Below are 40,550 nucleotides of genomic sequence, written 5' to 3' on the forward strand. Positions count from 1 at the left end.
CGGCTCCCGGCTCCCGGCTCCCGGCTCCCGGCTCCCGGCTCCCGGCTCCCGGCTCCCGGCTCCCGGCTCCCGGCTCCCGGCTCCCGGCTCCCGGCGACGGTCCGACACGCGGGCGGCGGCGTCAACGTTCCGGTTGAAGGCGACTTTGTCCGTGGCGACCGTGCCAGCGGTGGCACCACGGGGCAAGGCGGCGACAGCGTCAGGCACCGGTCTTGCCCGCGGCCTCGTCCGCGGGGAACCCGCGCCGCCGTTCCTGCCGCTGGACAGAGCGGCGAACGGCCTCACGCCCCAGGCTTGAAAGCGACCTCCTCCGTCACCACCGTGCCCGCGGTCCGGCCGGGAGCGGACTGGTGGGTCCAGTACAGGTTCGTGTGCGCGATGACCTGCGCCGGCGACGGCGCGCCCCACTCCGTGTGGTCGTCCGTCGTATGAGCGTCGCTCACCAAGGTCGCGTCGTAGCCTCGGGCGAAGGCTCCATGGAGGGTGGAGCGGATGCAGGCGTCCGTTTGGGCTCCGCTCACCACCAGGTGACCGACCTTCAGGTCGGCGAGGACTGATTCCAGGTTGGTGTCTTCGAAGGAGTCACCGTAGGACTTCTCGATCAGGGGTTCGGCGGGCGAGGGCGTCAACTCCGGGACCAGCGCCCATTCGGTGCTGCCTTTCTCCAGGCCCTCGTCGGAGTGCTGGACCCACACGACGGGGACCTCCGCCGTGCGGGCTTTGTCCACCAGGGCGGCCACGTTCGAGACGACGGCGTCGCGTTCGTGCGCGTCTGCGACGACGCCGTTTTGTACGTCGACGACGAGCAATGCGGTGTTCGGGCGGTTGTCGAGCGTGGTCATCGGATAGTCCCTCCAGTCAGGTACCGCTCACGCTAGCGCCGACCACCGACAAAAAGTGTCAGTCCGGGCGGAGGGCGTCGTGCGGGGAGGACGGGCCGAGTTCGGTTTCGAAGCTGGTCAGCAGGCGGGACAGGAGGACGTTCAGCTCGGACAGGCCGTCCGCGCCCAGGGCCGACGTGAAAAGGGCCTGTTCACGGTCGGTGCGTTTCTTCGTGGCGGCGGCCCAGCGGGCGCGGCCTTTGCGGGTCAGGCGGATCGGGCGGCTTCGGCCGTCCGAACCCGCGGCGACGCGTTCTACCAGCCCCGCTCGTTCCAGGCGGTCGATGCGAACGGTGACGGTTCCGGAGGTGACGCCAAGGCGGTCGCCCAGTTCTTTCGGCGTCAGCACCGCGGCGCGGCCGGATCGGTGCAGAGCCGACAGCGCTTGCCAATCCCCCGTGCTGAAGCCGTACTCCTCCGCGACGCCGCGCAGCACCTGCTCGAACTGCCTCGACAGCCTGCCGATCCGCTGCCGGGCCGCCTCGACCTGCGGATCCACGCCGCCCGGCATCACGGCCAGCCATTCGGGCAGGCCCGCCCCCACTGAGTCCAACTGGACACTCCCTCGAAGCTCAAGGTAGTTTGGTTTGAGTATCAAGCTATCTGGTCCTGGGGAGGTCCGCATGTCCGGTCGCGTCTGGTTCATCACGGGAGCGAGCAGCGGGTTCGGCCGCGTGCTCGCGGAAGCTGTGCTGGCACGCGGGGAAAAGGTCGTGGCCACGGCGCGCGACACAACGGCGCTCGACGGGTTGAAGACGTTCACCGCCCGGCTGGATGTCACGGATCCGGCGTCCGTGGAAGCGGCGGTGAGCGCGGCGATCAGCGAGTACGGGCGGATTGACGTGCTGGTCAACAACGCGGGGCACGGGCTGGTCGGCGCGCTTGAGGAACTGACCGACGCGCAGGCGCGGCAGGTGCTCGAGACCAACGTTTTCGGCGTCCTGAACGTCACGCGCGCGGTGCTGCCGCATCTGCGGGCGCAGCGCAGCGGGCACATCGTGCAGTTGTCGTCGGTGGGCGGGGTGGTCGGAAACCCGGGGCACGCGTTGTACGCGACGTCGAAGTTCGCTCTGGAAGGCATGTCCGAGGCGCTCGCCGGAGAGGTCGCGCCGCTCGGGATCCGGGTGAGCCTGGTGGAACCGGGGCCGTTCCGGACGGACTTCGCCGGGCGGTCGATGACGTTTTCCGAGCCCATCGAGGACTACCGCGACACTCCGGCGGGCGTTATGCGCCAACGGTTTTCCGCGCAGGACGGCGCGCAGCCGAACGATCCGGCGAAGGCTGCCGAGGCCATTCTCAAACTGGTCGACACGCCGGACGCGCCGCTGCGGCTGCCGCTCGGGCCTGAGGCGGTGCACCGGATCCGGGCGAAGCTGGAGCAGCAGCTCGCGGATCTCGCGGCGTGGGAGGAAGTTTCGCTGGACACGCGTTATCCGGACGACTGAACTCAGCCGTCCGGATAACCCGGCAGGTCAGCCCACGGGGCCTTCGGCGGGCACGACGGTGACGTTCTGCTGCTGACCGGTCTGGTCGACGACGGTCACGGTCATTTTGTCGCCCGGGTGGTGCTGGTCCATCAGGGTGGTCAGCGTGGTGGGCGAGTCGACTGCTTTGCCGTCCACCGCGGTGATCACGTCGCCGGCGGCCAGGCCTGCCTTCGCGGCCGCGCCGTCGGGGACTACCTGCTGGATCGCCGCGCCTGAGCCGGATCCGCCCTGCTGCTGTTGCTGTTGCTGCTGTCCGGCATCGCTGACGGTCACGCCCAGGAACGCGCTCTTTCCAATGTGGACAGTGTCCGAACCGGTGCCGCCGACGATCTGGTGGGCGATGGAGATCGCCTGGTTGATCGGGATCGCGTAGCCCTCGTTCCCGCCGGACCCCTGCGAGCCATTGCCCTGAGAACCCTGCGAGTCGCCTGGGGAGCCGCCCTGCGAGCCGCTGCCGGGGAAGCCGTTGCCGAGCCCGCCGTGGCTGCGCCGCCCGCCGCCGCCGTTGAACTGGTACCCGGCCGATGCCGCGGTGTCCACGCCGATGACCTGGCCCTGCGCGTTCACGAGCGGGCCGCCGGAATCGCCGGACTGGATGTTCGCATCGACCTGGATCAGGTCCTTCAGCTGCTCGGACGAACTGTTCGATTCGTCGGACGCGGTGATCGACTGGTTCAGCGCGGTCACCCGGCCGCCGGCGGGAATCGGCGCTCCCCCGGCGCCGCCGGCGTTGCCGAGGCCGACGACCGCGTCGCCGACCTTGACCGAGGACGAATCGCCGAGCGCCTCCGTCGCCAGCCCGGACGCGTCGTTCAGTTTGAGCACCGCGACGTCGTGGCTGCGGTCGTAGCCGAGCACGGACGCGGTGTACGTCTGGCCGTTGCCGATGTCGGTGACCTTGATGCTGGTCGCGCCCTCGACGACGTGGTTGTTCGTGAGCACCTCGCCGTCGGCGGTGAGCACGATGCCCGTGCCCGCCGCGGCCGCGCCCTGATAGCCCAGCTCGGTGTTGATGTTGACGATGCCCGCGCTGACCTTCTTCGCGATCGCCTGCGGGTCGATGGCCGTGTTCGACGGGTTGGTCTGGTTGCCGATCGAGCCGAAGTTCTGGTTCCCGGAAACGCCCGGCGGCGCGGACGGCGTCCACACGAAGTGCCCGACCCCGAGCCCGACGGCGACCGACAACGCGATCGCGCCGACCGTGACGGCCGCGGTCCGCAACGGATGGCTGGCCCGCTGCGGCCGGTGGTACGGCGTGGCGAACTGCTGCGTCGGGTGCGGCTGACCGGCGTACTGGCCGCCGGGCTGCGGGCCGTACGCACCGGGCGGCGGGTTCCAGGCCTGCTGCTGTCCCCAGCCTTGCTGATACGGCTGACCCGCTCCCGGCGAATAGGGATACGCCTGTCCGCCGTAGCCGGGCTGTCCCTGGTCCTGCCCGCCTCGCTCCTGCTCGTTCATGGTCCGCTCCCGCGTCTCGTGACCCTCCGCCAGCTCAGCAAACACCCGGTACCTGAGATTTTCCTTGCCGTGGTCCGTGCGGAAGCTGTGTACCCGCCCGGCGGCGCCCCGAGGCACGGAAAACCCCGCCCGGCACAGAGTGGGCTGCGCCGGACGGGGCCGCGGAGACCGCGCCTTCTCCGCGCCGGGGTTCCGGCGGCGAGGGTGGTCAGCTCACGTGCACGTAGTCGACCACCAGCTGTTGCGGGAACTGGGTGTTGCCGTCCGGGTCTCCCGGCCAGTCGCCGCCCACCGCGAGGTTCAAGATGAGATAGAACGGGTGGTCGTACACCCATTTCTTGCCGTTCAGGTCCGCCGGGGTGCGGGTCTGGTAGGCCTGCCCGTCGACCAGCCAGACGATCTTGTTCGGCGACCAGTCGACCGCGTAGGTGTGGAAATCGTCGGAGAAGTTCGGGCCGTTGAACGCCGCGCCGATACCGCCGGCTCCCGAGTAGCCAGGGCCGTGGATCGTGCCGTGCACGGTGTTCGGCTCCTTGCCGATGTTCTCCATCACGTCGATCTCGCCGTCGTCCGGCCACTGCCCGCCGCCGAGCATCCAGAACGCGGGCCACATTCCTTGCCCGCGCGGCAGTTTCATCCGCACTTCCAGGTGCCCGTACGCCTGGCTGAACTTGCCCGCGGTGTTGAGCCGCGCCGAGGTGTACTGGCAAGCGCCGTACCAGCAGTTGTTGCCGGAGTTCTCTTTCTTGGCAGTGATCACGAGGTGGCCTTGGCCGTCGAGCGCGCCGTTCGCCGCGCCGGAGGTGTACCACTGCCGTTCGTGGTTGTTGCCGTTGTTGTCGCCGGTTTCGTAGCTCCACTTGCCCCCGTCGGCGGGCGCGCCCGCCGGGCCGTCGAAGTCGTCGGAGAACCCGGCGGCCGGAGCGGCGGCGGGGGCGGCGTTCCCCGCGGGCGTCAGCGCGACCGCACTGGCGACGGCGAGCGCCGCAGGAATCGCGAGCCGCCGCCAGCGGGAGGAGGTGTGCGTGGACGTCATCGTCATCCCTCAATCACTCGAGGGGCGGCCTGGCGGCGCCACCCCGGGTTTGTTGTGGATGGCAACAAAGTATGCCCACCAGTGTCTTCACCGGCAAGACGTTCCGTGGGTCATTTTCCGACCAGGGCTGGGGAAAGGCGCTCCGGAAGCATTTCCGGGCAAGGCCGGATGACCGGACGGGCAAGCGGTCCGGCCATCCGGCTTGGTCAGTACCGGAACTGCTGCAACTGACGCCCGTCCGCCGACGGCGCCCAGCCGATGCGGCCGGCCGGGTCGAGCTGGGCGGAGCGCTCGGTCAGCGGGTCGAACTCTCCGCCGAACGGGCCGGCCACGAAGTTCAGGCCCGGCACCACCGCCACCGGTTTCCCGGCGGCGAGGTCGACGACCGCGAACTGGCTCGTCGCGTTGTTGTCGGTGACGACGCCGCCGACCTTGCCGAACTGCGACAGCACCGGCGGCGTCCGGAACGCCTCCAGCCCGAGGTGGTGCTCGCCGTCGACCGCCAGGAACCCGCCCTTCTGCTTGCGCACGCCGATGGTGCCCGCCGACGCCAGGGTCGCCTCGTCCACTGACACCAGCGACGACGTGCCGACGATGTTGAGGCTGATCGCGCGGTAGTCCGACTGGTAGATCCGCCCCGCTCCGGAGTCGACCGCCAGCCCCGTGGCACACCCGCTGCCGCCGTCCGCCCGCCGGACTTCTCCGGAGTTCAGGTCGACGCGCGCCACCGGGCCGGTGCCGCCGCTGAAGCAGATCAGGCTGCTGTTGGCCCGGCTCAGGTAGACGTAACCGTTCGCCGGGTCGAGCTCGAGCATCTGGTACGCGCCTGCTCCCACGCCCGGCGGGTCGGCGGGCAAGGGCTTGCCGAACGTGCCGGTGCCGAGGTCGAGCGGGAACACCGTGTCGGCGTTGTCGCCGTCGTGGTGCGCCAGGAGCGCGGCCCGGTGTCGCACCGGGTCTACCCGTCCGCCGTCGAGCGAGTACCCGGTTGCGGAGGCGCTGGCGACGAGCTTGCCCGACGCCGTGTCGTAAGTCTCCACAGTGGACTGATCACCGCCGAAGTGCAGCAGCGCCAGGCGATGCGCGTCGGGATCAGCGCCGAGGACCTGGTACCCGCGGTCCGGCGACGCGTCACTGGCGACTGCCCGCCCGTAGGTGCCCTTGGCGGTGTCGTACTCCCGCACCGACTCCCCCGCGCCGGGTTCGCGCAGCGCGACGTACGACGTTCCGGTGGCCGACGCGGCGAAGCTCGTCACCACGGTGTCGCCTGGCGCGAGGCCGTCATCGACAGTGAGGAACGACGTCGGCGAAGCCTGGCCGAGGATCCGTCCGTGCGCGTCGGTCGCGAAGACGCGGACGTTGTAGGACAGCGAACCCCCGAGCCCAAGCTTGCCCGCGTCCAGCGACGCCGTACCGTTGCGACCGGGAAGCTGTTGGTAGGCAACCGATCCGGCGCTCGGACCGCCTGCGTCCCTGCTGTCGCCGTTCGCGTTCGTCACGGTGTTGAGCGACTTGAACAGCGTCGGCGCGGGTGCGGAGAACTCGACCGCCGCGCCGGTCGCGCCGCGGATGCCGCGCACGTCGTAGCCAACAGAGAACCCTGGTGCGGCACGGGTGATCTCCGCGTGGTGCCCGGTGCCGAGGATGGGCGCGTCGGGCCGTTGCCCAGCAGCGCCACCGACACGAACCGCGGTGAACTCGCCGTACACCGGATCGCCGACGCTGCCGGTTACCGAGCGCTGCACGATTCCGATGCCGTAGATCCCTCCGCCGGAGGCGAACGCCGACGCCGGCACCAGCACATCCCCGGACGTCGCGGTCAGCGGCGCGGTGAACGTGGTCCCGAACAGCGGTGCGCTGACCGGGCTCCAGTGTCCGAGTGTCGACACGACCAGCTGCGGGTTCGACAGGTTGCGGACGCCGGTGAGGTCGTAGTGCACGCTCGTTGACTGTCCGCTGTGGACAGTCGCGGACGCGACCGGGGCCTGCGCTTCGGCGTAGGTGCCGTCGGTCGGGCCGAAGGTCAGCGTGCGGGTGGCTGACGCGATCGGCCAGCCTCCGATGCGGACTTCGAAGGTGACCGGCACGCTCCGGTCTGTTGTCGCTACCACGGGCATTCCGGCCGCAGCAAGGATCTCTGCCGGGCTCAGCCGGACCGCGGGTACCGCTGAGCGGAACTCCTTGCCGCCGATCTTCAGCGCATACGACGCGCCCGGCGGTGCCCCCACGACGTCGGCTCCGATCGTGACCGGTCCGACCAGGCCTTCGCCGGTGCCGTTGGTGGCGAGGTCGATCCGGCCGTCCGGTGCGTCCTCCAGGAACGAAGCGCCGAGACCGCCGGTGGTCACCCGGTGTGCGACCGAAACCCGCGCGATGGCCGGAGCAGCGTGGACGCCGAGTACGGACTGGACAGCGGCGGTCACGTCGAGCTGCGGTCCGACGGTCACCGGCCGGTCTGCTTGCGGCGGGGTCGACACCGGTCGCGCCGAATGCGTCAGCACGTTGCGGACGTCGAGCGGGTTCATCGGGCGGCCGCTCAGTTTCGCCGCTTGAAGCACGACGGCGGCCGCGGCGGCGGTCATCGGCGCGGAGGCCGAGGTGCCGCCGTTGAGCACGGGGCTCACGTCGTGGGCGGAGCCGCGCAGAGGGTGCTGGTAGACGAGAATTCCGTCGCTGGGTGCGGAAATGTTGACCCGCGAGCCGAAGCCGGACGAGTAAGCCGCGCTGCCGTTGAAGCGGGTCGTCGCGTACGTCGGGTTGTGCGCGGCGGGAGTGCCTGCGCGCTGCGGTACCGACAGAGTGTCGTCCAGCGTCGTGCCGCCGACCGCGATCGCGCCGCTGTCGAGGACCTTCGTCGGAGTCGTGGAGTACGCGTCGTCGTCGATGTCGGTGGTGTCATCGGCGTTGCGGGCGACGTCGGTGGGCGTGCTGCCGCCGTCCGGGCCGACCGCGGTGGGCGTGTAGAGCCGGGTTCCGTCGTTGGCCGAGATGGTGACGACGATGTGGTACTGGTGCACGATCGTGCTGACGACGGACTGCAGCAGCGGATCGTCTTCGAGGTACCGGCCGGGGAAGCCGACCGTGTCGGTGCCCTCGCCGAGGCTCGCCGTGATCACGTTCGGCCGCGGCGTCTGCCGGGCGGCGGCCAGCAGCGAAACCGCGATCTGGTCGACGGTCGGCTCCTGCGGCACGACGAGCCGGTACTGCGCGCCCGGCGCGATGCCGAGCAGATCCGTGTAGCCGGACCCGACCGCGTCCGGCCGTTGCGCGTCGTGCGGGAGCGGGGCCATCACGCCGAAGTCGAGCAGCACTTCGCCGAGCCCCGGGTCCTGGCCTTCCGCCGAACCGAGCGGGTCCAGGCGGCCGGACGGGCTCGCGGTGTAGGTCGGGATCAGCGGCATGGACGGAAGATCGAGGTACCGCTGGCCGTCGCGGACGATCGTCGTCGGGCCGTAGGCGGCGACGTACTGGTCGCCCGCGTCCGCCATGCTCTGGTCGGTCAGGTCGCCGATGGAGACGTTCGTGATGATCTGGCCGGTGCCGGGAAGCTGGCCGTACTTCGATTTCAGCAGGCTGTACGCGCCGAGTGCGTTGGTGCCGCCGGCGTTGAGGTAGCTCTCGGCCGACGAGCTGACGCCGTAGTTGTCCGGCAGCGGCGCGGGCGGTTTGGCCTGCGCTTGCTTCTGCTGTGCGTGTTGTGCGGCCTGGACGGACGGTTGCGGCACCGGGATCGGGCCGGTGGACATCGCGGACACGCGGCGGTTCGCGCGGGCGCTCACCACGCCGGGCGTCTTCGACAGCCTTTGCGCGGCGGCGGTTGCGTCGGAGCCGCGAAGGTGCACTAAGACGGTCTTCGACAGCGCGGGAACGTCGGTGGCATCAGGGAAAACCGGCTCTACTGACGTTGCGCCGACTTCGGTCAGTGCGGTGTTGACAACGTTGTCGGAAGTGCGAGCGGCCCGCTTGCCCGCCGCGATCGGCGGGCCCGTCACGGACGTCGACGGTGCTAGCTGCAGGACGACGTCGTTGGGTTGCTGCCGGGTGAAAGCGGCTCGGACCGCGTCGTCGGTCGGAGCGAAATCGCCGAGCGAGGACGTGCCTTGAGCAAGGGGAAGCACGGTTTTCGCGACGGTCTTGCCGCGGGCGTCGGTGCGGGTCGCGGTGCCGTCGGCGGCGAGCGTGATCGCTCCCCCGTCCGGCATCGCGACGTGTCTGGAGGCTGGCTGATCCGGTGGCGGCGCGGCAGAAGCCGGAGCCGCGGCGAGGCCGCACAGCGTCACCGCGGCGGTGGCCGTGGAGACGAGGAGGCGCAGCGAGAACGTTCGGGCGCGAGACACAGCGCCCCCTTTCGGGTCGGGGGGACGGGGGTCAGTGGTCGGATCAATTTCCCAGCCCGCGACGGCGTGGCGCAAGATAGCCACCATGACCAATAGTCGCCAGGTGGCGGATTCCCGCCAGGCCGCGCCGGATTTGTCCGCGCTCGGCCTCCCGCCCGCGGACATCCGGGTCTATACCGCGCTTGTCGGGCATCCGCGCACCCGGGCGGCCGACGTGGCCGAGCAGTGCGGGCTGTCCGCGCAGCAGGTTTCGCGCGCGCTTTCCCGGTTGACCGCAGCCGGATTGGCGAGCCGCGTGCCCGGACGACCGGCGCGCTACCTCGCCGCGCCGCCCGACCTCGCGCTCGGAGCGCTGGCCGCGGAACGGGCCGCCGAACTGCGCGAAGCACGGGCGAAAATCGAAGAACTGATGGAAGTGCACCGCGAGGCGAGCCGGTTCACGCATCCGGCGGAGCTGGTCGAGGTGGTCACCGGGACGGAGAACATCGACAGCCGCGTGCTGCGATTGCAGGAGGAGGCCCGGACACAGATCCGAGGTTTCGACCGGCCGCCGTACGTGAAGCCGCCCGGCGCGAACCTTGGCGCGGAACAGCGCCGGCTGAAAGCGGGCATCGCGTATCGGGTCATTTACGCGCAAGCCGCCATCGCCGTGCCGGGCCGGTTGCGCGGTGACATCCTGGCCAGCCACGGCGAAAAATCGCGAGTGCGGCCGACGCTGCCGATCAAGATGGTGATGGCGGACGAGAAGGTCGCAGTGATCCCGATCAGCTCGTCGCCGCACGTCGTGGACGCCGCGTACATCATTCACGCGTCGGCGTTGCTGGACGCGCTGGTCACGCTCTTCGAGGCGGAGTGGGACCGGGCGGTGCCGATCACCCGGGCGCTGACCGGCGGGGATCGGGATGCCGCCGCGCTGCTCACGCTGCTGGCGTCCGGGCAGACGGACGCGGGGATCGCCCGCGCACTCGGGTGGAGTGCACGGACGACGCAGCGCCGGGTCCAGCGGCTGATGACCGAACTGAACGCCACGACCCGGTTTCAGGCCGGGATGAACGCCATGGCTCGCGGATTGCTGTGACGCGGGTCGTGAAGGACTCCTTGAGGGAATCAGATTCCCTCAAGGAGCCCTTCACGGACGCCAGCAGCGGTGCGCGGGGCGGCGGGGTCCGTCCGTGAGGGCCACCTTCAGGGACTCTGAGTCCCTCAGGGTTCCCCTCACGACCCGCCGCGGCGGTCGGCGGTGCGAAGGGGGCGGGGGGCGGCGGTGGCGAGACTCAGTCCGCTGTGGACGGACGTTCCTCCAGCAGCCACAACACCCCGCTCGGCGGAAGCTGCAATACCGCCGACGCGGGCTGCCCGTGCCACGGCTCCTCAGTCGCCTCCACCGCGCCCAGGTTCCCGACTCCCGAACCGCCGAACGACTCCGCGTCCGTGTTCAGCACCTCGGTCCACCGGCCGGCAGCGGGAAGGCCGACCCGGTAGTCGTGGTGCGGGACTCCGGCGAAGTTGGCGATGCAGGCCAGCCGAGAGCCGTCCGCGCCGAGGCGCAGGAAGCTCAGCACGTTCCCCGCCGAGTCGTTCGCGTCGATCCAGCGGAAACCCTCCGGCCGGACGTCGCCGCTGAACAGCGCGGCGGTGTCCCGGTAGATCGCGTTCAGCTGCCGGATCAGGTCGCGGACTCCGCGGTGCAGCGGAGTTTCCAGCAGGTGCCAGTCCAGCGACCGCGATTCCGACCATTCGCGCGGCTGGCCGAATTCGCCGCCCATGAACAACAACTGCTTGCCCGGATGCGCCCACATGAACGCCAGCAGCGCGCGCAGGCCGGCCGCCTTGTTCCAGTCGTCGCCCGGCATCCGCTCCCACAGCGAACCCTTGCCGTGCACCACTTCGTCGTGCGAGAGCGGCAGGACGAAATTCTCGCTCCACGCGTACACGAGCGAGAAGGTCATCTCGTTGTGGTGGTACGCCCGGTGGATCGGCTCGTGCGACAGGTAGCGGAGCGTGTCGTGCATCCAGCCCATGTTCCACTTGAAGCCGAAACCCAGGCCGCCCAGATGCGTCGGGCGCGTGACGCCGGGCCAGGCGGTGGATTCCTCGGCCACCATGACCACGCCGGGGTGTCGCTTGTAGACAGTCGCGTTCAGCTCCTGCAGGAACCGGACGGCGTCGAGGTTTTCCCGGCCGCCGTACTCGTTCGGCAGCCACTCGCCGTCCTTGCGCGAGTAGTCGAGGTACAGCATCGAGGCGACCGCGTCGACGCGCAGGCCGTCGAGGTGGAACTCCTCCAGCCAGAACAGCGCGTTCGCGACGAGGAAGTTGCGCACCTCGTTGCGGCCGAAGTTGAACACGAGCGTGCCCCAGTCCGGCTGCTCGCCGCGGCGCGGGTCCTCGTGCTCGTACAGCGGGCTGCCGTCGAAGCGCGCCAACGCCCAGATGTCGCGCGGGAAGTGCGCGGGCACCCAGTCCACGAGCACGCCGATGCCGCGCTGGTGCAGGTGGTCGACGAGGTAGCGGAAGTCGTCGGGCGAACCGAAGCGCGACGTCGGCGCGTAGTAGGAGGTGACCTGGTAGCCCCACGAGCCGCCGAACGGATGCTCGGCCACCGGCAGGAATTCGACGTGCGTGAAGCCGGTTTCCTCGACGTAGTCGGCCAGCTGGTCGGCCATCTCGCGGTAGCCGAGCCCGGGCCGCCACGAGCCGAGGTGCACCTCGTACACGCTCATCGGCGCGTCCGCCCAGTCGGTCGCCTCGCGCCGGGCGACCCAGTCGTCGTCGCCCCAGGCATACGACGATTCGGTGACCTTCGACGCGGTCGCGGGCGGCACCTCGGTGGCGAACGCCATCGGGTCGGCCTTCTCGTGCCAGTGCCCGTCCGCGCCGAGGATGCGGAATTTGTAGCAGCTGCCCGCGGAAACGCCGGGTACGAACAGCTCCCACACCCCGGACGACCCGAGCGAGCGCATCGGGTGGCCGCGGCCTTCCCACGCGTTGAAGTCGCCGATCACCCGCACGCCGCGCGCGGTCGGCGCCCACACCGCGAAGGACACGCCTTCGACGACGCCGTTCGGAGTGTCGTACCGGCGCACGTGCGCGCCCAGCACGTCCCACAGCCGCTCGTGCCGGCCCTCGCCGATCAGGTGCTGGTCCAGCTCCCCCACCGTCGGCAGCCAGCGGTACGGATCGTCGGTGACCACAGTGTGGTTGTCGTAGCCGACCTCGATCCGGTAGTCGCCGGGATGTTCCGGCAACGCCGCGGCGAACAGCGCGTCCGCCACCCGCTCCAGCGGGACGCGGCGCTCGCCCGCGATGACGGACACCGACGTCGCGCCCGGGCGCAGCGCGCGCACGACGATGTCGCTGCCGTCGGTGTGCACGCCGAGCACCGAATGCGGGTCGTGGTGCTCGCCTGCCAGCAGCCGGTCGATGTCGAGCGGAGACGGCGCCGCCGAGGGCAGATCCGCGGGGACAGCGTTCACGGGGTCACTCGCTTCCGTCGGTGCTGCGGGCGATCGCCGCCAGGGGCACGCTCAGCCAGTCCGGCCGGTTCGCGTGCTCGTAGGCGACCTCGTACACGGCTTTGTCCAGTTCAAAGGCGCGGAGCAGGTCCGCGTGCTCCCGCGGGTCGCCGACCGGGCCGCCGGCGCGGGCGTACCCGGCGCAGAACGCGGCGCGGTTGCGCCGGGCCCATTCCATCGCGTGCCGGGTCACGTCCGCGTTCTCCGGCTGCCCGACGAGCCGCTGGTGCGCCGCGTAGTCGAACGACCGGATCATGCCCGCGACGTCGCGCAGCGGCGAGCGCAGCGCGTGCCGTTCCGCGACCGGGGCGGCCGGTTCGCCTTCGAAGTCCAGCAACAGCCATCCGTTGACGGTACGCAGCACCTGGCCCAAGTGCAGATCGCCGTGGATGTACTGCAGCGAGATCGGCGCCTCGTGCGCGCGCACCGCTTCGAACACTTCGCGCAGCGCGGGCGCGTACACGGCCAGCTCCGGGACCACATCGGACACCTGCTCGAGACGCTCGGTCATCGCGCGCACCGTGCGGTCCAGCTCGTCGCCGTCCGCGGGCTCGGTGCCGAGCGCGGTCGCCAGGTCCGCGTGCACCTCGGCGACCGCGGCCCCGAGCCGCTCGGACTCGCCGGCGAAATCGCCGCCCGCCTCGGCCGCGGCCTGGTCCGGCTCGGCCAGCAGGTCCCGCACGCTCGTGGTCGCCATCGCCCAGCCGTCGACCGCGTCCGGCAGGAACTCCTGCAGCATCCCCATCGTCGCGGGTTCGCCGTGCAGTTCGCCGGAGATCGAGCCGACCACGCGGGCGATGTGCTTGCAGCCCGCGTCCTGCAGCGCGCGGTGCAGCAGCAGGTCCTTGTTCGTCCCCGCGCTGAGCTTGCGGAACAGCTTGAGGATGTACTGCCCGCCGTACACCAGCGAGGTGTTGCTCTGCTCGGCGGTGATCGGCCGCGAGCGCAGGCCGGGCTCGAGCGTCGCGTCCGGCTCCGCCGCGAACCGCAGCGGCCCGACGGACCCGCCCGCCGCCATCCGGTCCAGCAGCCCGGCGGTGAGGTCCGCGTCGCCGCTCGCCTCGTAGAGCCCTTCGCCGAGCACCGCCGCCGAAGCCACCTCGGGAACCCCGGACCGGCTGCCGATCAGCAGCTGGTACGGCTCGGTGCGGTCGCCCTGCACGACGTCGACGACCGCGTGCACGAGCAGCGGATCGGGCCCGGCCAGCACGGTGAGCCCGGCCGGGCGGACCTCGTCGACCGGCCGGTCCTTGCCCGCGAACCAGCGCTGCGCCGGCAGCCAGCCGGGCAGCAGGGCGGTCAGCGCTCGGGACGCCTCGGGCAGTTCGGGCGGGGAACCGTGGTGCGACAGCGGACTCACCTCATTCTTCCGGCTCGAGCAGCTGGAACCAGTAGAACCCGTGGCCGGGCAGCGTGAGCAGGTACGGCAGCTCGCCGATGTCCGGGAAGCGCACGCCGCCGGTCAGCTCGACCGGCGTCGCGCCCTGGTGCGCGGACAGGTCCAGCTCCACCGGCTGCGGGAAACGGGACAGGTTGTTGACGCACACCACGACGTCCTCGCGGCCGTCCGGGCGCAGCCACCGGCGCTGGTAGGCGAGCACGCTCGGGTTCGAGCCGCCGAGGTCGGCGAAATCGCCCTGGCCGAAGGCGTGGTGCTGCTTGCGCACCTCGATCATCCGGCGCGTCCAGTTCAGCAGCGACGACGCGTTGTCGGCCTGCGCCTCGACGTTGAGCGCCTGGTGCCCGTACACCGGGTCCATGATGACCGGCAGGTAGATCCGGCCGGGGTCGCAGGTGGAGAACCCGGCGTTGCGGTCCGGGGTCCACTGCATCGGGGTGCGGACGGCGTCGCGGTCGCCGAGCCAGATGTTGTCGCCCATGCCGATCTCGTCGCCGTAGTACAGCACCGGCGACCCGGGCAGCGACAGCAGCAGCGCGGTGAACAGCTCCTGCTGGTCGCGGTCGTTGTCCAGCAGCGGGGCCAGCCTGCGGCGGATGCCGATGTTGGCCTTCATCCGCGGGTCCTTGGCGTACTCGGAGTACATGTAGTCGCGTTCTTCGTCGCTGACCATCTCGAGCGTCAGCTCGTCGTGGTTGCGCAGGAAGATGCCCCACTGCGTGCCGGACGGGATCTGCGGCGTCTGCAGCAGGATCTCCGAGATCGGGAACCGCGACTCCCGGCGCACCGCCATGAAGATCCGCGGCATCAGCGGGAAGTGGAACGCCATGTGGCATTCGTCGCCGCCCGACTCCGCGTCGCCGAAGTACTCGACCACGTCGGTCGGCCACTGGTTCGCCTCGGCCAGCAGGATCCGGCCGGGGTACTCGTCGTCGACCACTTTGCGGCAGCGCTTGAGGAAATCGTGCGTGCGCGGCAGGTTCTCGCAGTTGGTGCCCTCCTGTTCGAACAGGTAGGGCACGGCGTCGAGGCGGAAGCCGTCGATGCCGATGTCGAGCCAGAACCGCAGCACGTCGATCATCGCGTCCTGCACGGCCGGGTTCTCGTAGTTCAGGTCCGGCTGGTGGGTGAAGAACCGGTGCCAGTAGAACTGGCCGCGCACCGGGTCGTAGGTCCAGTTCGACGTTTCGGTGTCCACGAAAATGATCCGCGCGTCGGCATAGCGGGAATCGTCGTCGCTCCACACGTAGTAGTCGCCGTACGGGCCGTCCGGGTCCGAGCGCGACTGCTGGAACCACGGATGCGCGTCCGACGTGTGGTTCAGGACCAGATCGGTGATCACCCGGATGCCGCGCCGGTGCGCCTCGTCGAGCAGGTACACGAAGTCCTCGACACTGCCGAATTCCGGCAGCACGGCACGGAAATCGCTGATGTCGTAGCCGCCGTCGCGCAGCGGCGAGGCGTAGAACGGCGGCAGCCACAGGCAGTCCACCCCGAGCCATTCGAGGTAGTCCAGCCTGCCCGCCAGCCCGCGCAGGTCGCCGGTGCCGTCGCCGTTCGAATCGGCGAACGCGCGCACCAGCACCTCGTAGAACACCGCGCTCTTGAACCATTCCGGGTCCTTCGGCGCCGCGTGCGCGTGCGCGAAGTCGTCCGCCTGCGGCTCGACCAGCAAACCGTCGGCCGTCACCGCCTCGCCCGTGTGCGGCACGTCCGCCAGTCCCGCCGCGGCGCCGGGCCGGCTGTCTTCGTCCATCGTTCCACCTTGTCCTGAGTGCCTGTGCTGAATAGTGGTTATCCCGAACGGAGCCGGGATAACCACTCGCGAAGTGCTGGTGCCGAGTTCAGGCCGCGAGCCTGCGGCGCAGCGCCACGATGTGCGCGACCGCCCGCCACGGTTCGAGCCGGACGAAATTCGACTGGCCCCAGTCCCACGTCTCGCCGGTGACCTCGTCGTGCGCGATGAGCCGTTCCGACCAGTCGAAGCCGAGCGCGGGCAGGTCGAGCCACAGCGTGCCCTCGTGCGCGCCGTGCGGGTCGAGGTTCACCACGGTGACGACTGTGTCGCCGGTCGCCGGGTCCTGTTTGGAGTAGGCCAGCAGCGCTTCGCTGTCGACGTGGTGGAAGCGCAGCGACCGCATGCCCTGCAGCGCCGGGTGCGCGCGGCGGACGGCGTTGAGCCGGGTCAGCCACGGTTCCAGCGAACGGCCTTCGGCGAGCGCGCGGGCGAAATCGCGGGGGCGCAGCTGGTACTTCTCCGAGTCGAGGTACTCCTCGCTGCCCGGCCGCACCGCCTCGGATTCGAACAGCTCGTAGCCGGAGTACACGCCCCAGGTCGGCGACATCGTCGCGGCGAGCGCGGCGCGCAGCGCGAACATGCCCGGACCGCCGTGCTGCAGCGATTCGTGCAGGATGTCCGGGGTGTTCACGAACAGGTTCGGCCGTCCGTGATCCCAGTGCTCGACGAGGTCCGTGCCGAACTCGGTCAGCTCTTCTTTCGTGGTGCGCCAGGTGAAATAGGTGTAGCTCTGGGTGAAGCCGAGCTTCGCCAGCCCCCACAGCCGGGCCGGGCGGGTGAACGCCTCGGCGAGGAACAGCACGTCCGGATGCGCGTCCTTCACCGACTGGATCAGCCACGCCCAGAAGTCCGGCGGCTTGGTGTGCGGGTTGTCGACCCGGAAGATCCGCACCCCGTGCGACACCCAGTGCAGCACGACGCGCAGCACCTCGTCGTAGATGCCGCGCGGGTCGTTGTCGAAGTTGACCGGGTAGATGTCCTGGTACTTCTTCGGCGGGTTCTCCGCGTAGGCGATGGTGCCGTCCGGGCGGGTGGTGAAGAACTCCGGGTACTTGACCACCCACGGGTGATCGGGCGCGGCCTGCAGCGCGAGGTCGAGCGCGACCTCGAGGCCGAGTTCGTCCGCGCGGGCGGTGAAGGAGTCGAAATCCTCGATCGTGCCGAGCTCCGGGTGGATCGCGTCGTGCCCGCCCTCGTCCGCGCCGATCGCCCACGGCGAGCCGACGTCGTCCGGCGTCGCGTCGAGAGTGTTGTTGGGGCCCTTGCGGTTCACCCGGCCGATGGGGTGCACCGGCGGCAGGTAGACGACGTCGAACCCCATGCCCGCGACGCGGTCCAGCTCGCGCTCGGCGGTGGCGAAGGTGCCGTGCACCGCGCGTCCGTGCGCGTCGACGCCGCCGGTGGAACGGGGGAAGAATTCGTACCAGGAACCGAAAGCGGCGCGTTTGCGGTCGACCCACAGCTTCAGCACGCGGCCCTTGGTGATCAGCTCGCGCACCGGGAAATCGTGCATGAGCTGGCGGACCTCGGGCGACAGCGCGGGACCGACGCGCTCGGCGAGGTCGCGTTCGTCGTCGCGCAGCGCGGCCGCGGCCCCGGCGAGCAGCGGGCGCTCGGCCCGGCGCTCCGGGCGGCGCGACACGCGGTCGAGCAGCAGCGCCCCGCTCTCCAGGTCGTTGGCCAGCTCCCCCGGCCCCTGCCCGGCGGCGATCTTCACCTCGACCGCGTGCTCCCAGGTGGCCCACGGATCGCTCCACGCGTCCACCCGATAGGTCCACATGCCCTCGGCGTCGGGCACGATCACCGCGCCGAACCGGTCGAGCCCCCGGCCCTGCTCGGCCATCCGCGTCTGGCGCGCGGCGCGATCGCCGGGACCGCGCCAGGCGACCGTCGCGGCGACCGCGTCGTGGCCCTCCCGCCAGACCGTGGCCGTGACGGGGAAATGTTCGCCTGCAACGGCTTTGGCCGGATATCGGCCGCAGCTGACAATGGGTGCGACGTCGTCGATCCCGAGCCTGCCGGTCATGGCAATGCCCCTTTTTCACGGTGGGTGGGAGGGTGGTCGGAGTGTGCTTCCGCGAGCACGGTCAGTGTGCCTGATTCCTCCAAAGCCGTTGACAGCGGGGCCTTTTTCGGAAATTCCCGCCACCCGGTCGGGCGAAACGCGCCCATTCGGCGGAACTCCCCGACGCATTCCCGTCTCCCGCCCGCAACACGAGCGCCGAATTGCGTTAACAATCGCCCGCCACGTTCCGGTGATTACTCGCGAGTATCGCTACAGATGTCCGTGAGGGGAACCCTGCGGGAATCAGAGTCCCTCAGGGTTCCCCTCACGGACTTCTTCCGGAGTGAGCGCGGGGCTAGAGCTGCGGGATCTCGACGGTGTCCCGCGGCGCGCGCAGCAACAGCAGCGACCGCGCCTCGACCGTGATCCGCGCCTTCGGCTCCAGCACGCCGGGGTTGGCCGGAGTGCCGTCGGCGGTGCTGGTGTCCAAAGTGGGCTTGAAGGTCTCGCCGTACTCCGGGCCGGGCAGCACGATCTCGGCCGGTTCCGCGCCCGCGTGCAGCACCAGCAGCCACGAATGGTCGGTGACGAGCGCGCCCTCGCGGTTGCGCGCCTGGCTGTTCGACCCGTCGATCCACATGCAGAGCGTGCGGCGGTCCTCGTCGAACCAGTCGATCTCGTCGAACTCCTCGCCGTCCGGGCGGAACCACACGAGGTCGGGTTTGCCGGTGACTGTCGTGCGGCCTTCGAAGAACTCCGGCTGCCGCAGCGCCGGGCTGTGCGCGCGCAGCCGGATCAAGCGGCGGGCGAACTCGAGCATCGGCTCCGAGGTCTCGGTCGGGGTCCAGTCGACCCACGACGTTTCGTCGTCGAGGCAGTAGGCGTTGTTGTTGCCCTGCTGGGTCCGCCACATCTCGTCGCCCGCGGTGAACATCGGCGTGCCGGTGGACAGCAGCAGCGTCGCGAACAGGTTGCGCGCCTGGCGGGTGCGCAGCGCCACGATCGCCGCGTCGTCGGTCTCGCCCTCCGCGCCGTGGTTCCACGACCGGTTGTCGTTCGTGCCGTCGCGGTTGTCCTCGCCGTTGGCCTCGTTGTGCTTTTCGTTGTAGGACACCAGGTCCCGCAGCGTGAAGCCGTCGTGCGCGGTGACGAAGTTGATCGACTGCCACGGCCGGCGCAGGTTGTGGTCGTACAGATCGGACGAGCCGGACAGCCGGTACGCGAGGTCGCGGACGCCGGTCGCGCCGCGCCAGAAATCGCGGACCGTGTCCCGGTAGCGGCCGTTCCACTCGGCCCACTGCGCGCCGAAGTCGCCGACGCGGTAGCCCTCGCCGGTCGCGTCCCACGGTTCGGCGATCAGCTTGCAGCGCGACAGCACCGGGTCGGTGGTGATCGCGGTGAGCATCGTGGACTCGCGGTCGAACATCTCGCCGCGCGGGCGGCCGAGCGTGCTCGCCAGGTCGAAGCGGAACCCGTCGACGCCCATCTCCTGCGTCCAGTACCGCAGCGAATCGGTGACCAGGCGGACGACCGTCGGCGAACCGGCGTCGAGGGTGTTGCCGCAGCCGGTGAGGTCGGCCATGTGGCCGCGGCGGGTGTGCAGGTAGTACGCCGGGGCGTCGAGGCCGCGCAGCGAGAGCGTCGGGCCGTCCGGACCGCCTTCGCAGGTGTGGTTGAAGACGACGTCGAGCAGCACCTCGATGCCGGCCGCGTGCAGGGCCGCCACCATCGTGCGGAATTCCTCGACCTCACGGCCCGGCTCGCTCGCGTACCCGGCGTGCGGCGCGAAGTAGCCCAGCGGCGAGTAGCCCCAGTAGTTGTGCCGCCCCGAGCGGATCAACGCGGGCTCGTCGGCGAACGCGTGCACCGGCAGCAGTTCGACGGTCGTCACGCCGAGCCGGGTCAGGTGCTCGATCGCGACCGGGTGCGCGAGGCCGAGGTACGTGCCGCGCAGCGCCTCCGGGATGAACGGATGCTGCTGGGTGAACCCCTTCACGTGGAGTTCGCAGATCACCGATTCCTCGAACGGCACCTCGGGCTTGACCCCGGTGTCCTGGCCGCCCGGCGAGGTGACCACCGACAACGGCACCGCGCCCAAGGAGTCCACAGTGGACATCGGACCGCGCTCGGGATCGCCGGTGAACCCCTGCGCGGCGTGCAGGCCGGCGAGCCTCCCGTCGATCCGGCGCGCGTACGGGTCGACGAGGAGCTTGGCCGGGTTGCAGCGGTAACCGTGCGCCGGGTCGTACGGACCGTGCACGCGGTAGCCGTAACGCTGACCGACCGTGACGCCCGGGACGAGCCCGTGCCAGACGCCGAACGTGCGTTCGGTCAGCTCGATCCGCCGCTCGGAGCCGTCGTCCCCGACGAGGCACACCTCCACCGCGTCGGCGACGGCGGACGTCACCGCGAACCGGACGCCGCCCGCCTCCGGGTGGGCGCCAAGCGGAAACGGACGTCCGGCGAGGACCTGGTTGTCGGTTGCGGGTCGCTGTGCCATGCGCCGATCTTTTCAAACCCCTGGCGGCGGGGGCTCCGGCGCTTGGCTGAACTTGCCCGGGGCAGGGGTGATGACCTGGGCCGATGGCGATGCCGGTAGGGGTCGCGGGCCGGGCGCGCCCTCCGACCTCGGAATTAGTGACAGGTTTTGTCAGTGGACCGAGGCATGCTGGACCTATGCGCGCGAGCCGCCTCGTCTCCATCCTGTTGCTGCTCCAGGCCCGGCAGCCGAGAACCGCGGACGACCTGGCCGCCCGGCTGGAGGTCACCCCGCGGACGATCTACCGCGATATTGAAGCGTTGAGCGCGGCCGGGATCCCGGTGTACGGCGAACCCGGCCACGACGGCGGGTACCGGCTGGTCGACGGGTACCGCACCCAGCTGACCGGCCTGACCAGGCAGGAAGCCGAGGCGCTCTTCCTCACCGGCCTGCCCGCCGCGGCCTCCGGGCTCGGTCTCGGGCCGGTCGCGGCGAACACCGAGCGCAAACTGCTGGCCGCGCTTCCCTCCGAGCTCCGGTCCCACGCCGACCGGGTCCGCGAGCGGTTCCATCTGGACGCGGCGTCCTGGTATCACGACGCGGAAACCACGCCGCAGCTGCCGACCGTCTCGGACGCCGTGTGGCAGCAACGACGTGTCCGGATCCGGTATCAGCGCTGGGCCGCGCCTCACGAAGCGACGCGGGTGGTCGAGCCGTACGGTGTGGTGCTCAAGGCCGGTCATTGGTACCTGCTCGCCCGGCGTTCCGGGGAGTTCCGGACTTACCGAGTGGCGCGGATCGTCGAGGCGGTGCTGCTCGACGAGACCTTTGACCGGGTTGAGGATTTCGATCTGGGCGGCTACTGGCGGGACTACCTCGATGACTTCGACTCGCGACGACACCGGGGCGAGGCGGTGCTGCGGCTGTCGCCGGAGGGGATGCGGCTGTTGCCTCAGCTCGCCGAGCCCGCCATTGCGCGTGCTGCGGTGGAGAGCGGGGTGGTCGAGGCGGACGGGTGGACGCACGTGGCCGTTCCGATCGAGCACCCCGACCAAGCCGTCCACGATCTGCTGCGGCTCGGGCCGTTGGCGGAAGTCGTTGCGCCGCAAGGGCTTCGCGATCGGCTGGCCGAGGCGCTGAGGTCGATGCTCCGGCGCTACGCCCGGTGAGACTCAGGACCGGATGACAAGCAGGCTGTGGACCAACTCGTGGAGGGTCGCCGTCAGCCGGCCGGTATCGCCGCTGCGGACCAAGTGCATGACCAGATCGCTGTGCAGCGCACCGAGCAGAATGTGCGCGAGGAGTTCGGCGTCGAGTTCGGGTCGGGCTTCGGTGATCAGCGTGCTGACGTGACGATGCCAGTACTGGTAGACGTCGCCCGCTTGCCGCTCCTCCGGCGCAGCCTCCTCGTACGCGGCGATCAGGGCGACGTTGCGGGTGGCGAGATCGACTACGGCATCAAGGAAAGCGAGCAGGCGGTCCGCCGCGGGCACACCGGGCCCCAGCGGCGGAGGCCCCTTCTCGATCGCCTCGGCCAGCAAGCGCACGCGGTCCTCCAGCAGCGCGCGCATCAGGCCGGAACGGCTGCCGAATCGATGGAACACCGTGCCTTTTCCGACACCCGCGGCCTGCGCGACCTGTTCGACCGACACTCGCTCGGACCCGCTCTCGACGAGCAATTGTTCGGCGGCGCGCAGGATGGCCGCCCGGTTGCGAGCCGCGTCCGCGCGTTCCCGCTTCGGTTCGGCCACGCGTTCTCCCTCGACAACTGGACTGTCGGTCAATATAGTAGCCGACGCTAACTGGACCGTTGGTTCACTTATGAGAAGAGGTCTGCCATGCGCGCGGTCGTACTGCACCGGACCGGAGGTCCCGAAGTGCTGGTTCCGGAAAACATCCCCAGACCCGAACCCGGGCCGGGACAAGTGCTGCTGCGGATCGAGGCGGCCGCCGTCAGCACCGGCGAGACGAAGATGCGGTCCGGGGCCGTCCAAGTCCCGTTCGCCCTCCCCGCGGTGCTCGGCGCCGAGGCCGCCGGAGTGGTCGAAGAGGTCGGCGAAGGCGTCGATTCACCGCCCCGGGGCGCTACGGTGGTCGGCATCACCGGCGGCAGGGGTTCGTATGCCGAGTACGCCGTCGTCGATGCCGCCATGACGACGGCGGTGCCCGACGGACTGTCCGGGGCGGACGCCGTCGCGATGGCCGCTCCAGGCGCGATGGCGTTCGGCCTGACGCGGAAAGCCGGAGTTCAGCCCGGGGAGACGGTGCTGGTCGAAGGCGGCTCTGGTGCCATCGGCGGCTATCTCGTGCCGCGGGCCCGCGAACTCGGGGCACGAGTCATCGCGACCGCCGGCACGCCGGACGGCCGGGAGCGGGTTCGGCGCCTCGGCGCGGACCAGGTCCTTGACCACACCGATCCGGACTGGCCGGACGGCCTGGGCGAAGGCACCGTGGACGTCGTGTTCGAACTGGCCGGCGGCGAAGTCGCCGGACGGCTGCTGGACTCCCTCGCTCCGGGCGCCGGGCGCATGCTGATGTACGGCTCGCTGACCGGCGATCCGGGCGGGTTCGATTCGGCGAAGATTCGCGAGCGAGGCCTCCAGGTCGCCGGCTGCGCAGGTCCCGCGTGGGCAACGGGCATCTTCGGCGTCTCGTACCCGGAGTTCCTCGCGGCGGCCGGACGCGGCGAGGTGCCGCGGCCGGCGATCGAAGCACGTCTTCCCCTTGCCGATGCCGCCGAAGCGCACCGCAGACTGGAAAAAGGCCGGGTTTCGGGCCGGATCCTGCTCGTTCCTTGACGCGGGTCAGCAAGTAGCGACCAACACGAACGACTCCGCGGGCAACACCGTAGCCGCAGCGCCCACCTCGGGATTCCCCCACGAAGCCAGCACCTCCCCCGCCACCGGAAGCTCGACCGGCCTCGCCGCGAAGTTGCACGCCAGCCGCAGTCCTCCCCGGTGCAGGATCAGCCACGAATCGTCCGGCGCGGTCTCCACGACCACCCGGTCCAGCCGTGGATCGGTCAGCTCCGGATGCGAGCGGCGGAGCCGGATCAGCGTCCGGTACAGGCCGAGGATCTCGCGGTGGCCCGGCTTGCCCGGTTCCGACCAGTCGAGCCGCGAGCGGGCGACGGTGGCCGGGTCCATCGGGTCCGGGACGTCCGTTTCGCCCCAGCCGTGCCGGGCGAACTCGCGGCGCCTGCCGGTGCGGACGGCCTCGGCCAGTTCCGGGTCCGGGAACGACGCGAAGAACTGCCACGGCGTCTCCGCGGCCCACTCCTCGCCCATGAACAGCATCGGCGTGAACGGCGAGCAGAACACCACCGCCGCCCCGCAGGCCAGCAGGCCGGGCGAGACGGTCGCGGACAGCCGGTCCCCGGTCGCGCGGTTGCCGATCTGGTCGTGGTCCTGCAGGTAGGCCAGGAACCGGTGGCCGGGGGCGACGCGCCGGTCGAGCGGGCGGCCGTGCGTGCGGGAGCGGAACGACGACCACGTGCCCGCGTGGAAGAACGCTTCCCGCAGGGTTTTGGCCAGCGCGCCGGGCTCGGCGAAATCGGTGTAGTAGCCGGTGGTTTCGCCGGTGAGCCGCACGTGCAGCGCGTGGTGCAGGTCGTCGGACCACTGCGCGTGCAGGCCGTAACCCCCGGCATCACGGGCGGTGACGAGCTTCGGGTCGTTCTGGTCGGACTCGGCGATCAGCGTCAGCGGGCGGTTCAGGGCCGCGGACAGGGCCTCGACCTCGGTGGCGAGTTCTTCCAGCAGGTGCACGGCGCGTTTGTCGACCAGGGCGTGCACGGCGTCGAGGCGCAGGCCGTCGAGGTGGAAGTCGCGCAGCCAGCCCAGCGCGTTGTCGATGACATAGCGGCGGACTTCGTCGGAACCCTCGCCGTCGAGGTTCAGTCCGGCGCCCCAGTCGGTGCGGCCGGCGAAGTACGGACCGAACCGGTCGAGGTAGGCGCCGGACGGGCCGAGGTGGTTGTAGACGACGTCGAGCACCACCGCGAGCCCGCGTGCGTGGCAGGCGTCGACCAGGCCTTTCAGCCCGTCGGGGCCGCCGTACGGCTCGTGCGCGGCGCCCCACAGGACGCCGTCGTAGCCCCAGCCCGCGGTGCCGTCGAAGGAGTTCACCGGCAACAGTTCGACGTGCGTGACGCCGAGGTCGACGAGGTGTCCGAGCCGGTCGATGACCGCGTCGAACGTGCCTGCCTCGGTGAAGGTGCCGACGTGCAGTTCGTAGACCACGCCGCCGGGCAGCTGCCGCCCGGTCCACGCCTGGTCGGTCCACTCGAAGGCGGAATGGTCGTAGACGCGCGACGCTTCGTGCACGCCGTTCGGCTGGCGCAGCGAGCGCGGGTCCGGCAGCGGACGGTCGTCGTCGCCGAGCAGGAACGCGTAGTCGGTGCCGGCGACGTCGGCCTGCCACCAGCCGTCGTCGGCTGCGGTCATCTCGTGGTCGGTGCCGTCCACGCGGACGCGGACGCGCTCGGCGGACGGGGCCCACACACGGAACATCAGGAGTCCTCTCGTACCAGAAGCGCGACTGGGTATTGCTCGAACAACGCCGAAGCTTGCGGTGCATCGCCTACCCCACGGCCAGTCAGCACGTCGGTCCATTCTCCGGCACGCAGCGGGAGGACGGTGTCTCGCCAGCCACCTGCACGGTGCAGTCCCAGCGACAGCCGGGTGACTGCCACGGTCAGGCCAGCTCCACGCTCGAAGGCCAGAAGGTGTTCCGCAGCAACGCCTTCGGCCTGCAACGGCCGGTAGCCGGTGAAGAGTTCCGGCCGGTCTCGGCGCAGGGTCAGCGCGTGGTGCACCACCAGCAGCTTCGCCGCGCCGGTCTCGTCGATTTCAAAGGACTCGCCAGCCTGGACGCGTTCGAGCAGCGAGCGCCGGACGGCGTAGTCCACCTCGCGGCGGTTGTCCGGATCGACCAGCGAGTAGTCCCACAGCTCGGTGCCCTGGTAGACGTCCGGCACGCCGGGTCCGGCCAGCTGCACCAGCTTCTGGCCCAGCGAATTCGCCCAGCCCGCGCCGCGCACCCGTTTGACGAACGACTCGACGTCCGCCGCCAAGGCCGCATCGCCGAGCACGGCGGACGGCCATTCGGCAACGGCTCGCTCGAAGTCCTCGTCGTGATCGGTCCACGAAGTGCGGAGTTTCGCTTCCTTCGCGGCCTTGTCGAGGTAGTCGCGCAGCCGCTCCGGCGAGATCGGCCACGCGCCCACAAGCGTCTGCCACGCAAGGAGATTCAGCGCAGGCTCGTCAATTCCGCGCGCGGCGGTCCACCGCCGGACCGCGACCGCGAACTCGTCCGCGACCTCCGACAGCGCGGCCATCCGCGCCCGCGTGTCCTCGGAGCGCTTCGTGTCGTGAGTGGTCAGCGTGGTCATCGTGGCCGGAGCCGCGGCTGCCCGCCCTGCGGCCAGCGTGTGGAATTCCCCGGTGCTCAAGCCGAATCGGTCCGGATTTCCGCCGACCTCGTTCAGCGCGGCGAACCGGGTGAACCGGTAGAACGTGGTGTCCTCGGTGCCCTTCGCGACGACCATGCCGGACGTCTGCTGGATCCGCGTCGCCAGCTCGCAGTCCGGCGCGCCGCGCACCTGGCTGTCGAGCGCGTCGAGCGCCGGGGCCAGTTCGGGCCGCCGCTTGCGCGCCCGCGCGACAGCCGTCGCCCAATGCCCGGAACCCTCCGGGAGATAAGAACGGTAGACCGGGAACGCGATCATTACCTCGGCCACGGCAGCGCGGGCCGCGTCCGCGTCCACGCCTTGGAGCAACGCGGCGATCCGGTGCACCTCGGCGACCAGGATGCCGTCGGTCACCAAGCGCCGCGCGCGTTCCTCGACCGAGTGGTAATCGGTGCGCACGCCCTGTTCAGCGGCGAGCCGGGTGAAGACCGACGCGGCGGCCGGGTCCACGAACACGCCGGTGATCTCGCGCAGCGCGTCGTATCCGGTGGTCCCGTCCACCGGCCAGCTCTGCGGCAGCGCCTCGCCGGGGTGCAGGATCTTCTCCGCCACCAGCCACGCGCCGGGCGCGCCCTCGCGGAGCCGCCGGAAGTAGCCGCCGGGGTCGGCGAGGCCGTCCGGATGGTCCACGCGCAGGCCGGTGACGTCGCCGTCGGACACCCAGCGCAACACCTCGCCGTGCGTCTCGGCGAACACCTCGGGCCGTTCGACCGTGACCGCGGCCAGGTTCGTGATGTCGAAGAACCGCCGGTAATTCAGCTCGCGGTTGCCGCGCCGCCAGCCGACCAGCTCGTAATGCTGGCGCGCGTGCACCTCTCGCGGCGTGCCGTCGCCGGTGCCGGGCGCGATCGGGAACCGGTGGTCGTAATAGACGAGTTCGTCACCCTCGACCGTCAGCCCGTCGTTGTCGTCGCCGAGCACCGGGAGCAGCACTCGCCCCCGGCTCCAGTCGATGTCGAAAAACGGCGCGTACGGCGAACCCTGGCCGTTCCGCAGGACGTCCCACCACCACTGGTTCGCCTTCGGCACCTCGACGGACATGTGGTTCGGCACGATGTCCACCACGAACCCGAGCCCGGCGTCTTTAAGCCGCGCCGACAACGCCTTCCGCGCTTCTTCGCCGCCCAGTTCGTCCCGGGCGCGCGTGGGATCGGTGACGTCGTAGCCGTGCGTGGACCCGGGCGTCGCGTCGAGCATCGGCGAGCCGTACAACGCGCCGACACCCAACTCGCGCAAGTAATCCACGATCCCCGAAGCCTCGGCAAAGCCGAACTCGGGCCGCAACTGCACCCGGTAAGTCGAGGACGGCGTGCTCATTCGCCCTCCTTCGCGGTGCGCTGCAACACGACCAGCGAACGCGCGCCGAGCGTGAACTTGCCGCCGCCCTCGACCGGCTCGACGTCGCCTTTCCCGACGCTGCCGGTCTCGGTGTCGACCACGACTGTCCATTCGCGACCGTAGCCATTGCCCGGCAAGGTCATCGCGATGTCCTCCCAGTGCGCGTTGAACGCGAGCAGGAACGAATCGTCCTCCACCGGCATCCCGCGCGGGTCGAGGTCCGGAATCCCTTCCCCGTTCAGGAAAATCACCACCGATTTGCCGAACGCGTCGTCCCAGTTCTGTTCGGTCATCTCCTCGCCCGCGGGCGTGAACCAGGCGATGTCGCCCAGTTCCTCGCCCTTGCGCACCGGTTTGCCCTGGAAGAACCGGCGGCGGCGGAACACCGGATGCGCCTTGCGGAACGCGGTCAGCGCGGCGGTGAACTCGACCAGATCCGCGTTCTCCGTCGCGAGTTCCCAGTCCATCCAGGACAGTTCGGTGTCCTGGCAGTAGGCGTTGTTGTTGCCCTGCTGGGTGCGGCCGAGTTCGTCGCCGTGCAGCAGCATCGGCACGCCTTGCGACAACAGCAGCGTGGCGAGCAGGTTCCGCCGCTGCTGAGCGCGCAGCGCGAGCACCTCTTCGTCGTCGGTCGGACCCTCGACACCGCAGTTCCACGAACGGTTGTCGTCCGCGCCGTCGCGGTTGTCCTCGCCGTTGGCCTCGTTGTGCTTTTCGTTGTAGGAAACCAGATCGGTGAGCGTGAACCCGTCGTGCGCGGTGACGAAGTTGATCGACGCGAAGGGGCGGCGGCCGTCGTCCTGGTACAGGTCCGACGAACCGGTGATGCGCGACGCGAATTCGCCCAGCGTGGACGGTTCGCCGCGCCAGAAATCGCGGACGGTGTCGCGGTACTGCCCGTTCCACTCCGTCCACAGCGGCGGGAAATTGCCGACCTGGTAACCGCCCGGCCCGACGTCCCACGGCTCGGCGATCAGCTTCACCTGGCTCACGATCGGGTCCTGCTGCACGAGGTCGAAGAACGTCGACAGCCGGTCGACGTCGTAGAACTCGCGGGCCAGCGCGGAGGCGAGGTCGAACCGGAACCCGTCCACGTGCATCTCGGTCACCCAGTACCGCAGCGAATCCATGATCAGCTGCAGCGTGTGCGGGCTGCGCACGTTCAGCGAGTTCCCGGTGCCGGTGTAGTCCATGTAGTACTGCGGATCGTCCTCGACCAGGCGGTAGTACGCCTCGTTGTCGATGCCGCGCATGGACAACGTCGGGCCGAGGTGGTTTCCCTCGGCGGTGTGGTTGTAGACCACGTCGAGGATCACTTCGATGCCCGCCTCGTGCAGGGCGCGGACCATGCCCTTGAACTCCTGCACCTGCCCGCCCTGGCCCTGCATCGCGGCATACCCGTCGTGCGGCGCGAAGTACCCGATCGTGTTGTAACCCCAGTAGTTGCGCAGGCCCTTCTCGTCCAGACCGTGGTCGGTGACGAACTGGTGCACCGGCATGAGCTCCACTGTGGTCACGCCGAGTTTCTGCAGGTGCTCCACGATCGCCGGGTGCGCCAGCCCGGCGTACGTGCCGCGCAGCCGCTCGGGCACGAACGGATGCGTCATCGTCATGCCGCGCACGTGCGTCTCGTAGATCACCGTTTCGTGGTACGGCACCCGCGGCGCGCGATCGTTGGCCCAGTCGAAGAACGGGCTGACCACCAGCGAGTACGGCACGTGGCCGGCGGAATCGTCCTCGTTGAACTGCTCCGGGTCGTCGAAGCGGTAGCTGAACAGCGCTTCAGTCCAGTCGACGCCGCGCGACAACGCCTTGGCGTACGGGTCGATCAGCAGCTTGCTCGGGTTGCAGCGCTGGCCGCGGCTCGGGTCGTACGGCCCGTGCACGCGGAATCCGTACCGCTGCCCGGGGCCGACGCCGAGCAGGTAGCCGTGGTGGACGAAGCCGTCGACCTCCTCCAGCCGCGAGCGGGTTTCGTTGCCCTCGTCGTCGAACAGGCAGAGATCGACGTGCTCGGCGACCTCGGAGAACAGCGCGAAGTTCGTCCCCACGCCGTCGTAGGTCGCGCCGAGCGGGTAGGGCTTTCCGGGCCAGGGCCGCACAGGGCTTCTCCTTGGGCATCGGTTTTCGTTGTCCGGACGGGCTTTTCGAGTTTTTCAGCGCACCGGGCGGGCCGCGGCGAGCGGGGCGACCGCCGCCCGCACCCGCGGGTCGGCGAAGAACCCGTCGACAGTGACGGGAAGCGGGATGCGCCAGTTAGGGTACTCATCCACTGTGCCCGGCAGATTCGGCTGGCGCCGTTCGCCGACGACGTCCGCCGGTGCGGTAAGCACCAGCCGCGACGCCGCCGAAGCGAGCAGCGTGTGCAAGGCGACCACCAAGTCGTCGTCCGGAATTCCTTCGCTGGCAACCAGTTCGAGCAACGCCGTCCGCTCGGCCGCCGCTTCGGCGTATTCCTGCTCCACCGGACGGTCGAGCTGGTCGAGTTCGGCGCGCACGCGCACGTGCTCGGCGGCGAGCCAGCCGGACACCGTCGGCAGGTCGTGCGTGGAAATGCTGGCCATCGCGTCCGGATCCCAGCTCTCCGGGCGGACGAACGGCTTGCCGGGCGCGTCCCAGTCGCGCTGGAACCACAGCACCGCGGAGCTGAGCAGGCCGCGTTCGTGCATGGTTTCGGTGACGGTGTCCTCGACAGTGCCGAGGTCCTCCCCCACCACGACCGCGCCCGCGCGATGCGCTTCCAGCGCGAGCACGCCGAGCATCGCTTCGGCGTCGTAGTGCACGTACGTGCCGCGACCGGCCGGTTCGCCCGGCGGAATCCACCACAGCCGCCACATCCCGGCGACGTGGTCCACCCGGATGCCGTCGGCGTGCCGCAACACGCCGCGCACGACGTCGCGGAAGGGCGCATACCCGGCTTCGGCGAGCCGATCCGGCCGCCACGGCGGCAGATTCCAGTCCTGGCCCTGCTGGTTGAACGCGTCCGGCGGCGCGCCGACCCGCACCTGAGCGGCGAACACGTTCCGCAGCGCCCAGGTGTCCGCGCCGCCGGGATGCACCCCGACCGGCAGATCGTGCACGACGCCGACCGGCATGCCCGCGTCACGCGCGGCGCGGCGGACGTTGTCGAGCTGCTGGTGACAGAGCTGCTGGAGCCAGCCGTGGAACTCGATCCGCTCCGCCAGTTCCTCGCGCGCGGCGGCCACTTCGGCGCTGCCGGGATCGCGCAACGGCTCGGGCCACTCGCGCCAGTCGCTTCCGTGCACCTCGGCGAGCGCGCCGAAAGCGGCGAAATCGCGAAGGTCCTCATCCAGTTTGATCGGGTGCGGGTGATAGGGCCGCAACAGTTCCAGCGCGGCGCGTTTGGCGGTCCACACGGCGTCGTAGTCGATCAGTTCGCCGATCGGATCCGGCGCGAACGCCCGCACCTGCCGCTTCGTGTCTTCGTCGGCGGAGGCGAACGCCTCGGTGTCGGTGACCCGCAGGTACAGCGGATTCGCGAACCGGCGGCTGGACGGCGAATACGGCGAGCGCTCGACCGGATGCGCCGGGCTGATCGCCTGCACCGGGTTGACGAGCAGCACGCCCGCGCCCAGCTCGGCGGCCGAGCGGGACGCCATTGCGGCGAGATCGCCGAAATCGCCCATTCCCCACGACTGTTCGGAATGCAGCGCGTAAAGCTGCAGCATCCAGCCCCACGCGGGCGGCACCGCGGGCAGCCGGTCCGGGACGACGGCCAGCGAAACCCGTTGCTCCGCGGTGACGATCTCGTGCCAGCCCAGCGGAAGGTCAGCCGGAAGTGTGGTGCCGACGTCACGCGCAGTGCCGTCTTCGAGTTCGACCGTGACAGCTTGGCCGAGTTCGCGTTCTTGCCCGGCGCGCACGACGACAGTCGGCGGCAACGCTTGCGAGGCACGGGCTTCCCGCACCGCGGCCAATTCTCGCTGAATTGCTTGTGGAGTACCGGCATCGACGTCGAGCTGCGCCAAGACGGCGATCACGATGTCAGGGTCGACCTGTACTTCGATCTGGTCGGCGTTTTCGTAGCGGGTCGCGACACCGTGGGCAGCGGCCAGTTCGGCCAGTTCGGGGGTCACGTTTCGGTCCGGGGAACGGGAATGCGCACCGGGCCAGTGTCCCGGGCGGCGCCGCGCGGCGCCATTCGCCTCGCCGCCGCAGACGGGCGAAGCGGTGACCGGCCGGTCGGGGGGGGTGCGGGCCGGTCACCGCCACACGAAACAAGAGGGAAGGCCGCTCCAGGAATGACGCGCGACGGCCGAGTTCACCCGTTCAGGCGCTTTTCGCCATCTCAGCGCGCAGGTCCATACCAACGGAGGTAGTGCGGTCCGAAGTGGACGCCGTCAGGCTCCGGTCAGCTGCCCGAGCTTCCCGGCGAGCCGGTCCAGCCACGCCTCGACCTCGCCCGCCGAGCGGTCCGGGAGCCCGAACACGACCTCGGTGACGCCTGCCGCCTCGAGCTTGGCCAGCCCTTCCGGATCCGGGCGCGGGCCGAGCGCGATCACCTCCGGCTCGCCGTCGCGGCCCTCCTCCCGCCAGATTTCGCGCAACTGCGCGACTTTCTCGGTGATGTCGCCCTCGCCGGGCGTAGTCAGCCAGCCGTCGGTGTGCCGCGCGATCCAGCGGAACGTGCGCTCGTTCCCGCCCGCGCCGACGACCACCGGCACCTTGGGCTGCACCGGCTTCGGCCACGCCCAGCTCGGCCCGAACTCCACGAACTCGCCCGAGTAGCTCGCCTCCTCCTCGGTCCACAGCGCGCGCATCGCCTCGAGGTACTCGCGCAGCGCGGTGCGCCGCCGCTTCCCCGGCACGCCGTGGTCGGCGAGTTCGTCGGTGTTCCAGCCGAACCCGACGCCGAGCGTGACCCGGCCGCCGGACAGGTGGTCCAGCGTCGCGACGGTCTTGGCGAGCGTGATCGGATCGCTCTCCACCGGCAGCGCCACCGCGGTCGCCAGCCGGATCGTCGAGGTCACCGGCACCGCGCTGGCCAGCGCGACCCACGGGTCGAGCGTGCGCAGATAGCGGTCGTCCGGAAGCGAGGAGTCGCCGGTCCGGGGATGCGGGGCGTCCCGCCGGATCGGGATGTGGGTGTGCTCGGGCACGTAGAACGTCGCGAATCCGGCCTCTTCCGCGGCCTGTGCGGCCGCCGCCGGGGAGATGCCCCGGTCGCTGGTGAACAACACGATCCCGTATCTCACCCCCGGCACGTTATTAGAACGTGTTTCAGTTTGCAACGGCCTCCGGCGCGGCGCGATTATTCCTGGTGAAACCCGGGCTTGACGGCGACATGGACCGGGTATTCCACTGGTACTTGAGCGATCACCGGCCCGTCCTGCCCGAGGAGGGGATCATGCTGCCCCATCGCGACCGCAGCGCCCTGCGGAAGATCGAAGAGGAACTCGCCGCGAGCGACCCCGTGTTCGCCGCGACGCTGAGCCAAGGCGTGCTGCCCGCGCAGTCCAGGCGGTGGCGGAAGATCCTCGTGCTCGCCGAAGCCACCGTCCTGTTGATGCTGGTCTTCGGCCTCATGGCCGGGGACACCGGCTGGTTCCTGTGGGGCCTGCTGGCCGCGCCGCTGCTGGTGTGGGCGCACCGGGCCATGCTGCAGCGCGGCCGCGAGCGAGCGGCCGACGACCAGCCGTGATTTTCAGCGTTGCGCGGCGCGTTCGAGCAGCGGGGTGAGCCGGTAAGGCACCATCTCGCGCATGACGAGCGCGTTATTGGTGCGCTCGACGCCAGGGATTTCCAGGATTTCCCCGGCGATCCGGTACAAATCGTCCGCGTCCGTCGCGACGACGTGCACCAGAAGGTCCTGCGCCCCGGTCAATCCGCGCACCTGCAGCACTTCTGGCACCGCGGCGAGCGCGCGGCCGACCTCGTCCAGCAATCGTTGCCGCGCTTGCACGGTGACGAACGCGGTGAGCGGGTAGCCGAGCGCGGCCGGGTCGATCCGGTGTTCGGCCGAGCGCAGCGCGTCGCCCTGTTCGAGCCGGGCGAGCCGGCTTTGCACGGTGTTGCGGGACAGGCCCAGTTCGTCGGCGAGCGCGACGGCGGTCGCCCGCGGGGTGCGGCCGAGCGCGAGCAGGATCCGGGCGTCGGTGGCGTCGAGCCGCTGGGTGCTGGGCATGCTGCGCAATCCTCTCCGCACCGCGAGGTGCCGACCTGGGCGTTCTGCGCAATGTCGAACGCGCTTGTTGTGCACCCTACCCAGCTCTGCTGGACTGTCCTGAACTTTCCGCCCAAGAGAGGTCCGATTCGTCGTGAGCAGCGCCGCCCCCGAACGCCTTCCGGACAACGACACGGTGACCGTCCTGCGCGAGGTGCAGGACCGGGTGCTGTGGCTGTCGACCGCGATCATCGACCACGCGAACCGCGTCCGGCCGAACCCGACCGGGCTCAAGGTCGGCGGGCACCAGGCGTCCAGCGCCTCGATGGTGTCGATCATGACCGCGCTGTGGTTCGCCCGGCTGCGCGCGCAGGACCGGGTTTCGGTCAAGCCGCACGCCTCCCCCGTGCTGCACGCGATCAACTACCTGCTCGGCGACCTCGACGAGAAGTACCTGACGACGCTGCGCGAGTTCGGCGGCCTGCAGAGCTACCCGTCGCGCTCGAAGGACCCGGATCGCGTCGACTACTCGACCGGTTCCGTCGGCATCGGCGCGACCGCCCCGATCTGGGGTGCGCTGGCGCGGCGCTACGTCGAATCGCACGGCGGCGGCGCGGGAACCGGACGGCAGTACTCGCTGGTCGGCGACGCGGAACTGGACGAGGGCGCGTGCTGGGAAGCGATCCTCGACCCGAACGTGGCGGAACTGGGCGAGGTCGTCTGGATCGTCGACCTGAACCGGCAGTCGCTCGACCGCGTGGTCCCGAACATCGGCGCGACCCGGCTGCAGGGCATGTTCGAGGCGGCCGGCTGGCAGGTGCTGACCGTGAAGTACGGCCGGCTGCTGCAGGAACTGTTCGAGCGGCCGGGCGGCGCGGCGCTGCGCACGCGGATTGACGAGATGTCGAACCCGGAGTACCAGCGGCTCATCCGCTGCACCCCGGCGCAGCTGCGCGAACGCCTGACGACGCCGGAACTGGCTCCGCTGCTGGACACTCTCGACGACGACACGCTGCACGCCGCCATCCGCAACCTCGGCGGTCACGACCTGTCCGCGCTGCTGGACACGTTCGACGCGATCGAGGACCACCGGCCGACGGTTGTTTTCGCCTACACGGTCAAGGGATTCGGTCTCGCCAGCGAAGGACATCCGCAGAACCACTCGTCGCTGCTGACCGCCGAGCAGCTGGGTTCGCTGGCCTCGCGGGTCGGGATCTCGCTCGACAACCCGTGGCAGAAGTTTCCCGAAGGCTCTGCCGCCGCCCAGCTGTGCGCTTCGACGGCCACTCGTCTGGAGCGGGAAACCGTTTCGCTGCAACCGGTTCCGGCACTGCCGTCCGACATCGGCCGCACGCCGTCCGGTCGCACCACGACGCAGGCCGCGCTCGGCCGCGCGCTGCTCGACTTGACCCGCGAAGCGCCCGAAGCGGCGGAGCTCGTCGTGACGCTGTGCCCGGACGTCTCGTCCAGCACCAACCTCGGCGGCTGGGTCAACAAGGTCGGCGTGTGGTCGCCGCAGGAACGCGTCGACTGGTTCGCGGACGACCCGGAGACGATCCTGCACTGGCGCGAGCGGCCCAGCGGACAGCATCTGGAGCTGGGCATCGCCGAGGTGAACCTGGTGAGCGCGCTCGGCGAACTCGGCACCACGTGGTCGCGCTGGGGCCGTCCGCTGCTGCCGATCGGGGTGCTTTACGACCCCTTCGTGGAGCGCGCGCTGGAACCGTGGTCGTTCGGCATCTACGGCGGCGGACAGTCCATTTTGGTCGGTACGCCGTCCGGCGTCACGCTCGCGCCCGAGGGCGGCGCGCACCAGTCGGTGACCACGCCGTCGGTCGGGCTCGAACAGCCTGGCTGCGTGACGTACGAACCGGCTTTCGCCTTGGACGTCGAGTGGACTCTGCTGGCTTCCCTGTCGCGCCTCGGCCGCCCCGACGGAACCTCCGCCTACCTGCGCCTTTCGACCCGTCCGGTGGACCAAAGCCTGGCCGCGATGCCTGCCGACCCGGCCGCGCGGGAACGTCGCCGCCGCCAGGTCGTGGCCGGCGCGTACCCGATCCGCACCGCCGCGGTGGCGCGTCCGGACGTCACGCTGGTGACGATGGGCGCGATGGTCACCGAGGCGCTGGAGGCCGCCGACCGGCTCGACGCGCTGGGCAAGCACGCGGACGTGGTGTGCGTGACGAGCCCTGGCCTGCTGTTCCGCGCCGTGCAGGCGCGGGCGGGGCAGGATACGGCCGAGACGTGGATCCTGGAGTCGGCGCTGCCGTCCGAACGCTCCGCGCCGATGGTGACGGTCTTGGACGGGCACCCGCACACGCTGGCGTTCCTGGCGAACGTCCACCGCGTCCGGGCTTCGCACCTGGGCGTGACGCGGTTCGGGCAGTCCGGGGATCTGGAGAGCGTGTACCGGCACCACGGCATCGACACGGACAGCATCATTCAGGCGGCGTTGGACGTGGCGGACTGAGCGAAGATCGGCCGGGGCCTTGGCGAGGTCCCGGCCGGTCCTTCAGTCCCCGATCCGGATCAGCGAGCGGGCTCCCTGCCCTAGCCGCATCCGGTCGAACGCGTCACCGACCTCGTCGAGCGAAATCCGGTGCGTCACCAGGGTTTCCAGATCCAGCGCACCCGAACGGACCTCGTCGGCGAGAACCGGGATGTCGAGGTCCGGATCGGAAGCGCCGTAGACGGTGCTGGTGAGCGTGCGGGCGAAGTGGAAGATCTCCAGCGGGTTCAGCACGACCTGCTGGTCCTTCCGCCCGACGCCGACCACCGTGCAGTGCCCGCCGCGGCGCACCGAACTCCACGCCGCGCGGATGGTCGCCGCCGCGCCGACGCATTCGAAGGCGTAGTCCGCGCCGCGACCGTCGGTCAGCCCGCGGACCTGTTTGGCGAGTTTGTCGTCGCTCAGCAGGAAATCCGTCGCACCGGCCGCGCGGGCGAGCGCTTCCTTCTCCGGTGACAGATCGGCCGCGATGATCTGCCCGGCCCCCGCCAGTTTCGCCCCGAGCACCACGCACAACCCGATCCCGCCGAGGCCGAGCACGAGCACGCTCTGTCCTTTTCGGACTTTCGCGGTGTTGCGCACCGCGCCGACCCCGGTCAGCACCGCGCAGCCCATCAACGCGGCCAGATCGAGCGGCACCCCGTCCGGCAGCGGCACGACGGATCGCCCGGGCACCACGATCTCCTCGGCGAATCCGCCCACCCCGAGCAGGACGTTGAGCGGTCCGCCGTCCAGTTCCCCGCGCGGCAACGTGGTGACGCCTTCGATCGCCGAGCACAACCAGGGTTCCCCGGCCAGGCAGAACCAGCACTCCCGGCAGGCGGCGGCCCAGTTGAGCACCACCCGGTCCCCCGGCCGCACGTGCGCGACCTCGCCGCCGACCTCGGCCACGACGCCGGACGCCTCGTGCCCCGGCACGAACGGGTACTGCGGGCGCAGCGTCCCGTCCACCATGGACAGATCGGAATGGCACACCCCGGCGGCCGCGATCCGCACCCGCACGTCACCGGGCCCGACCGGCGGCAGCACGATGTCGCACACCTCCGGACGGCCGCCTTGCTCGCGCACAACCACGGCTTTGACCACGGTGTCTTCTCCTTCGGGTCGTGCTAGAGCTGGATGGATTTGAGCTCGGTGAACTCGTCGAGCGCGGCCCGGCCCATCTCGCGGCCGAGACCGGACTGCTTGTAGCCGCCGAACGGGGCGAGCGGGTTGAACGCCCCGCCGTTCACGTCGATCTGCCCGGTCCGGACCTTGCGCGCGAACGCCAGCGCCCGATCCTGGTCGGCCGACCAGACCGCGCCGTGCAGGCCGTAGCGGGAGTTGTTCGCGATGCGCAGCGCGTCTTCCACGTCGTCGAACGTGATGATCGACAGCACCGGGCCGAAGATCTCCTCCTGCGCGATCGTCGAATCCGGGTCCACGCCGGCGAAAACTGTCGGTGCGACGAAGTAGCCTGTGCCGGCAGGAGCTTCGGTCCCACCCGTCACCAGAGTCGCACCCTCGGCGATGCCCTTTTCGATGTAGTCGCGCACCCGGTCCCGTTGTGCTGCCGAGACAAGCGGGCCCAGCTTTGTCTTGGGGTCCAACGGATCGCCCGTCGTGAAGCCTTCCGCGAAGGTCTTCGCGAGCGCGACCGCTTCGTCGTGCTTCTCGCGCGGGACGAGCATGCGCGTCCACGCTGTGCAGGTCTGGCCGCCGTTGAGGAACGCGTTGGAGACGCCGACTTTGACCGCCGTCGCGAGGTCGGCGTCGTCGAGGATCACGTTGGCGGACTTGCCGCCCAGCTCCAACGTGACGCGCTTGACCGTGCGTGCCGCCACCTCAGCCACCCGGGTGCCGGCGCGCACCGAACCGGTGAACGACACGACGTCGACCTCCGGATGCGTCGCCAGCGCCTCGCCCACCACCGGCCCGTATCCGGTGACCAGATTGACCGCACCAGGCGGAAAACCGGCCTCGTGGATCGCGTCGAACAGCTGGTACGCGCTCAGCGGCGCGACCTCGCTGGGCTTCACGACGACCGTGCAGCCCGCCGCCAGCGCCGGCGCGATCTTGCAGGTGATCTGGTGCAGCGGGTAATTCCACGGCGTGATCGCCGCGACTACGCCCGCCGGTTCGCGGACGATCAGCGAGTTGCCGACCTTCTCCTCCGGCTCGTCCTGGCCGAGCAGATCGACGTACGTCTTGACATCGGTCTGCGGCAGCGCGGCCTGGATCCGGGTCGCGATCCGCAACGGCGTGCCGACGTCCTTCGCGATCGTCTCGCCGATCTCGTCGGCTCGCTTCGCCAGCCCGTCGAGAAGTTTGCGCAGCAGCTCGGCGCGTTCCGCGCGGGTGGTTTCGGCCCACGCCGGAAACGCCTCGCGCGCCGCCCGGACCGCTCGGTCCACGTCGGCGGCCGTGCCCTCCGGGATGTGCGCCTGGACCTGCTCAGTGGCCGGGTTTTCCACCGGAATCGTCGCTTCCGAGCCCGAACGGACCCATCCGCCGCCGATGTACAGCACGTCGCGCTCAGCCACCGAGTCTCCTTCGATCTGGTGTTCTCTCCATCTCGCCGGATTCTATAGAAAACGCTGCGGCTGTCTAGTGCGCCGCGAGGACGCCCTGCGCCGCAAGGAAATCGACCAGCAGGTCCCCCGCCTCGCGGATGTGCGCCGCCATCGCGTCCCGCGCCGCGTCCGGCTTGCGCTCGTTCAGGGCAGCGAGCACCCGATCGTGGTCGTCGCGCGCGAGAATCGGCCAGCCGGGAATGTCCGCATACGCCGAGAACGGCACGTACCTGAGCGTCAACGAGAGCATCCAGGTGAACTTCGGCGCGGCTGCCGCGTGATTGACCATGCGATGCAAGGCGAAATCGGCCCGCTCGGTCGCGTCGAGGTCGCCGTCGCGGACGGTTTTCTCGATCTCGCGCTGGAGGTCGTCCAGCCGCGCCAGCCCCGCCGGGTCGAAGGCCTCCGCCGCGCGTGCGGCCAGCTCGCCGGAGACGTAGGCCTGCATCGCGTAGACGTCCACGACGTCGCGGCGCGTCACCGGAATCACCCGGAATCCGCGCCCTGGACGGAAATCCACCATGCCCTCGCCCGCGAGCGCCATCAACGCCTCGCGGACCGGGGTGGCGCTGACGCCGAGGCGTTCGGCCAGATGCTCCGTCCGCAGCCGCTCGCCGCCGCGGACCGCGCCGGTCAGGATCAGATCGCGCACCTGTTTGGCGACCCGCGGGCTCAGCCGTTCGCGCGCTTCTCCGGCCACTGTCACGAAAACTCCCCGCCAGCGTTCGATTTCCCGCTATCGTAGCCCTTGCTCGCGGATGTGACCCCGGTCACTTTTCGCTCCGGCGAGAACCTGCGGCGGGGGTCGCCTCGACTATCCGGACGAACCCCTTGCACCGGGGTGAACCGCACAGTGTCCTCAATGGACACTCCGAGGGAGGGAAACGGAATGTCAGTGAAGTCTTCGGTTCTGCGCCACGCCCGTCTGGCAGCAGGCACGGCACTCGCGGCGGCCGCCATCGCCGGAGGAACGATCGGAGTCGCCGCGGCGGCCACCGGCGATCATCCGGCGTCGCCCGTCGCCCGTCGCCGCAGCCGCTGCGCCCGCCGCGGTTGCCGCCCAGCCGCCCGCCGAGCAGCCGCCGGAGGGAGCCAGGGCGACCGTGAAGATCGACCCGAACCCGGCCGCCCCCGGCGGTGACATCACGCTCACCGGCAACTGCGGCGGAGGCAAGGGCCTGAAGAAGGTGATCGGCGGATTCCCGGATCACCAGATTCTGAAGGACATCAAGATCGTCGACGCGAACCCGGAAGCCTTCAAGGCAACAGCGAAAGTCACCACGAAGGTAGGCAACGGAGTCGGCCCGGTGATGGTCGACTGCGACGGCGAAGCAGGCGTGACCCTGCTGGTGACCCACACCCCGTCGGCGGGTGAGTAGCCGATGCCAGAAAAGATCCGCGGCACGAGGGTGACTCGGCTCAGTTCGGAGGCGACGTCCGGCTAGGTCGGTCCGGCGCTCGCGGTTGTCGTTTCGACGCTGTTGCTCCGCCTCGGTGGCTCGGTCGCGGTCTCGACACTGCCGACCCGAGGCAGGAAGGTTCCGGCCAGGGCGCGGTTTCGTCTCTCGTGTGGGGACGACACCGTGGCCACGCGCTCGACGCCGCCGTGCCGTCTCGACGGCGAGCCGGATCGCACCGTGACATCGGTGCCTCAGCGCCGAAGCGGTACCGCCGACTGGGCAAACCGCCTCGCCAGCGCGGGCGACCGCCAATGCGGGCCGCTCTGCAACACAAGCTGGCAGGCAACGCGGGCCGGTCAGGCAGCGCTGGCCAGTCAGCAACGCACACAGGAGGGCAACGCGGGCCGGTCAGCAACGCGGACCGACAGGCAACGCAGGCCCGTCAACACGCGCACCAGCGGGCATCGCAGGCCGGTGAGCAATCCCGGGCCGGCAGGCAACGCAGGCCAGTCAGCAACGCGCACCAGCGGGCAACGCAGGCCAGTCAGCAACCCAGGCCCGTCGGCAATCCGGCTCGGGAACAGCGCCGACGGAGAGGGCCGCACCTGGCCACCGCCGACTCAGCCGGTGACGTCGGGACCGAGCAGGTCACGCATCCCGAGTCGAGGGGGGGGGGGGGGCGGCCGCGGGGGCCCCCCCCCCCCGCGGGGGGCGCCCCCCCCCGCGGGCCCGCCCCCCCCCCCCCCCGCCCCACCCCCCCCC

Annotated in this window: 26 protein-coding genes and 1 pseudogene; 7 read left to right on the forward strand and 20 right to left on the reverse strand. The window is 70.2% G+C overall.

The features are described 5' to 3' along the window. Positions 1-281: 281 nt before the first annotated feature. Positions 282-842 carry an isochorismatase family protein gene (locus ACFXI3_RS14335; RefSeq protein ID WP_378399833.1) on the reverse strand — a complete coding sequence of 187 codons (561 nt, stop codon included), beginning with the start codon at positions 840-842 and terminating at the stop codon, positions 282-284. A gap of 58 nt (positions 843-900) precedes the next feature. Then, positions 901-1,425: a MarR family winged helix-turn-helix transcriptional regulator gene (locus ACFXI3_RS14340; protein WP_378399906.1), complete on the reverse strand. Its 525-nt coding sequence runs from the start codon at positions 1,423-1,425 to the stop codon at positions 901-903. A 79-nt stretch (positions 1,426-1,504) separates the two neighbouring features. On the opposite strand from ACFXI3_RS14340, the gene ACFXI3_RS14345 reads away from it, so the two are divergent. Then, the gene (locus tag ACFXI3_RS14345; protein ID WP_378399834.1) at positions 1,505-2,326 is read left to right on the forward strand and encodes an oxidoreductase; all 822 of its coding nucleotides are present in this window, start codon (positions 1,505-1,507) and stop codon (positions 2,324-2,326) included. A gap of 27 nt (positions 2,327-2,353) precedes the next feature. On the opposite strand, the gene ACFXI3_RS14350 is transcribed toward ACFXI3_RS14345, so the two are convergent. From ACFXI3_RS14350 to ACFXI3_RS14360, 3 genes and pseudogenes are all read right to left on the reverse strand, one after another. After that, complete coding sequence (locus ACFXI3_RS14350; protein WP_378399835.1) at positions 2,354-3,826, reverse strand: S1C family serine protease; 1,473 nt, start codon at positions 3,824-3,826, stop codon at positions 2,354-2,356. A 211-nt stretch (positions 3,827-4,037) separates the two neighbouring features. Further along, a pseudogene (locus ACFXI3_RS14355) lies at positions 4,038-4,862 on the reverse strand (family 16 glycosylhydrolase); the annotation flags it as partial. Between the two features lie 206 nt (positions 4,863-5,068). Continuing rightward, entirely contained in the window at positions 5,069-9,199 is a 4,131-nt protein-coding gene (locus ACFXI3_RS14360) for a YncE family protein (RefSeq protein WP_378399836.1), read from the reverse strand. Between the two features lie 85 nt (positions 9,200-9,284). Here ACFXI3_RS14360 and ACFXI3_RS14365 point away from each other — a divergent pair, with 85 nt between their 5' ends. Then, positions 9,285-10,277 carry a helix-turn-helix domain-containing protein gene (locus ACFXI3_RS14365; RefSeq protein ID WP_378399837.1) on the forward strand — a complete coding sequence of 331 codons (993 nt, stop codon included), beginning with the start codon at positions 9,285-9,287 and terminating at the stop codon, positions 10,275-10,277. A gap of 196 nt (positions 10,278-10,473) precedes the next feature. Here the strand turns inward: ACFXI3_RS14365 and glgB are convergent, their stop codons facing one another. The 5 genes from glgB to glgX (ACFXI3_RS14390) all read right to left on the reverse strand — a co-directional run bounded on the left by glgB (position 10,474) and on the right by glgX (ACFXI3_RS14390) (position 20,416). Continuing rightward, positions 10,474-12,675 carry a 1,4-alpha-glucan branching protein GlgB gene (glgB, locus tag ACFXI3_RS14370; protein ID WP_378399838.1) on the reverse strand — a complete coding sequence of 734 codons (2,202 nt, stop codon included), beginning with the start codon at positions 12,673-12,675 and terminating at the stop codon, positions 10,474-10,476. A 4-nt stretch (positions 12,676-12,679) separates the two neighbouring features. Further along, positions 12,680-14,074, reverse strand: coding sequence for an aminoglycoside phosphotransferase (locus tag ACFXI3_RS14375; RefSeq protein WP_378399839.1), 1,395 nt, complete (start codon positions 14,072-14,074; stop codon positions 12,680-12,682). 1 nt (position 14,075) lies between these two features. Continuing rightward, positions 14,076-15,869 carry a maltose alpha-D-glucosyltransferase gene (gene treS / locus ACFXI3_RS14380; RefSeq protein WP_378399840.1) on the reverse strand — a complete coding sequence of 598 codons (1,794 nt, stop codon included), beginning with the start codon at positions 15,867-15,869 and terminating at the stop codon, positions 14,076-14,078. 88 nt (positions 15,870-15,957) lie between these two features. After that, positions 15,958-17,937, reverse strand: a complete 1,980-nt coding sequence (locus ACFXI3_RS14385; RefSeq protein ID WP_378399841.1) for an alpha-1,4-glucan--maltose-1-phosphate maltosyltransferase — start codon at positions 17,935-17,937, stop codon at positions 15,958-15,960. 334 nt (positions 17,938-18,271) lie between these two features. After that, positions 18,272-20,416, reverse strand: coding sequence for a glycogen debranching protein GlgX (gene glgX, locus ACFXI3_RS14390; RefSeq protein ID WP_344277375.1), 2,145 nt, complete (start codon positions 20,414-20,416; stop codon positions 18,272-18,274). A gap of 176 nt (positions 20,417-20,592) precedes the next feature. Between glgX (ACFXI3_RS14390) and ACFXI3_RS14395 the strand changes: the two genes are divergently transcribed. After that, complete coding sequence (locus ACFXI3_RS14395) at positions 20,593-21,564, forward strand: helix-turn-helix transcriptional regulator (RefSeq protein ID WP_378399842.1); 972 nt, start codon at positions 20,593-20,595, stop codon at positions 21,562-21,564. A 3-nt stretch (positions 21,565-21,567) separates the two neighbouring features. On the opposite strand, the gene ACFXI3_RS14400 is transcribed toward ACFXI3_RS14395, so the two are convergent. Then, positions 21,568-22,146, reverse strand: coding sequence for a TetR/AcrR family transcriptional regulator (locus tag ACFXI3_RS14400; RefSeq protein ID WP_378399843.1), 579 nt, complete (start codon positions 22,144-22,146; stop codon positions 21,568-21,570). Between the two features lie 87 nt (positions 22,147-22,233). Between ACFXI3_RS14400 and ACFXI3_RS14405 the strand changes: the two genes are divergently transcribed. Then, complete coding sequence (locus tag ACFXI3_RS14405) at positions 22,234-23,193, forward strand: zinc-binding alcohol dehydrogenase family protein (protein ID WP_378399844.1); 960 nt, start codon at positions 22,234-22,236, stop codon at positions 23,191-23,193. A gap of 6 nt (positions 23,194-23,199) precedes the next feature. Here the strand turns inward: ACFXI3_RS14405 and treZ are convergent, their stop codons facing one another. From treZ to ACFXI3_RS14430, 5 genes are all read right to left on the reverse strand, one after another. After that, positions 23,200-24,909: a malto-oligosyltrehalose trehalohydrolase gene (treZ, locus tag ACFXI3_RS14410; RefSeq protein ID WP_378399907.1), complete on the reverse strand. Its 1,710-nt coding sequence runs from the start codon at positions 24,907-24,909 to the stop codon at positions 23,200-23,202. Further along, positions 24,906-27,182 carry a malto-oligosyltrehalose synthase gene (treY, locus tag ACFXI3_RS14415; RefSeq protein WP_378399845.1) on the reverse strand — a complete coding sequence of 759 codons (2,277 nt, stop codon included), beginning with the start codon at positions 27,180-27,182 and terminating at the stop codon, positions 24,906-24,908. Before treY ends, treZ begins: the two co-directional genes overlap by 4 nt. Then, positions 27,179-29,305 carry a glycogen debranching protein GlgX gene (glgX, locus tag ACFXI3_RS14420; protein ID WP_378399846.1) on the reverse strand — a complete coding sequence of 709 codons (2,127 nt, stop codon included), beginning with the start codon at positions 29,303-29,305 and terminating at the stop codon, positions 27,179-27,181. The genes treY and glgX (ACFXI3_RS14420) overlap by 4 nt, the downstream gene beginning before the upstream one ends. Before the next feature lie 54 nt (positions 29,306-29,359). Then, positions 29,360-31,300, reverse strand: a complete 1,941-nt coding sequence (malQ, locus tag ACFXI3_RS14425; RefSeq protein WP_378399847.1) for a 4-alpha-glucanotransferase — start codon at positions 31,298-31,300, stop codon at positions 29,360-29,362. 264 nt (positions 31,301-31,564) lie between these two features. Next, the gene (locus ACFXI3_RS14430; protein ID WP_344277385.1) at positions 31,565-32,419 is read right to left on the reverse strand and encodes a TIGR03619 family F420-dependent LLM class oxidoreductase; all 855 of its coding nucleotides are present in this window, start codon (positions 32,417-32,419) and stop codon (positions 31,565-31,567) included. A 152-nt stretch (positions 32,420-32,571) separates the two neighbouring features. On the opposite strand from ACFXI3_RS14430, the gene ACFXI3_RS14435 reads away from it, so the two are divergent. After that, entirely contained in the window at positions 32,572-32,865 is a 294-nt protein-coding gene (locus ACFXI3_RS14435) for a DUF3040 domain-containing protein (RefSeq protein ID WP_344277388.1), read from the forward strand. Between the two features lie 3 nt (positions 32,866-32,868). On the opposite strand, the gene ACFXI3_RS14440 is transcribed toward ACFXI3_RS14435, so the two are convergent. Continuing rightward, entirely contained in the window at positions 32,869-33,348 is a 480-nt protein-coding gene (locus ACFXI3_RS14440) for an Lrp/AsnC family transcriptional regulator (protein ID WP_037815539.1), read from the reverse strand. A 133-nt stretch (positions 33,349-33,481) separates the two neighbouring features. Between ACFXI3_RS14440 and ACFXI3_RS14445 the strand changes: the two genes are divergently transcribed. Beyond that, on the forward strand, positions 33,482-35,797 hold the full coding sequence (locus ACFXI3_RS14445; protein ID WP_378399848.1) for a transketolase C-terminal domain-containing protein: 2,316 nt from the start codon (positions 33,482-33,484) through the stop codon (positions 35,795-35,797). Positions 35,798-35,839: 42 nt separating this feature from the next. On the opposite strand, the gene ACFXI3_RS14450 is transcribed toward ACFXI3_RS14445, so the two are convergent. The 3 genes from ACFXI3_RS14450 to ACFXI3_RS14460 all read right to left on the reverse strand — a co-directional run bounded on the left by ACFXI3_RS14450 (position 35,840) and on the right by ACFXI3_RS14460 (position 39,094). Beyond that, the gene (locus tag ACFXI3_RS14450; protein WP_378399849.1) at positions 35,840-36,922 is read right to left on the reverse strand and encodes an alcohol dehydrogenase catalytic domain-containing protein; all 1,083 of its coding nucleotides are present in this window, start codon (positions 36,920-36,922) and stop codon (positions 35,840-35,842) included. Between the two features lie 23 nt (positions 36,923-36,945). Beyond that, positions 36,946-38,358 carry an aldehyde dehydrogenase family protein gene (locus ACFXI3_RS14455; protein WP_378399850.1) on the reverse strand — a complete coding sequence of 471 codons (1,413 nt, stop codon included), beginning with the start codon at positions 38,356-38,358 and terminating at the stop codon, positions 36,946-36,948. A gap of 64 nt (positions 38,359-38,422) precedes the next feature. Further along, positions 38,423-39,094 (reverse strand): GntR family transcriptional regulator, encoded by a 672-nt coding sequence (locus tag ACFXI3_RS14460; RefSeq protein ID WP_378399851.1) that lies wholly within the window; start codon positions 39,092-39,094, stop codon positions 38,423-38,425. 397 nt (positions 39,095-39,491) lie between these two features. Here ACFXI3_RS14460 and ACFXI3_RS14465 point away from each other — a divergent pair, with 397 nt between their 5' ends. Further along, positions 39,492-39,767, forward strand: coding sequence for a hypothetical protein (locus ACFXI3_RS14465; RefSeq protein ID WP_378399852.1), 276 nt, complete (start codon positions 39,492-39,494; stop codon positions 39,765-39,767). Positions 39,768-40,550 lie beyond the last annotated feature (783 nt).

This window comes from Amycolatopsis sp. NPDC059235 (assembly GCF_042754125.1).
GTDB classification, from domain to species: domain Bacteria; phylum Actinomycetota; class Actinomycetes; order Mycobacteriales; family Pseudonocardiaceae; genus Amycolatopsis; species Amycolatopsis albidoflava.

What these genes read in the sequence shown, in the direction of transcription:
- ACFXI3_RS14335 (WP_378399833.1), bottom strand. Translation starts at nt 842, where the DNA reads ATGACCACGCTCGACAACCGCCCGAACACCGCATTGCTCGTCGTCGAC.
- ACFXI3_RS14345 (WP_378399834.1), top strand. Translation starts at nt 1,505, where the DNA reads ATGTCCGGTCGCGTCTGGTTCATCACGGGAGCGAGCAGCGGGTTCGGC.
- ACFXI3_RS14350 (WP_378399835.1), bottom strand. Translation starts at nt 3,826, where the DNA reads ATGAACGAGCAGGAGCGAGGCGGGCAGGACCAGGGACAGCCCGGCTAC.
- ACFXI3_RS14365 (WP_378399837.1), top strand. Translation starts at nt 9,285, where the DNA reads ATGACCAATAGTCGCCAGGTGGCGGATTCCCGCCAGGCCGCGCCGGAT.
- treS (WP_378399840.1), bottom strand. Translation starts at nt 15,869, where the DNA reads ATGGACGAAGACAGCCGGCCCGGCGCCGCGGCGGGACTGGCGGACGTG.
- ACFXI3_RS14385 (WP_378399841.1), bottom strand. Translation starts at nt 17,937, where the DNA reads ATGACCGGCAGGCTCGGGATCGACGACGTCGCACCCATTGTCAGCTGC.
- glgX (WP_344277375.1), bottom strand. Translation starts at nt 20,416, where the DNA reads ATGGCACAGCGACCCGCAACCGACAACCAGGTCCTCGCCGGACGTCCG.
- ACFXI3_RS14395 (WP_378399842.1), top strand. Translation starts at nt 20,593, where the DNA reads ATGCGCGCGAGCCGCCTCGTCTCCATCCTGTTGCTGCTCCAGGCCCGG.
- ACFXI3_RS14405 (WP_378399844.1), top strand. Translation starts at nt 22,234, where the DNA reads ATGCGCGCGGTCGTACTGCACCGGACCGGAGGTCCCGAAGTGCTGGTT.
- treY (WP_378399845.1), bottom strand. Translation starts at nt 27,182, where the DNA reads ATGAGCACGCCGTCCTCGACTTACCGGGTGCAGTTGCGGCCCGAGTTC.
- ACFXI3_RS14435 (WP_344277388.1), top strand. Translation starts at nt 32,572, where the DNA reads ATGCTGCCCCATCGCGACCGCAGCGCCCTGCGGAAGATCGAAGAGGAA.
- ACFXI3_RS14440 (WP_037815539.1), bottom strand. Translation starts at nt 33,348, where the DNA reads ATGCCCAGCACCCAGCGGCTCGACGCCACCGACGCCCGGATCCTGCTC.